The sequence below is a fragment of the Enterobacter sp. JBIWA003 genome, from assembly GCF_019968825.1.
Classification (GTDB): Bacteria; Pseudomonadota; Gammaproteobacteria; order Enterobacterales; family Enterobacteriaceae; genus Enterobacter; species Enterobacter quasiroggenkampii.
Genome location: NZ_CP074170.1, coordinates 4749037 through 4806707, shown reverse-complemented (window position 1 = coordinate 4806707; position 57671 = coordinate 4749037). Strand labels below are relative to the sequence as shown.

The window sequence follows — 57671 nt, the reverse complement described above, 5'->3', positions numbered from 1 at the left end:
ACAAACATTGCTGAAGCGAACGAAAGCATCGACCACATTGCGGTGCACCCAGCCGTTATATTTTTCGCTCAGCGTCAGCGGCATTTCGTAGTGGGAAAGGGTGACCAGCGGCTCGATGTTATGACGACGCAGCTCGCGAAACAGTTCTTCATAAAACTGCAGCCCGGCCTCGTTTGGCTCGGCGTCCTCTCCGGTCGGGAAAATACGTGACCAGGCAATGGATACGCGCAGCACCTTAAAACCCATCTCAGCAAACAGCGCGATGTCGTCTTTATAGTGGTGATAAAAATCGATGCCGCGGCGTTTCGGGTACAGCGCATCATTTTTACCTTCAAACGCGTCGCGAATATTCTCGTCCGTCAGGGCCATGTGGCCGCTGTAATCTTTCACGGAGAGGTTGGGTTTCCAGGCGACAGCGTCGGCAACGGACGGCCCTTTACCGTCCACGTTCCATGCGCCTTCGGCCTGGTTGGCGGCAATCGCGCCGCCCCATAAAAAACCGTGTGGAAACGCGAGGGAATTGTCCATAACACGCACTCCTTATGCGTCATGATGATGGGAAAGGCTTACCCTTTTTTACCACCGTACTGACGGAACCACGTAAGCATCCGCTGCCATCCATCTTTAGCCGATTCAGCGTGATAGCTCGGACGATAGTCGGCGTTAAACGCATGCCCGGCATCCGGGTATACCACGATCTCCGCCTTCGCATTTGCCGCGCGGAGCGCATGGCGCATGGTTTCTACCGAATCCAGCGAAATACCGGTGTCCTGACCGCCGTAAAGCCCTAACACGGGGGCATTTAACTCGGTGGCGATATCAACCGGATGTTTTGGTGAATTCAGCGTTTTTTCACCCACCAGTTTGCCGTACCAGGCGACAGCGGCTTTGAGCTGCGGGTTATGCGCGGCATACAGCCAGCTAATGCGTCCGCCCCAGCAGAAACCGGTGACCAGCAAACGATGGGGATCGCCCCCGTTGCGCGCCGCCCAGCTGGCGACGTGGTCGAGGTCGGCCAGAACCTGCGCATCCGGGACTTTGCTGACCAGGTTGCTGAGCAAGGTGGGAATATCGCTGTAGTCGTTCGGATCGCCCTGACGGAAGTAGAGCTCTGGCGCAACGGCCAGATAGCCTTCCAGAGCCAGCCGGCGGCAGAGGTCGCGAATGTGTTCGTGAACACCGAAAATTTCCTGAACCACGATCACGATGGGCAGCGGGCCGTCTGCCGATTTTGGTCGTGCGTGGTAAGCAGGCATGTTTTCTCCCTGCGTGGGAATAGAGGTCTCACCCGCGGTGATGGCATCTTCAGACGTTGAGACGATGGTTGAGGCATGCGGGGCCGCAGCAGGTGCAAAACCGGTTTTTTCAGTCATGGCATTCTCCGTACCAATCAGTTAGCGCAAAGGTAAATATAGACACCAGGTTAACAACTCACAGTGCCTTAAACGGTCTATCTTTTGTGCAGCACCTGACGATATAACTTGTTAATGTGATGTAAATCACTTTTTGATGGAAATTCGATGCAATCATTTTCATTCATGGTGAGATGCGTCACGAAATTATGCTTACTGCTTCTGTAAAGTACCGTTTTACTTCTTCTGACTAACCGACCCACAGAGGAGTCACCTATGTCTAAGTCTGATGTTTTTCATCTCGGCCTCACTAAAAACGATTTACAAGGGGCTACGCTCGCTATCGTCCCTGGCGATCCGGAGCGTGTGGAAAAGATCGCCGCGCTGATGGATAAGCCGGTTAAGCTGGCAGCCCATCGTGAATTCACCACCTGGCGCGCAGAGCTGGATGGTAAAGCCGTGATCGTGTGTTCTACCGGTATCGGTGGCCCGTCTACTTCGATTGCTGTTGAAGAGCTGGCACAGCTGGGCATTCGTACTTTCCTGCGTATCGGTACCACTGGCGCTATTCAGCCGCATATCAACGTCGGCGATGTGCTGGTGACGACCGCGTCCGTGCGTCTGGATGGCGCAAGCCTCCACTTTGCACCGATGGAGTTCCCGGCGGTGGCTGATTTCGAGTGCACCACCGCGCTGGTTGAAGCCGCGAAATCCGTGGGCGCCACCACCCACGTGGGCGTGACCGCTTCGTCCGATACCTTCTATCCAGGTCAGGAGCGTTACGACACCTTCTCTGGCCGCGTGGTAAGCCGCTTCAAAGGCTCCATGGAAGAGTGGCAGTCGATGGGCGTGATGAACTACGAAATGGAATCCGCCACGCTGCTGACCATGTGCGCAAGCCAGGGTCTGCGTGCCGGTATGGTGGCGGGCGTTATCGTCAACCGTACCCAGCAGGAGATCCCGAACGCCGAAACCATGAAGCAGACCGAAAGTCATGCGGTGAAAATCGTGGTGGAAGCGGCGCGTCGCCTGATCTAGTCCTCTCCCTTCGAAATTAAAGGCCGACACGTTCGGCCTTTATTTTTTGCGTAGCGCCTCGCAGGAAAACCCTTTCAAACTGGACGTTTATACAGCACAATTCTATTTTGTGCGGGTAATACGTTGATGCAGGGGGCATTGTGGATATCTCAATCCTGATTTATGCGGTGATTGCGCTGGCGGGCGTGGCGATAGGCTGGCTGATGTCCAGCTATCAGCATGCGCAGCAGAAGGCCGATCAGCTGGCTGAACGCGAAGAGATCGTCGCCGATTTAAGCGCGGCCAGGCAGCAGCTTGCCCTGAGTGAACACTGGCGCGACGAGTGTGAACTGCTCAACAACGAGCTGCGCAATCTCCGCGATATCAACACCTCGCTGGAGGCCGATCTCCGTGAAGTGACCACCCGCCTGGAATCCACTCAGCTGCATGCGGAAGATAAAATCCGCCAGATGATCAACAGCGAGCAGCGCCTCAGCGAACAGTTTGAAAACCTCGCGAACCGCATTTTTGAGCACAGCAACCGCCGCGTTGACGAGCAGAACCGCCAGAGCCTGAACAGCCTGCTGACGCCCCTGCGTGAACAGCTGGACGGCTTCCGCCGTCAGGTACAGGACAGCTTTGGTCAGGAAGCCCGCGAGCGGCATACCCTGGCGCATGAAATTCGCAATCTCCAGCAGCTGAATGCCCAGATGGCGCAGGAGGCGGTCAACCTCACCCGTGCGCTGAAAGGGGATAACAAAACCCAGGGCAACTGGGGAGAAGTGGTGCTGACCCGCGTCCTGGAAGCTTCAGGCCTTCGGGAAGGGTACGAATACGAAACGCAGGTGAGTATTGAAAATGATGCCCGCTCGCGAATGCAGCCGGATGTGATCGTGCGGCTGCCCCAGGGTAAAGATGTGGTGATTGACGCCAAGATGACTTTGGTGGCGTATGAGCGTTACTTCAATGCGGAGGACGACTACACCCGTGAATCGGCGCTGCAGGAGCACATTGCCTCCGTACGCAATCATATTCGCCTGCTTGGCAGAAAAGACTATCAGCAGCTGCCTGGCCTGCGATCGCTAGACTATGTACTGATGTTTATCCCGGTAGAGCCCGCGTTTCTGCTGGCACTCGACAGGCAGCCTGAACTCATCACCGAAGCGCTCAAAAATAACATTATGCTGGTCAGCCCCACCACGCTGCTGGTGGCCTTACGCACCATTGCGAACCTGTGGCGCTATGAGCACCAGAGCCGCAACGCGCAGCAGATTGCTGACCGCGCCAGCAAGCTGTACGACAAAATGCGCCTCTTCGTGGACGACATGTCCTCCGTCGGGCAGAGCCTGGACCGTGCGCAGGATAACTACCGTCAGGCGATGAAAAAACTCGCCTCGGGACGTGGCAATCTGCTGGCGCAGGCCGAATCATTCCGCAGCCTGGGGGTAGAGGTTAAACGCGAGATTAATCCGGAATTGGTGGAACAGGCCACCGCCCAGGACGACGAGTTTCGCCTGCGTGAAGGGGCGGACGAACAAAAGACAAACAGTGAAGACAACACGTTAGCGGTGGATTTATCACCAGACGAGACTCCGGCGCGTTTCTTTCGCGGTGGTTGAAACGTAGGGCAAACGCGCCCAATCTGTTACACTTCACGAACATTTTACTGATAAGCAGGCTCTAAGATGGCTGACGATTCACAAGACACAACGCACTTTGGCTTTCAGACTGTCGCCAAAGCGCAGAAAGCTGACATGGTGGCCCACGTATTTCATTCCGTGGCGGCGAAGTACGATGTGATGAATGACCTGATGTCGTTCGGCATTCATCGCTTGTGGAAGCGCTTCACCATTGACTGTAGCGGCGTGCGTCGCGGACAAACGGTGCTGGATTTAGCCGGTGGTACGGGCGATTTAACCGCGAAATTCTCTCGTCTGGTGGGCGAAACCGGGCGCGTTGTCCTCGCCGATATTAATGACTCCATGCTGAAAATGGGCCGCGAAAAGCTGCGTAACATCGGCGTGGTGGGGAATGTGGAATATGTGCAGGCAAATGCCGAAGCGCTGCCGTTCCCGGACAATACCTTTGACTGCATCACGATCTCCTTCGGTCTGCGTAACGTGACCGACAAAGAAAAAGCGCTGCGCTCCATATATCGCGTGCTGAAGCCGGGTGGACGCCTGCTGGTGCTCGAATTCTCCAAACCGATTATTGAGCCGCTGAGCAAAGCTTACGACGCCTATTCCTTCCACGTTCTGCCACGCATCGGTGAGCTGGTGGCCAACGACGCGGAAAGCTACCGCTATCTGGCGGAATCTATCCGTATGCACCCGGATCAGGACACATTAAAAGCCATGATGCAGGATGCAGAATTTGAGAACGTTGAATATTTCAACCTGACGGCGGGTGTCGTCGCGCTGCATCGCGGTTACAAGTTCTGAGTGGAGGTGTCCCGTGCCCTTTAAACCCTTAGTCACCGCAGGTATCGAAAACGTACTGAATGCTTTTCTCTATCGTGCTCCGGCGCTTAAAGCCGCGCGTCAGCGGCTAAACGGGAAGGTATTACGTATTGTTTTAAAAGAGTTCTCGACGCCGCTTGTGCTGGTCTTCAGCGAACGCCAGCTTGACGTTCTGGGGGCGTGGGAAGGTGACGCCGACTGCTCGGTCATCACGCACATGAGCGTGCTGCCAAAACTGCGCGATCGCCAGCAATTAACGGCGCTTATCCGCAGTGGTGAGCTGGAAGTGGAAGGCGACATTCAGGTCGTGCAGAACTTCGTTGCGCTCACCGATCTGGCGGAGTTCGACCCGGCAGAACTGCTCGCGCCCTTTATCGGCGACATTGCCGCTGAAGGTATCGGGAAAGTCCTTCAGGGTGGCACCTCCTTTGCGCGTAAAAGCCTGCAACGTCAGCAACGCTATGCGGCGGAAGTGCTGACGGAGGAGTGGCGAATGGCGCCCGGGCCATTGGAAGTGGCATGGTTTGCGGAAGAGACCGCTGCTGTTGAACGTGCGGTCGATGCCTTAACCAAACGGCTGGAAAAACTGGAGGGCAAATGACGCCTGGTGAAATTCGGCGCCTCTATTTTATTATTCGCACCTTTTTGAGCTACGGGCTCGACGAGCTTATCCCCAAAATGCGTATCACGCTGCCGCTTCGTATCTGGCGGCGGATGCTCTTCTGGATGCCCAATCGCCATAAAGGTCAGCCGCTGGGTGAGCGCCTGCGCCTCGCATTGCAGGAGCTCGGTCCGGTATGGATTAAGTTCGGGCAAATGCTCTCGACCCGCCGCGATCTCTTCCCGCCGCTGATTGCTGATGAGCTCGCGATGCTGCAGGACCGCGTCGCACCGTTTGACGGTGCGCGCGCGAAAAAGCAAATTGAAGAGGCGATGGGCAACATTCCCATTGAGACCTGGTTTGACGATTTCGATATTCAGCCACTGGCATCGGCCTCTATCGCTCAGGTACACACCGCGCGCCTGAAAGAAAATGGCAAGGAAGTGGTTATTAAGGTCATTCGTCCGGACATCCTGCCCATCATCAAAGCAGACATGAAGCTGATTTATCGTCTGGCGCGCTGGGTGCCGCGTCTGCTTCCGGACGGACGTCGTTTGCGTCCAATGGAAGTGGTGCGGGAATATGAAAAAACGCTGATTGATGAGCTTAACCTGCTGCGTGAATCGGCAAACGCCATTCAGCTGCGTCGCAACTTTGAAAACAGCCCGATGCTCTATGTCCCTGAAGTCTATTCTGACTACTGCAGCCAGAACATGATGGTGATGGAGCGTATCTACGGTATTCCGGTTTCGGATGTGGTGGCCCTGGAGAAGCAGGGAACGAACATGAAGCTGTTGGCCGAGCGTGGCGTGCAGGTCTTCTTCACCCAGGTGTTCCGCGACAGCTTTTTCCATGCGGACATGCACCCGGGCAATATCTTCGTAAGCTACGAGCATCCTGAGGATCCGAAGTATATCGGTATCGACTGCGGGATTGTGGGGTCGCTGAATAAAGAAGATAAACGCTATCTGGCCGAGAATTTCATCGCGTTCTTCAACCGCGACTACCGTAAGGTGGCCGAGCTGCACGTCGATTCCGGCTGGGTACCGCCGGACACCAACGTCGAAGAGTTCGAGTTTGCGATCCGGACCGTTTGCGAACCGATTTTTGAAAAACCGCTGGCGGAAATCTCCTTCGGACATGTGCTGTTGAACCTGTTCAACACGGCACGCCGATTTAATATGGAAGTTCAGCCACAGCTAGTTTTACTTCAGAAAACATTACTTTACGTTGAGGGTGTAGGCCGACAGCTCTATCCTCAGTTAGACTTGTGGAAGACCGCGAAACCTTTCCTTGAATCCTGGATTAAGGATCAGGTGGGTATTCCGGCGCTGGTGCGCTCGCTGAAAGAGAAAGGCCCGTTCTGGATAGAAAAAATGCCTGAAATTCCTGAACTGGTTTATGACAGTTTGCGTCAGAGCAAGAACCTTCAGCACAGCATGGATAAAATCGCTCGCGAACTTCAGTCCAGCCGTGTTCGTCAGGGGCAGTCACGCTATCTCTTTGGGATTGGCGCAACGCTGCTGCTGAGCGGTACGCTGCTGCTAATCAACCGCCCGGAGTGGCAGATGATGCCCGCCTGGCTGATGGCCGCCGGGGTGGTTGTCTGGCTTGCCGGATGGCGAAAAACGCGCTGAGTTTGCGTCGCTATCGACGGGTCGCATACGTATAATGCGACCTGACTCATTAATCATCTATCCCTGAGGAACGTGTATGGGTGGTATCAGTATCTGGCAATTGTTGATCATTGCCGTCATCGTCGTGCTGTTGTTTGGCACCAAAAAGCTCGGTTCTATTGGTTCCGATCTGGGCGCGTCTATCAAAGGCTTCAAGAAAGCGATGAGCGATGATGAGAGCAAGCAGGATAAAACCAGCCAGGACGCTGACTTTACTGCTAAATCCATCTCCGACAAGCAAGAAGAAGCCAAAAAGGAAGACGCTAAACGCCACGATAAAGAGCAGGTGTAAGTCGTGTTCGACATTGGTTTTAGTGAGCTCCTGCTGGTCTTTGTGATTGGCCTCATCGTGCTGGGGCCTCAGCGTCTGCCGGTGGCGGTGAAAACCGTTGCGGGCTGGGTTCGTGCGCTGAGATCGCTGGCATCGACCGTTCAGAATGAACTGGCTCAGGAGCTTAAGCTGCAGGAATTTCAGGAAAGCCTGAAAAAGGTTGAGAAGGCGAGCATGGATAACCTGACGCCGGAATTGAAAGCGTCAATGGATGAGCTGCGCGAAGCGGCGGAATCCATGAAGCGCTCCTACAGCATTAACGATCCTGAAAAAGCGAGCGATGAAGCGAACACCATCCATAACCCGGTGGTGAAGGGCAGCGAAGAGCAGCGTGAGGGCGTAACGCCTGCCAGCGCTGAACATCAGGCTGCTGCGCCTGAACAGACGCCGCAGGAAACCGAAGTGAAAAAGCAGGTGCAGCCGGAAAAGCCCGTGGTTAATGCTGCCGAGGCAAAACCCGCCGCGCCCGTTTCCGAATCATCCCCCTCGTCGAGTGATAAAGCGTAAACATGGCTGTAGATGATACTCAACCGCTGATTACGCACCTCATAGAGCTGCGTAAGCGCCTGTTAAACTGCATTATTGCGGTTCTCGTTATTTTTCTATGCCTGGTCTATTTCGCCAACGATATCTACCAGGTGGTTTCTGCGCCGCTGATCAAGCAGATGCCGCTGGGCGCAACGATGATTGCAACAGACGTTGCTTCCCCGTTCTTTACCCCCATCAAGCTGACCTTTTGGGTGTCGTTGATTGCCTCTGCGCCCGTGATTCTGTACCAGGTGTGGGCCTTTGTGGCGCCAGCACTGTATAAGCACGAACGCAAGCTGGTCATCCCGCTGCTGGTGTCCAGTTCGCTGCTGTTCTATATCGGCATGGCGTTTGCCTATTTCGTTGTCTTCCCGCTGGCCTTCGGCTTCCTGACGCATACCGCGCCGGAAGGCGTCCAGGTGTCGACAGATATCGCCAGCTACCTCAGCTTTGTGATGGCGCTGTTTATGGCGTTCGGCGTGGCCTTTGAAGTACCGGTGGCCATTGTGCTGCTCTGCTGGGTAGGAGTCACCACGCCGGATGACCTGCGTAAGAAGCGTCCGTATATCCTGGTCGGCGCATTTGTGGTCGGCATGCTGCTGACACCGCCGGATGTGTTCTCCCAGACGCTGCTGGCCATACCGATGTACTGCCTGTTTGAGGTCGGCGTCTTCTTCTCACGGTTCTACGTGGGTAAAGGGCGTCGGTCGGATGACGAAGACGCGACGTCCGACAAGACCACTGAAGAGTAAAACCAGCCGCCCGTCAGGGCGGTTGTTATATGGGGATTCGCATGTTTGATATCGGACTTAACCTGACCAGCTCGCAGTTTGCGAAAGATCGCGATGAGGTGGTTGCGCGCGCGTTTGCCGCCGGGGTGAAAGGACTGCTGCTGACGGGCACCAACCTGCATGAGAGCGAGCAGGCGCAGCAGCTGGCGCAACGCTACGAACGCTGTTGGTCTACCGCGGGCGTACACCCACATGACAGCAGCCAGTGGACCCCGGAAAGCGGTGAAACCCTGCGCAGGCTGGCGAAGACACCGGAAGTGGTGGCGATTGGCGAATGCGGTCTCGATTTCAACCGTAACTTTTCCACGCCAGAAGAGCAGGAAAAGGCATTCACTGCCCAGCTTGCGCTGGCGGCAGAGCTTGAAATGCCCGTATTTATGCACTGTCGCGACGCACATGAGCGTTTCCTGACTCTGTTGGATCCGTGGCTCGAGAAACTCCCCGGCGCAGTGCTGCACTGTTTTACCGGCTCACGGCAGGAGGCGCTGGAGTGCCTGGAGCGCGGGCTTTATCTGGGGATTACCGGCTGGGTTTGCGATGAGCGCCGCGGGCTTGAGCTTAGGGAACTGTTGCCAGCGATCCCGGCTGACCGGTTGCTCCTTGAAACGGATGCGCCTTATCTGCTGCCGCGCGATATGAAACCCAAACCGGCATCGCGACGCAATGAGCCCGCTTATCTGGGGCACATTGTTGAGCGCGTCGCGACGTGGCGCGGAGACGATCCGCACTGGCTTTCCGCACAGACGGATGACAACGTGCGTAAGCTGTTCGGGATAAACGTTTAAAGTTTACGGAAGTCTGTGTTTTTAACGCTCTGCAGCACCTGCTTGTTCAGCAGATTAAGCAACAGCATGGAGCGCGCTTCCCCGTCCGGCTCGGCAAAAATCGCCTGCAGGCCTTCGAAAGCCCCTTCAGTAATCACGACGCTATCGCCCGTGTAGGGCGTTTCCGGGTCGGTAAGGCCTTCGGGCTGCTGATAAATCGACAGCTGGTGGATCACCGATGAGGGAACCGTCGCAGGGTGAGCGCCAAAGCGAACAAAATGGCTGACGCCGCGCGTGGCGCTGATGGTGGTGGTGTGGATCACCTCAGGGTCGAACTCCACGAACAGGTAGTTCGGGAACAACGGCTCGCTCACGGTTGTGCGCTTCCCGCGCTGCATTTTTTCAAGCGTGATCACGGGCGTCAGGCAATTGACAGACTGACGTTCAAGATGTTCCTGCGCGCGCTGAAGTTGCCCGCGTTTGCAATACAGTAAATACCAGGCCTGCATAATCACTCTTTCCCTTAGTTCGGGGCGCAAGCATATCAAAACCCTGGCGGGATCGCTAAGTTGATTATAATGGGCGAAAATGGGACAGAACGCATAACTTCACGCTAATTTAACAAAATTACAGCATCAAGCAGGCTTACGCCGTATAATGAAGCGCTTAAAGAGAGGCCATGATTAACTGCATGAAATACCACGATCTCCGCGACTTCCTGACGCTGCTGGAAAAGCAGGGTGAACTCAAACGTATTACACTTCCTGTTGATCCTTATCTGGAGATGACAGAAATTGCTGACCGCACCCTGCGTGCCGGTGGCCCCGCGTTACTGTTTGAAAATCCTAAAGGGTACGCCATGCCGGTGCTGTGCAACCTGTTTGGTACACCGCGTCGCGTCGCACTGGGGATGGGGCAGGAAGACGTCACGGCCCTGCGCGAAGTCGGTAAGCTGCTGGCCTTCCTGAAAGAGCCGGAGCCGCCGAAAGGCTTCCGCGATCTGTTCGACAAGCTGCCGCAGTTTAAGCAGGTGCTGAACATGCCCACTAAACGCCTGCGCGGCGCGCCGTGCCAGCAGAAGGTGCTGGAAGGCGATGCGGTTGATTTGACTAAAATCCCTATCATGCAGTGCTGGCCGGAAGATGCCGCGCCGCTGATCACCTGGGGACTGACCGTCACGCGCGGCCCGCACAAAGAACGCCAGAATCTCGGTATTTACCGCCAGCAGTTGATTGGCAAGAATAAGCTCATTATGCGCTGGCTGTCGCATCGCGGCGGCGCGCTGGATTTCCAGGAGTGGTGTGCTGCGCATCCAGGTGAACGTTTCCCGGTGTCCGTTGCGCTGGGCGCCGATCCGGCCACCATTCTCGGGGCCGTCACGCCCGTACCGGATACGCTCTCGGAGTATGCCTTTGCTGGCCTGCTGCGCGGAACGAAAACCGAAGTCGTGAAGTGTATCTCTAACGATCTTGAAGTCCCGGCCAGTGCAGAAATTGTGCTGGAAGGTTACATTGAGCAGGGGGAAATGGCGCCAGAAGGCCCTTACGGCGACCATACCGGCTATTACAACGAAGTGGATAACTTCCCGGTGTTTACCGTGACGCACATTACGCAGCGTGAAGATGCAATTTATCACTCCACGTATACCGGGCGTCCACCGGATGAACCGGCGGTACTGGGCGTGGCGCTGAATGAAGTGTTTGTGCCGATCCTGCAAAAGCAGTTCCCGGAAATTGTTGATTTTTATCTGCCGCCTGAAGGATGCTCGTATCGCATGGCGGTGGTCACGATGAAGAAGCAGTATCCAGGTCATGCTAAACGCGTGATGATGGGCGTGTGGTCTTTCCTGCGCCAGTTTATGTATACCAAATTTGTTATTGTCTGCGATGATGACGTTAACGCCCGCGACTGGAATGACGTAATCTGGGCCATTACCACGCGAATGGACCCGGCGCGCGATACGGTGTTAGTCGAAAACACGCCGATTGATTATCTGGATTTTGCCTCGCCGGTTTCCGGTCTTGGCTCAAAGATGGGACTGGATGCCACAAATAAATGGCCTGGCGAAACCGACCGTGAATGGGGTCGCCCGATCAAAAAAGATCCTGCTGTGACCGCGCGCATTGACGCGATCTGGGACGAGCTGGCCATAATGAATAACGGTAAACCCTGAGCTGACCGTTAAGCCCTATAGACTTCCCGACAGAGAGAGCGAATGACAACCTTAAGCTGTAAAGTGACCTCGGTAGATGCCATCACCGACACCGTATATCGCGTCCGTTTAGTGCCAGAAGCGCCATTCTCTTTCCGCGCGGGTCAGTATCTGATGGTCGTGATGGATGAGCGTGATAAGCGTCCTTTCTCCATGGCCTCCACGCCAGCGGAGCAGGAATTTATTGAGCTTCATATCGGTGCGTCAGAGCTTAACCTGTATGCGATGGCCGTCATGGACCGCATTCTGAAAGAGCGCGAGATCGTAGTGGATATTCCGCACGGTGATGCGTGGCTGCGCGATGACGAAGACCGTCCGCTGATCCTGATTGCCGGTGGAACAGGCTTCTCCTACGTGCGCTCCATTCTGTTGACCGCCCTGGCGCGTAATCCCGACCGTGATATCACGATCTACTGGGGTGGCCGTGAAGAGAAACACCTGTATGACCTGTCTGAACTGGAAGCGCTGAGCGTCACCCATCCTAACCTGCGCATTGAGCCGGTGGTTGAGCAGCCGGAAGAGGGCTGGCGCGGGCGTAGCGGGACGGTGCTGACGGCAGTGCTGCAGGATCACGGTACGCTGGCGGGGCATGATATCTACATTGCAGGACGTTTCGAGATGGCGAAAATCGCCCGCGACCTGTTCTGTAACGAACGTGATGCGCGTGAAGACCGCCTGTTTGGCGATGCGTTTGCCTTCATTTAAATAAAAAACCCGCCCCTGACAGGCGGGAAGAACGGCAACTAAACTGTTTCTCTTCGCCAGTGACACGACTGGCGGCGAGGTACCTCTCGTAGGCCGGGAAAGCGCAGCGCCTCCCGGCAAAAGCCCGATGGCGCGATGCTTATCGGGCCTACGTTATAGCCTTACACTCTCTCAAACACCGTCGCGATACCCTGACCCAGCCCGATACACATCGTTGCCAGACCAAACTGGGCATCTTTGCGTTCCATCAGGTTGATCAGCGTCGTGCTGATACGCGCCCCGGAGCAGCCCAGCGGGTGACCGAGGGCGATCGCGCCGCCGTTGAGGTTAATCTTCTCGTCGATCTGCTCCATCAGCCCCAGATCTTTAATGCACGGCAGGATTTGCGCGGCGAACGCTTCGTTCATCTCAAAGAGATCGATGTCGCTGGCGGTTAAGCCCGCTTTTTTCAGCGCCAGCTTTGAAGCCGGAACCGGGCCGTAGCCCATGATCGACGGATCGCAGCCCACGACCGCCATCGAGCGTACCCGAGCGCGAGGCGTTAATCCCAGCTCGCGGGCGCGGCTTTCGCTCATTACCAGCATCGCGGCGGCGCCGTCGGACAACGCCGACGAGGTCCCTGCCGTGACCGTACCGGTGACGGGGTCAAACGCCGGACGCAGCGTGGATAGCGCTTCGACGGTGGTTTCCGGGCGGATGACTTCGTCGTAGCTGAACTGCTTCAGAACGCCGTCTGCATCGTGGCCGCCGGTAGGGATGATCTCGTTCTTAAAGGCACCAGATTGCGTGGCGGCCCATGCGCGAGCGTGAGAACGCGCGGCAAAGGCATCCTGCATTTCGCGGCTGATGCCGTGCAGGCGGGAGAGCATCTCGGCGGTCAGACCCATCATCCCCGCAGCTTTCGCCACGTTGCGGCTCATCCCCGGGTGGAAATCGACCCCGTGACTCATCGGGACGTGACCCATATGCTCGACGCCACCGACCAGGCAAGCCTGAGCATCGCCGGTCATGATCATGCGGGCCGCGTCGTGCAGCGCCTGCATTGATGAACCGCACAGGCGGTTAACGGTGACGGCCGGAACCGAATGCGGGATCTCCGCCAGCAGCGACGCGTTGCGGGCGATGTTGAAGCCCTGCTCCAGGGTCTGCTGCACGCAGCCCCAGTAGATATCGTCGAGCGCAGCCGGATCCAGCGCCGGGTTACGCGCCAGCAGGCTACGCATCAGGTGCGCGGAGAGGTCTTCCGCACGCACGTTACGGAACGCGCCGCCTTTTGAACGGCCCATCGGGGTGCGAATCGCATCAACAATGACAACCTTTTCCATTGTGACTCCTTAAGCCGTTTTCAGCTCGCCAACCGGACGGGCTGGCTCAACTGCGGGATAGTAGGGTTCGTTATGGCGCGCTTTGTTACGCAGCCCTTCCGGCACTTCATACAGCGGGCCGAGGTGCTGATACTGCTGAGCCATATCGAGATAGCGGGCGCTGCCGAGTGTGTCCAGCCAGCGGAACGCGCCGCCGTGGAACGGAGGGAAGCCCAGGCCGTATACCAGCGCCATATCCGCTTCCGCCGGGCTGGCGATAATGCCTTCTTCGAGGCAACGCACCACTTCGTTGATCATCGGAATCATCATGCGGGCGATGATTTCATCGTCGGTGAAGTCGCGTTTCGGCTGACTGACATCGGCCAGCAGGCTATCCACCGCCGCGTCTTCTTCTTTCTTCGGTTTGCCCTTGCTGTCTTCTTTATAGCGCCAGAAGCCCAGACCGTTTTTCTGACCGAAGCGGTTATCGTCGAACAGCGCGTCAATCGCGTCGCGATAGTCTTTCTGCATGCGCTGCGGGAAGCCTGCCGCCATTACCGCCTGGGCGTGGTGGGCGGTATCAATGCCCACAACGTCCAGCAGATACGCCGGTCCCATCGGCCAGCCGAACTGTTTTTCCATCACTTTGTCGATTTTGCGGAAGTCCGCGCCGTCGCGTAGCAGCTGGCTAAAACCGGCGAAATAAGGGAACAGCACGCGGTTGACGAAGAAGCCCGGACAATCGTTAACGACGATCGGCGTTTTGCCCATCTTGCTGGCCCAGGCCACCACTTTGGCGATGGTGTCGTCGGAGGTTTTTTCCCCACGGATCACTTCGACCAGCGGCATACGGTGTACCGGGTTGAAGAAGTGCATACCGCAGAAGTTTTCCGGACGCTTCAGCACGCTCGCCAGCTCGCTGATTGGAATGGTGGAGGTGTTAGAGGCCAGTACGGTATCCGGGCGAACCTTGTCTTCCGTTTCCGCCAGCACCGCTTTTTTAACCTTCGGGTTCTCGACGACGGCTTCGACCACAACGTCGACACGATCAAAACCGCTGTATTCCAGCACGGGCTGAATGGTGGAAATCACGCCTGCAAGCTTCAGACCGTCAATTTTCCCGCGCTCAAGCTGTTTATTCAGCAACTTGGCCGCTTCGGTCATGCCCAGCGTCAGGGATTTCTCGTTGATGTCTTTCATCACCACCGGCACACCTTTCCAGGCTGACTGGTAAGCGATGCCGCCACCCATGATCCCCGCGCCGAGTACCGCCGCATGTTTTGGTGTCTCAACGTTTTTAGTCAGCTGTTTGGCTTTGCCTTTCACGAACTGATCGTTGAGGAAGATACCGACCAGCGCGCGAGCCTCATTGGTGTGCGCCAGCGGGACAAAGCTCTGATTTTCGAGCTTCAGCGCTTCATCGCGTCCGAGACGGGCAGCCGCTTCGATGGTTTTCACCGCCGTGATTGGCGCCGGGTAGTGTTTACCCGCCGTCTGCATCACCATGCCTTTGGCGATGGTGAAGCTCATGGTGGCTTCAATCTTGCTGAGTTTTAACGGTTCCAGCTTCGGCTGGCGTTTGGCTTTCCAGTCGAGTTCGCCGTTAATTGCCTGACGCAGAATGGCGAGTGCGCCTTCAACAAGCTTCTCAGGTTTTACAACGCCGTCGACCAGGCCAATTTTCTGCGCCTGATCTGCGCCGACATCTTTACCCGCGGCAATGATCTCCAGCGCGCTGTCGGCACCGAGCATGCGCGGCATACGGACGGAGCCGCCAAAGCCCGGCATAATGCCCAGCTTGGTTTCCGGCAGGCCGATGCGCAGGTCCGGCGTCGCCAGGCGATAGTCGGTCGCCAGCACGCACTCGCAGCCACCGCCCAGCGCATAGCCGTTAACGGCGGAAATAGTCGGGACAGGCAGATCTTCCAGACGATTAAAGACGCTGTTGGCAAAGTGCAGCCACTGGCTCAGCTGTTCTTCCGGGACCAGGAACAGCGAAAGGAACTCGGTGATATCGGCACCGACGATAAAGGCCGCTTTGTTCGAACGCAGCAGCAGCCCTTTTAATTCAGGTTGTTTTTCAAGAACATCCAGCGCCTGGCCAAGACTGGCCACCGTCGCGGTATCAAGCTTGTTCACTGAGCCGGGGGCATCGAACACCAGTTCGGCAATGCCATCTTCCAGCCAGTTGAGGTACAGGGTGTCGCCTTTGTAGAGCATGTCAGTCTCCTGAATCCAGCAATTGGATCTGGTCATACCAGATGAATCGGAGTGTGGGATTTATGTTAATAAAATGCAAATTACTCATTAAGAAATTGCTGCATTGATCACGGTCGGTGGAAATCACGCAGGCGGAGTGAGGTGTGCTAAGATGCGATGACTTGAGGTCAAAAAACGAAAGGAATAATGATGGACTCACTGGCTTCGCTTTATAAAAATCATATCGTTACCCTACAGGAACGTACCCGCGATGTACTGGCCCGCTTTAAGCTGGATGCGCTGCTGATCCACTCCGGCGAGCTGATGAATACCTTTCTGGATGACCACGCTTATCCGTTCAAGGTGAACCCACAATTTAAGGCGTGGGTGCCGGTGACGCAGGTGCCCAACTGCTGGCTGCTGGTGGATGGCGTGAACAAGCCGAAACTGTGGTTCTACCTGCCGGTCGATTACTGGCACAACGTTGAGCCGCTGCCGACCTCTTTCTGGACGGAAGAGATTGAGGTCATTGCGCTGCCAAAAGCGGACGGTATTGGCGGCCAGCTGCCTGCCGCACGTGGCAACATCGCCTATATTGGCCCTGTTCCGGAGCGTGCATTGGGCCTGGATATTGCGGCAGACAAACTCAACCCGAAAGGGGTGCTGGATTACCTCCACTATTACCGCGCGTATAAAACCGACTACGAACTTTACTGCATGCGTGAAGCACAAAAGACCGCGGTGAACGGTCACCGTGCCGCGCATGAAGCCTTCCAGTCCGGCATGAGCGAGTTCGATATCAACCAGGCGTACCTGACCGCCACTGGTCATCGCGATACCGACGTGCCGTACAGCAACATTGTCGCGCTCAACGAGCACGCGTCCGTCCTGCACTACACCAAACTGGATCACCAGGTTCCGTCGGAAATGCGCAGCTTCCTGCTGGACGCAGGGGCAGAGTACAACGGCTACGCGGCCGACCTGACCCGCACCTGGGCGGCGAATGCGGACACCGAGTTCGCGCAGCTGATCAAAGACGTGAACGATGAACAGCTGGCGCTGATTGCCACCATGAAGGCGGGCACCAGCTATGTGGATTACCACATCCAGTTCCATCAGCGCATCGCCAAACTGCTGCGTAAGCACCAGATTGTGAAAGACATGAGCGAAGAGGCGATGGTCGAGAACGATCTGACCGGGCCCTTCATGCCGCACGGCATTGGTCACCCGCTGGGTCTGCAGGTGCACGACGTTGCGGGCTTTATGCAGGATGATACCGGTACGCACCTGGCGGCACCGTCTAAATATCCTTACCTGCGCTGCACCCGCATTCTGGAACCGCGCATGGTGCTGACGATTGAACCGGGGATCTACTTTATCGAATCCCTGCTGGCGCCGTGGCGTGAAGGCCAGTTCAGCAAGCACTTCAACTGGGAAAAAATTGACGCGCTGAAGCCATTTGGCGGTATTCGTATCGAAGATAACGTGGTGATTCACGAAAACGGTATCGAGAATATGACGCGAGACCTGAAGCTGGCCTGATGGAAAGCTGGCTAATACCGGCTGAACCGGTCACCTTTGTTGAGGAAATCAAGAAAAGCCGCTTTATTACGCTGCTGGCGCATACCGACGGCGTAGAGGCGGCAAAAGCGTTTGTCGAGTCCGTCCGGGCTGAGCATCCTGACGCCCGTCACCACTGCGTGGCGTGGGTAGCAGGGCCGCCGGACGATTCGCAGCAACTGGGGTTTTCCGATGACGGTGAACCGGCGGGCACGGCCGGTAAACCCATGCTCTCCCAGCTTATGGGCAGCGGCGTGGGCGAAATAACCGCCGTGGTGGTGCGTTACTACGGCGGCATTTTGTTAGGCACCGGTGGGCTGGTTAAAGCCTATGGCGGGGGCGTGCAGCAGGCGCTTAATATGCTGGTCACTACCCGCAAAACGCCGCTTACCGAATATACTTTATTATGCGATTACGCCCAGCTATCGGGTATTGAAGCGCTGCTGCGGCAGTTTAACGGTGTCATCGCACACAGTGAATATCAGGCAATGGTGCAATTACGCGTGGCGCTTCCTCAGGCGGAACTGGCTGTTTTTTCAGCAAAACTCGCTGATTTTAGTCGTGGTTCGTTGCAATTGCTGCCGATTGAAGAATAATCCCCACCTCACTTTTGAATACCAAAGGAAGCGGCAGAGATGCATTTTCGTGCCATAACCCGAATCGTTGGACTGCTGGTCATACTCTTTTCCGGGACGATGATTCTCCCTGGACTGGTGGCGCTTATCTACCGGGACGGCGCGGGGCGGGCATTTACCCAGACCTTCTTTGTCGCGCTGGCGATCGGCTCCCTGCTGTGGTGGCCGAACCGTCGTCAGAAAGGTGAACTGAAATCTCGCGAAGGGTTTCTGATCGTCGTGCTGTTCTGGACGGTGCTGGGGAGCGTCGGTTCGCTGCCCTTTATCTTCTCTGAACAGCCTAACCTGAGCATCACGGATGCCTTCTTTGAATCCTTCTCCGGCTTAACGACGACCGGGGCGACGACGCTGGTAGGTCTGGATTCGCTGCCGCACGCGATTCTCTTTTATCGTCAGATGCTGCAGTGGTTCGGCGGTATGGGGATCATCGTCCTGGCGGTGGCTATCCTGCCTATACTAGGCGTCGGGGGGATGCAGCTTTATCGTGCCGAAATGCCCGGGCCGCTGAAAGACAATAAGATGCGGCCGCGTATTGCCGAGACGGCAAAAACCCTGTGGCTGATTTATGTCTTGCTGACTGTCGCCTGTGCGCTGGCGCTATGGTTTGCCGGGATGCCCGCGTTTGATGCTATCGGGCACAGTTTTGCAACGATTGCGATTGGCGGGTTCTCTACCCACGATGCCAGCGTGGGCTACTTCGACAGCCCAACGATTAACACTATCATTGCCATTTTCCTGCTGATTTCTGGCTGTAACTACGGGCTGCACTTCTCTTTACTGAGCGGGCGCAGCCTGAAGGTATACTGGCGTGACCCTGAGTTCCGCATGTTTATCGGCGTCCAGCTGACGCTGGTGATCATCTGTACCCTAGTGCTCTGGTTCCATGATGTCTATAACTCCGCGTTGACCACGCTAAACCAGGCTTTCTTCCAGGTGGTGTCGATGGCGACGACCGCCGGGTTTACCACGGACAGCATCGCCCGTTGGCCGCTTTTCCTGCCGGTGCTTTTACTCTGTTCCGCGTTTATCGGCGGCTGTGCGGGGTCGACGGGCGGTGGTCTGAAGGTGATCCGTATTCTGCTGCTGTTTAAGCAGGGCAACCGTGAGCTGAAGCGTCTGGTCCACCCGAACGCGGTCTACAGCATCAAGCTGGGGAACCGCGCGCTGCCGGAACGTATCCTCGAAGCGGTGTGGGGATTCTTCTCGGCGTATGCGCTGGTCTTTATCGTCAGTATGTTGGCGATTATCGCGACGGGAGTGGATGATTTCTCCGCTTTTGCGTCCGTCGTCGCAACATTGAATAACCTCGGGCCTGGCCTGGGCGTGGTGGCGGATAACTTTGCCAGTATGAACCCTGTCGCGAAATGGATCCTCATTGCCAATATGCTGTTTGGTCGTCTTGAGGTCTTTACGCTGCTGGTGCTGTTCACCCCTACATTCTGGCGCGAGTAAGGAGCCGTTGATGAAAACACTGATTCTTTTCTCTACGCGAGACGGGCAAACGCGTGAGATTGCCGCCTATCTGGCATCAGAACTCAAAGAGCTGGGGATTTACTCGGATGTGGTAAACCTGAACCGTGCGGATCAGATTACCTGGCAGGATTACGATCGCGTGGTGATTGGTGCATCTATTCGTTACGGGCATTTCCATCCGGCGCTGGATCGCTTTGTGAAAAAGCATACGGCGAAGCTTAATACGTTGCCCGGCGCGTTCTACTCGGTCAATCTGGTCGCGCGTAAACCCGAGAAGCGCACGCCGCAGACCAACAGCTACACGCGCAAGTTTTTACTCAACTCGCCGTGGCAGCCAGAACTGTGTGCCGTCTTTGCCGGCGCGCTGCGCTACCCTCGCTACCGTTGGTATGACCGCTTTATGATCCGTCTTATTATGAAGATGACGGGGGGCGAAACCGACACGCGTAAAGAAGTGGTTTATACCGACTGGTCGCAGGTAGCCAGTTTTGCGCGAGAAATCGCACATTTAACGGGCGATTCGCGACATAAATAAGCGTTAAGTTTGAAAAGTGAGCGAACGAAAAGTTTTTTGTATTTTGTGCTTGTCACTTCAGAATAACTCCCTATAATGCGCCTCCACTGACACGGAACAACGGCACACACGCCGCCGGGTCAGCAGAGAAAAGCGAAAATAAACGCTTGACTCTGAAGCGGGAAAGCGTAATATGCACACCCCGCGCCGCAGCGAAAACGAAGCGGCACTGCTCTTTAACAATTTATCAGACAATCTGTGTGGGCACTCAAAGTGACATGGATTCTTAATGTCTTCGGACAATAAATGAATACCAAGTCTCTGAGTGAACATGCGTAATTCATTACGAAGTTTAATTCACGAGCATCAAACTTAAATTGAAGAGTTTGATCATGGCTCAGATTGAACGCTGGCGGCAGGCCTAACACATGCAAGTCGAGCGGCAGCGGAAAGTAGCTTGCTACTTTGCCGGCGAGCGGCGGACGGGTGAGTAATGTCTGGGAAACTGCCTGATGGAGGGGGATAACTACTGGAAACGGTAGCTAATACCGCATAACGTCGCAAGACCAAAGAGGGGGACCTTCGGGCCTCTTGCCATCAGATGTGCCCAGATGGGATTAGCTAGTAGGTGGGGTAACGGCTCACCTAGGCGACGATCCCTAGCTGGTCTGAGAGGATGACCAGCCACACTGGAACTGAGACACGGTCCAGACTCCTACGGGAGGCAGCAGTGGGGAATATTGCACAATGGGCGCAAGCCTGATGCAGCCATGCCGCGTGTATGAAGAAGGCCTTCGGGTTGTAAAGTACTTTCAGCGGGGAGGAAGGCGGTGAGGTTAATAACCTCATCGATTGACGTTACCCGCAGAAGAAGCACCGGCTAACTCCGTGCCAGCAGCCGCGGTAATACGGAGGGTGCAAGCGTTAATCGGAATTACTGGGCGTAAAGCGCACGCAGGCGGTCTGTCAAGTCGGATGTGAAATCCCCGGGCTCAACCTGGGAACTGCATTCGAAACTGGCAGGCTAGAGTCTTGTAGAGGGGGGTAGAATTCCAGGTGTAGCGGTGAAATGCGTAGAGATCTGGAGGAATACCGGTGGCGAAGGCGGCCCCCTGGACAAAGACTGACGCTCAGGTGCGAAAGCGTGGGGAGCAAACAGGATTAGATACCCTGGTAGTCCACGCCGTAAACGATGTCGACTTGGAGGTTGTGCCCTTGAGGCGTGGCTTCCGGAGCTAACGCGTTAAGTCGACCGCCTGGGGAGTACGGCCGCAAGGTTAAAACTCAAATGAATTGACGGGGGCCCGCACAAGCGGTGGAGCATGTGGTTTAATTCGATGCAACGCGAAGAACCTTACCTACTCTTGACATCCAGAGAACTTTCCAGAGATGGATTGGTGCCTTCGGGAACTCTGAGACAGGTGCTGCATGGCTGTCGTCAGCTCGTGTTGTGAAATGTTGGGTTAAGTCCCGCAACGAGCGCAACCCTTATCCTTTGTTGCCAGCGGTTAGGCCGGGAACTCAAAGGAGACTGCCAGTGATAAACTGGAGGAAGGTGGGGATGACGTCAAGTCATCATGGCCCTTACGAGTAGGGCTACACACGTGCTACAATGGCGCATACAAAGAGAAGCGACCTCGCGAGAGCAAGCGGACCTCATAAAGTGCGTCGTAGTCCGGATTGGAGTCTGCAACTCGACTCCATGAAGTCGGAATCGCTAGTAATCGTAGATCAGAATGCTACGGTGAATACGTTCCCGGGCCTTGTACACACCGCCCGTCACACCATGGGAGTGGGTTGCAAAAGAAGTAGGTAGCTTAACCTTCGGGAGGGCGCTTACCACTTTGTGATTCATGACTGGGGTGAAGTCGTAACAAGGTAACCGTAGGGGAACCTGCGGTTGGATCACCTCCTTACCTTAAAGAACCTGCCTTTGTAGTGCTCACACAGATTGTCTGATGAAAAACAGCAGTAAAAATCTCTGCAGGCTTGTAGCTCAGGTGGTTAGAGCGCACCCCTGATAAGGGTGAGGTCGGTGGTTCAAGTCCACTCAGGCCTACCAAACTCCTTTTAAAGGATGAGCGGTACAGAGATTGCAAAACGATGGGGCTATAGCTCAGCTGGGAGAGCGCCTGCTTTGCACGCAGGAGGTCTGCGGTTCGATCCCGCATAGCTCCACCATCTTTTACTGCGAACCCAAGAAAACTTCAGAGTGAACCTGAAAAGGTGCACTGCGAAGTTTTGCTCTTTAAAAATCTGGATCAAGCTGAAAATTGAAACGACACATCTTTAAGGTGTGTTCGAGTCTCTCAAATTTTCGCAATCAGAAGTGAAACATCTTCGGGTTGTGAGGTTAAGCGACTAAGCGTACACGGTGGATGCCCTGGCAGTCAGAGGCGATGAAGGACGTGCTAATCTGCGAAAAGCGCCGGCGAGGTGATATGAACCTTTGACCCGGCGATGTCCGAATGGGGAAACCCAGTGCAATTCGTTGCACTATCGTTAACTGAATACATAGGTTAACGAGGCGAACCGGGGGAACTGAAACATCTAAGTACCCCGAGGAAAAGAAATCAACCGAGATTCCCCCAGTAGCGGCGAGCGAACGGGGAGCAGCCCAGAGTCTGAATCAGCTTGTGTGTTAGTGGAAGCGTCTGGAAAGTCGCACGGTACAGGGTGACAGTCCCGTACACGAAAACACACAGGTTGTGAACTCGAAGAGTAGGGCGGGACACGTGGTATCCTGTCTGAATATGGGGGGACCATCCTCCAAGGCTAAATACTCCTGACTGACCGATAGTGAACCAGTACCGTGAGGGAAAGGCGAAAAGAACCCCGGCGAGGGGAGTGAAAAAGAACCTGAAACCGTGTACGTACAAGCAGTGGGAGCACCCTTGTGGTGTGACTGCGTACCTTTTGTATAATGGGTCAGCGACTTATATTCTGTAGCAAGGTTAACCGTATAGGGGAGCCGAAGGGAAACCGAGTCTTAACTGGGCGTTAAGTTGCAGGGTATAGACCCGAAACCCGGTGATCTAGCCATGGGCAGGTTGAAGGTTGGGTAACACTAACTGGAGGACCGAACCGACTAATGTTGAAAAATTAGCGGATGACTTGTGGCTGGGGGTGAAAGGCCAATCAAACCGGGAGATAGCTGGTTCTCCCCGAAAGCTATTTAGGTAGCGCCTCGTGAACTCATCTTCGGGGGTAGAGCACTGTTTCGGCTAGGGGGCCATCCCGGCTTACCAACCCGATGCAAACTACGAATACCGAAGAATGTTATCACGGGAGACACACGGCGGGTGCTAACGTCCGTCGTGAAGAGGGAAACAACCCAGACCGCCAGCTAAGGTCCCAAAGTCATGGTTAAGTGGGAAACGATGTGGGAAGGCACAGACAGCCAGGATGTTGGCTTAGAAGCAGCCATCATTTAAAGAAAGCGTAATAGCTCACTGGTCGAGTCGGCCTGCGCGGAAGATGTAACGGGGCTAAACCATGCACCGAAGCTGCGGCAGCGACACTATGTGTTGTTGGGTAGGGGAGCGTTCTGTAAGCCGTTGAAGGTGTGCTGTGAGGCATGCTGGAGGTATCAGAAGTGCGAATGCTGACATAAGTAACGATAAAGCGGGTGAAAAGCCCGCTCGCCGGAAGACCAAGGGTTCCTGTCCAACGTTAATCGGGGCAGGGTGAGTCGACCCCTAAGGCGAGGCCGAAAGGCGTAGTCGATGGGAAACAGGTTAATATTCCTGTACTTGGTGTTACTGCGAAGGGGGGACGGAGAAGGCTATGTTAGCCGGGCGACGGTTGTCCCGGTTTAAGCATGTAGGCGGAGGTTCCAGGTAAATCCGGTACCTTTTAACGCTGAGGTGTGATGACGAGGCACTACGGTGCTGAAGTAACAAATGCCCTGCTTCCAGGAAAAGCCTCTAAGCATCAGGTAACATCAAATCGTACCCCAAACCGACACAGGTGGTCAGGTAGAGAATACCAAGGCGCTTGAGAGAACTCGGGTGAAGGAACTAGGCAAAATGGTGCCGTAACTTCGGGAGAAGGCACGCTGATATGTAGGTGAAGCCCCTGCGGGTGGAGCTGAAATCAGTCGAAGATACCAGCTGGCTGCAACTGTTTATTAAAAACACAGCACTGTGCAAACACGAAAGTGGACGTATACGGTGTGACGCCTGCCCGGTGCCGGAAGGTTAATTGATGGGGTTAGCGGCAACGCGAAGCTCTTGATCGAAGCCCCGGTAAACGGCGGCCGTAACTATAACGGTCCTAAGGTAGCGAAATTCCTTGTCGGGTAAGTTCCGACCTGCACGAATGGCGTAATGATGGCCAGGCTGTCTCCACCCGAGACTCAGTGAAATTGAACTCGCTGTGAAGATGCAGTGTACCCGCGGCAAGACGGAAAGACCCCGTGAACCTTTACTATAGCTTGACACTGAACACTGGTCCTTGATGTGTAGGATAGGTGGGAGGCTTTGAAGTGTGGACGCCAGTCTGCATGGAGCCGTCCTTGAAATACCACCCTTTAATGGCTGGTGTTCTAACGTAGACCCGTAATCCGGGTTGCGGACAGTGTCTGGTGGGTAGTTTGACTGGGGCGGTCTCCTCCCAAAGAGTAACGGAGGAGCACGAAGGTTAGCTAATCCTGGTCGGACATCAGGAGGTTAGTGCAATGGCATAAGCTAGCTTGACTGCGAGAGTGACGGCTCGAGCAGGTGCGAAAGCAGGTCATAGTGATCCGGTGGTTCTGAATGGAAGGGCCATCGCTCAACGGATAAAAGGTACTCCGGGGATAACAGGCTGATACCGCCCAAGAGTTCATATCGACGGCGGTGTTTGGCACCTCGATGTCGGCTCATCACATCCTGGGGCTGAAGTAGGTCCCAAGGGTATGGCTGTTCGCCATTTAAAGTGGTACGCGAGCTGGGTTTAGAACGTCGTGAGACAGTTCGGTCCCTATCTGCCGTGGGCGCTGGAGAATTGAGGGGGGCTGCTCCTAGTACGAGAGGACCGGAGTGGACGCATCACTGGTGTTCGGGTTGTCATGCCAATGGCACTGCCCGGTAGCTAAATGCGGAAAAGATAAGTGCTGAAAGCATCTAAGCACGAAACTTGCCCCGAGATGAGTTCTCCCTGAGACTTTAAGTCTCCTGAAGGAACGTTGAAGACGACGACGTTGATAGGTCGGGTGTGTAAGCGCAGCGATGCGTTGAGCTAACCGATACTAATGAACCGTGAGGCTTAACCTTACAACGCCGAAGATGTTTTGGCGAAGAGACGAACAATCAAAATTCAGCCTTGATACAGATTAACAGAATTTGCCTGGCGGCTTTAGCGCGGTGGTCCCACCTGACCCCATGCCGAACTCAGAAGTGAAACGCCGTAGCGCCGATGGTAGTGTGGGGTCTCCCCATGTGAGAGTAGGGAACTGCCAGGCATCAAACAAGTGAAGAGGCCATCCGAAAGGATGGCCTTTTTGCGTTTATACGCTGCACAAACTGATCCCCCATCACCCTGCTTATACGGTAAACTACCTGCGTTTTTGCATCAGGATAGCGTCTATGAACCACTCCCTTAAGCCCTGGAATACCTTTGGCATTCAACGCAATGCTAATCAAATTGTACGTGCCGATACTGCACAGCAGCTGCTGGATGCATGGCAAAGCGCAACAGAAAAAAACGAACCCGTACTGATTCTGGGCGAAGGAAGTAATGTCCTGTTTCTCGATGATTTTGCGGGAACGGTGATCGTTAACCGCATCATGGGAATTGATGTGGAAGAGCGTGCCGACAGCTGGCACTTGCACGTGGGGGCTGGTGAAAACTGGCACCACCTGGTGCAGTTTACCCTCGAAAAAGGGATGGCGGGTCTGGAAAACCTTGCGCTTATTCCAGGCTGCGCCGGATCGTCACCCATTCAGAACATCGGCGCCTACGGCATCGAGCTGAAACATGTCTGTGAATATGTCGACTGCATCGAGCTGGCGACCGGAACGGCGACGCGTTTAACCGCAGAACAGTGCCGTTTTGGCTATCGTGACAGTATCTTCAAACATGAATATCAGGATCGCTACGTGATTGTCGCCGTGGGTTTGCGTCTGTCGAAGAACTGGCAGCCCGTATTGACCTACGGGGATTTAACGCGTCTCGATCCGGCTACCGTTACCGCACGCGACGTTTTTGACTCTGTTTGCCATATGCGGATGACCAAGCTTCCCGATCCCAAAGTTAACGGAAATGCAGGGAGCTTCTTTAAAAACCCGGTCATCAGCGGCGAAAATGCGAGACGCTTTCTGGAGGAGTGGCCAACCGCGCCACATTATCCTCAGGCGGATGGCAGCGTGAAGCTGGCGGCTGGATGGCTTATCGATCAATGCCAGCTAAAAGGCACTTCAGTCGGTGGGGCAGCCGTTCACCGACAGCAGGCTCTGGTGCTGATTAACCAGCGCGATGCAACCAGCGACGATGTGGTACAGCTGGCTCACTATGTTCGCCAGCGTGTGGGCGAAAAATTTAACGTCTGGCTGGAGCCAGAAGTCCGCTTCATTGGTCGCACAGGTGAAGTCAACGCTGTGGAGACTATCGCATGAAGGACAATACGGTCCCGTTAACCCTGATTGGTATCCTGGCGGATGGTGAATTCCATTCCGGCGAGCAGCTGGGTGAGCAGCTGGGCATGAGCCGCGCCGCCATTAACAAGCACATCCAGACGCTCCGTGACTGGGGGGTGGATGTATTTACGGTGCCCGGAAAAGGCTACAGCCTGCCGGAGCCGATTCAGTTGCTGAATGAAGACGCGATCCGCAGCCAGATTGGACACGGCAACGTGGCGGTGCTGCCGGTGATTGACTCGACGAACCAGTATCTGCTGGATCGTCTGCCTGAGCTCAAATCCGGCGATGCCTGTGTTGCTGAATATCAACAGGCCGGTCGCGGCCGTCGTGGCCGCAAGTGGTTTTCACCCTTTGGCGCTAACCTCTATCTGTCCATGTACTGGCGACTCGATCAGGGCCCGGCCGCTGCCATTGGCCTGAGTCTGGTCATCGGTATCGTCATGGCAGAGGTGCTGCACGATCTGGGTGCGGATCAAGTGCGTGTTAAATGGCCTAACGATCTGTACCTCAACGATCGTAAACTTGCCGGGATTCTGGTCGAACTGACGGGCAAAACGGGCGATGCGGCGCAAATCGTCATTGGCGCGGGCCTCAATATGGTGATGCGCAATGTCCAGAATGACGTGGTTAATCAGGCCTGGACTAACCTCCAGGAGGCGGGGATCGCCATCGATCGTAACACCCTTGCCGTACGTATGATTAAAGAGCTGCGCAGCTCGCTCACGCTTTTTGAGCAGGAAGGGCTGGCACCGTTCCTGTCGCGTTGGGAAAAGCTGGATAACTTTATCAACCGCCCGGTGAAATTGCTGATTGGTGATAAAGAGATCTACGGCACTTCCCGCGGTATTGACGCTCAGGGCGCGCTGCTCCTGGAGCAGGATGGCGTGATCAAACCCTGGGTGGGCGGTGAGATTTCTCTGCGGAGTGCCGAATAACCGGATGGAGTGAATGATGCGAAAACCCGTCTGCGCGACGCTGGCCGTCATGATGAGCTTGTTGTTCTCACCCCTCTCTCAGGCGGGACAGGCCTGGGAGAGTTACAAAGCACGCTTTTTCAAACCGGAAGGCCGCATTGTCGATACCGGCAATGGCGGCGTGTCGCATACGGAAGGTCAGGGCTTTGCCATGCTGATGGCAGTCGCCAACGACGATAAAGCCACGTTCGATAAGCTCTGGCAATGGACAAACCGTGAGCTGAAGAACAAAGAGAACGGTCTGTTTTACTGGCGCTATAATCCCGCAGAGTCCAACCCGGTCGCTGACAAAAACAACGCCGCCGATGGCGATGTGCTGATTGCCTGGGCGCTGCTTAAAGCCGATGCCCGCTGGCATGACAAACGCTACAGCGCCGCATCGGATGCCATTACAAAAGCGCTGGTTGCTCATAGCGTCATCCGTTATGCGGGTTACCGCGTGATGCTGCCCGGCGTCCAGGGATTTAAGCTTGACGGTGAAGTGGTCCTTAATCCTTCCTATTTTGTGTTTCCGGCCTGGCAGGCCTTCGCCGGACGCAGTCATTTGCCGGTCTGGCGCGATTTGATTAAGGACGGGAAGCACCTGTTGGGGAAAATGGGCTCGGGTAAAGCGAATCTGCCCGCTGACTGGGTCTCGCTGACATCAGATGGCAAGCTGGAACCGGCCAAAGGCTGGCCGCCGCGGATGAGCTATGACGCGATTCGTATTCCGCTGTATCTTGCCTGGTCTGATAAGCAAAGCCCACTCCTGACGCCGTGGAAAGCGTGGTTTGGGCAATTCCCCCGGGAGCAAACGCCCGCCTGGGTTAACGTCACCACTAACGAATATGCGCCATACATGATGGAAGGCGGCCTGTTGGCCGTGCGTGATTTAACGATGGGGCAGCCTTCCGGAGAACCCGAAATCACCTCTAAAGACGACTACTATTCGGCAAGTCTGAAAATGCTGGTGTGGATTTCAGCGCAATAATAACGCACTGGCTATCCCCTCTCCCCGATGGGGAGAGGGTTAGGGTGAGGGGGAAATCAGTTACTGCGGATACGGTACCCAATCCCCGCCGTTCAGGCGAACGTACGGTTTGTTCTGATACTGAATCACCACCGCGTTGGCGTTCTCGGAGACTTCTGCCGTTTGCGGCAGTTTGCTGGTGAGCTGATCCCAGTTCACGCTATCTTCCACAAACAGCTTCCCGTCAACGGCACGGGCAACCAGTTCTGAGATTGCCAGATAGCTGGTCGGCTGGGTGATTTCAATCGGTGCGCCCTGATGGGGTGCCTTCATCCCAAAGAACTTAATGCCAGCAGGCACGTTGGTAATCGACGGGCTTGGGATGTCACGCAGGCCTGACACCTGCATTCTGTCGCCTTTCAGCGCGCCACCGTGCTCAGGCACCACAACCACCATTACTTTACGGCCTGATTTTTCCAGCTCCGTAAAGAACGCGTCCAGCTCGTCGAAGAATTTCTGCGCACGCACTTTATAATCCGCCGTTTTGCTCACGCCCGGGAAGTGGTTACCGTCGTGGAGCGGCAGGGTGTTAAAGAACGTCGCGCTGCGTGGATTACTGTCTTTTTCGATGGTCTGCAGCCAGCGTTGCAGGACGGCGGAATCGTCATAGACGGGCGAGCCGTCGAAGCCCAGCAGAGAGACAGGAAGACCGGTTTGATCCATCAGCGGTGCCTGCATCCCCCCCTGTTCGCGCACCTCTTTCAGGAAGTTGCCGAACTGGCCGTTATGCCCCAGCATCAGATGCTGCGTAAAGCCCAGTTTGGCGAGGTTATCGAACAGATAACACTGGTTGCCGGCGGGTTGATACAGATTCTTATGCGATGCCTGACCGCAGCTTGCACGCAGCAGGCGGATGGCCGCCGGGCCGCTGTACGAGGTGGCAGAGTTGAAATCTTTAAACTGAATGTCGAAATGAGACCACAGCGGATGAGACATCAAACCTGCAGCGTCCACGTCTGCCCAGGAGAGCGAGCAGATGTTGATCACCAGCAGTTCAAACGGCTGAGCATCCGCCGGCAGCGCATCCGGGAATTTCGTCTGTCGCTTGTCTTCCGCGGTATAGAAACTGGAGAGCCAGGCGTTCAGGTTTGTGGAGGTCGGCGGTGCGGTCTGGGTTGGGATATCGCCCACCACAGGCGTATCGCCTGCCGTGGTGACGGTGGCCGCCGCGCTTCCCCCGGTGGTGGTCACCGTGGTGGTCGGTTGACCGGCAGGCCACAACGAAAAGTTTGGCCCAGCCAGCGTCAGCACGTTAAGCCAGATCATAATCGCGACGACAAACACTGTGACGCGGATCCACTGTGACAGGAACAGCCAGGCAACCAGCAGCACAAATACCGCGCCTATCATCTGCCAGTTAATAAACCGCTCGGTCAGATCGAGGATATAGCTGGCGCTAAAGCCCGCCACCTGTGAGCCCTGGCTCATAATGCTGTCCGGCCCCGGTAACCAGGTATCATGCCAGAACAGCGCAAAGCCGAGAGGGATGGCTATCCAGTGACGTAAGCGATGCAGCCTGATATTCGGCAGGGGCATCAGCAGGAAGGCCATAAATACCAGGTTAAGAAGCGGATGGAAATTCAGATAGCCTGCCCACAGCAGACCAAACTTCACCAGAAAGTAGAAGTTCCAGCCGGAAAGGCCGCGCCAGTATTGCCAGAGCGGCGAGGGTGACGAAGCGGTATAGGTAGAATTAGTCATGTTTTCGGTCTGCCTTGACGTGTGATGCCCGTGTCAGTGTTCCGGCTGGTTTTACATAGCGAGGTTTTATAAACAGCACTCTGGCCGTATCACGGATACGACGTATGGAATGGCGTGCATAGTAGCCAAGCGGGAAAAAGATCAGCGCACAGACTATAACCAGTTGAATGATATCGCTGATATTCATGATGGTGCGTTCTCCGCGTTGTCCGTTAATAAGCGAAGGGGCTCCGGAACCCGACGCCAGACATGTCCATCATGTCTGGCATTGAGGATCGGTTTCGCATCGCTCTTAATAGCGAGCGGTTTAGCCCATTGTTCAGGCTGGAGCGCACGCATCTGCACCAGCTCTGCGCTGATTGTATTATCTTCGAACCAAATCATACGGTTCGAGAAAATATCCCCGGTAGGCAGGGGGAAGATATGGTTAAGCGCCGTATCGAGATCGTTTACCCGGCAGAAGGACAAAAACAGCACCAGGCGATTGTCGCCAATGGTCATGATGTCACCCGTACGATTGGGGCGACACAAGGTGAGAGCCTGTTCGACGCGGATACCGGGTACAGGACGCAGGGCAACCATAACTCCTTTTCCGTCAGCGGGAAGAAGCGTATTGCTCATCATGTTACCGACGGCGTCGCAGAAGGTATCCCATTTTTGGTATCCACGCAGCTTCATCGGCTGCGTCATAGAGAGCAGCGTAGAAATGTCTTCCGGTACATGGCGGCTAAACTGCTGGCCCTGAACGCTTTCGATCAGCGTCAGGCAGCGTGACAGCGGCGCGTTCCAGGGAATGACCATATTTGCACCACAGCCCAGAAGCAGACGCTCATCGGTGGCGCGCAGGCTGGTATTGTTTTCGCGCACGATGATTTTTAACGCGCTTCCGCGCTGGCGGCGCAAGGTGTGGATCTGTCTTGCCAGCGTCTCAATCTGGTTATTCTGCATCAATGAGAAGATAAGGGTTGCCGCCTGGGTTGTGCGGGCTTCGTGGAAAAGGTCTTCGTTAGATTCAAACAGCGACCAGTTTTCCGACAGGGCGGGCGCCCCTTCTAAAACCGCGATATGGCTCAGGATGCGTTTTTCATCACTGCGCGGCTGCACCACGGTTTCTTCCTGCTGTGCCAGGTGCCACTTACCCTCGATGTGTTTCAGCGTAAGTTGTTGCCTGGCGCTCACGCCTTTTTCATTACACCAGAAGGCAATATCGTAGAGATAGCTGCCCACCTGGTCACGAACGCTTGCCAGACCGAACAGGGAACGATATTCACCCATTAAAAGTGAGAACAGCTTGTCATTATTACTGCCGGGATTGACTATCAATAGCGTGCAATTTTGAAATTTTGCCCATTTATTGATTTTTTCCAGCCACGGCAGCAGTTTTTCAGCAGGGATATTTTGCAGGACGTTATTTGCACATTTAAGGATCACCAAATAGTGATCCGGATCAATAGTGCACTGAACGTCGCGGGACAAAAAGTATAGACTATCGGCATCCGATGTCATGGAAAATAATCGCACCGTCTGAGGCCCGCGATCGTTTTCCAGCGTGATAATTTTCTTCGGATCTTCGCCCATGCTAATGACGGCCACGCGGGAATCCTTATCCTGGGCAGCAATTGTCTGGTTTACCAGACTGATAGCATCTTCATTCCGGTCCGTATTAATCCACCAGACTCCTCCGACTGGCATGTGGCTCAATTCGTCCCATAATGACTGGATGCCAATAGAAAATATGGAGTCCACGGTGTCCCTCTTTTCGTCTAATTTATCTGTATCTCAGTTTACTAGCGAAAGCGTAGAAATAAACCTAACATTGAAATTAAAGAACATCAGATTTAGCATGTAAATGAAATTTGTCAGGGCAGGAAGCCCCGCAACTTCTTTAGCGTGCGATTTTCCTTAAAGGGATGGAAAAAGAATGGATAATAATGAACCCGGTACCCCAGTCGACTCGACCCTGGGTTACACATTCCAAAACGATTTTCTGGCGCTGACGCAGGCCTTTTCTTTACCTGAAATAGATTACACCGATATTTCCCAGCGGGAACAGTTGGCCGCGGCTATTAAACGCTGGCCGTTATTAGCTGAATTCGCCCATCAACAATAAGGGAGCCATTGATGGCCATACTCGGATTACAGGGTGTCCGTGGGGGTGTGGGTACCACATCTGTTACCGCGGCACTGGCGTGGTCATTACAGCTTTTAGGTGAATCGGTGCTGGTTATTGACGCCTGCGCCGATAATTTACTGCGTATGTCGTTTAACGTCGACTTTACTCGCGAAGAGGGCTGGGCCCGCGCGCTGCTTGACGATAAAGACTGGCAGGATGCAGGTTTGCGCTATACCTACCTTCTTGACCTGCTGCCGTTTGGTCAACTGACCACCACGGAACGCGAGAATGAAGCCGCCTACCAGCGCCTGTTTTCGCAATTTACGCTGGCGCTGCAGAGCCTGAAGGAAAAGGGACACTACAAGTGGATCCTGCTGGATCTGCCGCACGGTGCCGGCACGCTGACCCGACAGCTTATCGCGCAGTGCGATCATGTCCTCTCGATCGTTAACGTCGATGCGAACTGCCATATCCGCCTGCATCAGCAGGGGCTACCTCAGAATGGCCATATCCTGATTAACGATTTGCGCATAGGCAGCCAGATCCAGGACGATCTGTATCAGGTCTGGCTGCAGAGCCAGCGCCGCCTGCTTCCCATTGTCATCCATCGTGATGAGGGCATGGCGGAATGCCTTGCGTCGAAGCAACCGCTCGGCGAATACCGCAGCGATTCACTGGCGGCAGAAGAGATCCTGACGCTGGCAAACTGGTGTCTGCTGAACTTCGCCAACCGGGCGGAGCATGCAGGGAGTGATGTATGAGTCGTCTCGCCAGCTGGTTACTCATCCCACCGGTCAGTTCGCGTTTGAGCGAACATTACCGGCATTTTCGCCGTCACGGCGCGTCGGCATTCAGCGCCGCGCTCGGCTGTTTCTGGATGATTCTGGCCTGGATGTTTATTCCACTCGAACACCCGCGCTGGCAGCGCATACGTGCCCGGCACAGTGAACTGTATCCGCACATTAATCCTGACCGGCCGCGTCCACTGGATCCGGCGCGTTATCTCATTCAGGCCATCTGGCTGGTGGCGACCTCATCCCGCGCGGAGATAAAAACGCCGCACTGGCGGAGCTTCTCCCGCGTGCAGCAGTTACGTGAACGCTACCATCAGTGGCTGGACAGGCTCCCCAACAGCGTCAGCGATAAGACCAGCCATCTGGATAACCACAAAGAGCTCGGGCATCTCCACCCGGGCTTGCGGCGTTTTATCCTCGGCGTGATCGTTGTGTTCTCGCTCATTCTGGCGCTGGTCTGTATTACGCAGCCTTTCAACCCTCTGGCGCAGTTCACCTTCCTGATCCTGCTGTGGGGCGTGGCGCTGCTGGTGCGCCGAATTCCGGGCCGCTTCTCGGCGCTGATGCTGATCGTGTTGTCGCTGACCGTCTCCTGCCGCTACATCTGGTGGCGTTATACCTCGACGCTGAACTGGGACGACCCGGTGAGTCTGGTGTGCGGCCTGGTGCTGCTGTTTGCTGAAACCTATGCCTGGATTGTGCTGGTGCTGGGCTATTTCCAGGTGATTTGGCCGCTCAACCGTCAGCCGGTTCCGCTGCCAAAGGATACGACCCAGTGGCCAACCGTCGATCTCTTCGTGCCGACCTACAACGAAGACCTGAGCGTGGTGAAGAACACCATCTATGCCGCGCTGGGCATCGACTGGCCGAAAGATAAGCTTAAGGTCTGGATCCTGGATGACGGCAACCGTCCGGCGTTCCGCCAGTTCGCGGAGGAGGTCGGCGTCGAATACATCGCCCGTCCGACGCATGAACACGCTAAGGCGGGGAACATCAACAACGCGTTGAAGTATGCCACCGGGGAGTTTGTTTCGATTTTTGACTGCGACCACGTGCCGACGCGCTCGTTCCTGCAGATGACCATGGGCTGGTTCCTGAAGGAGAAAGAGCTGGCGATGATGCAGACGCCGCACCACTTCTTCTCGCCGGACCCGTTTGAACGTAACCTTGGCCGCTTCCGCAAAACCCCGAACGAAGGCACGCTGTTCTATGGGCTGGTACAGGACGGAAACGACATGTGGGACGCCACCTTCTTCTGCGGCTCATGCGCGGTTATCCGCCGTAAACCGCTGGACGAAATTGGTGGTATCGCCGTCGAAACGGTCACCGAGGATGCGCACACCTCGCTGCGCCTGCACCGTCGTGGCTATACCTCAGCCTATATGCGCATCCCGCAGGCAGCTGGCCTCGCAACGGAGTCACTGTCGGCGCACATTGGCCAGCGTATTCGCTGGGCGCGCGGCATGGTGCAGATTTTCCGTCTCGATAACCCCCTGATTGGGAAAGGGCTCAAGCTGGCGCAGCGTCTCTGCTACGTCAACGCCATGTTCCACTTCTTGTCCGGCATTCCGCGGCTGATCTTCCTGACCGCGCCGCTGGCGTTCCTGCTCCTTCACGCTTATATCATCTACGCCCCGGCGCTGATGATTGCGCTGTTCGTTCTGCCGCACATGATCCACGCGAGCCTGACGAACTCGAAGATACAGGGTAAATACCGCCACTCCTTCTGGAGTGAAATCTACGAAACGGTGCTGGCCTGGTACATCGCGCCGCCGACGATGGTGGCGCTGATTAACCCGCACAAAGGTAAATTCAACGTCACCGCGAAGGGCGGGCTGGTGGAGGAGGAGTACGTCGACTGGGTGATCTCCCGGCCGTATATCTTCCTGGTGCTGCTGAATATCGTGGGCGTCATTGCGGGTATCTGGCGCTACTTCTACGGTCCGGAAAACGAAATCCTGACCGTCTTCGTCAGTATGGCCTGGGTCTTCTACAACCTGATTATCCTCGGCGGCGCGGTGGCGGTGTCGGTGGAGAGTAAACAGGTTCGTCGCGCACATCGCGTGGAAATCTGCATGCCAGCGGCGATTGCCCGTGAAGATGGCCATCTCTTCTCCTGTACCGTGCACGACTTCTCTGACGGCGGTCTGGGGATCAAAATCAACGGCCAGGCGAAGGTGCTGGAAGGGCAGAAAGTTAACCTGCTGCTTAAGCGCGGTCAGCAGGAGTATGTCTTCCCCACGCAGGTCGTTCGCGTGGTGGGCAATGAAGTCGGCCTGCAACTGATGCCGTTGACCAAAAAGCAACATATCGATTTTGTGCAGTGTACGTTTGCCCGCGCGGATACGTGGGCTCTCTGGCAGGACAGCTTCCCGGAAGATAAACCTCTGGAAAGCCTGCTGGATATTCTGAAGCTGGGGTTCCGTGGCTATCGTCACCTTGCAGAATTTGCCCCGTCGTCGGTGAAATTAATTTTCCGGTCACTTACTTCGCTGGTTTCCTGGGTCGTGTCGTTCATTCCTCGTCGTCCTGAGCGGGATGAGGCGAAGCAGGCGGACCCGGTTATGGCTCAACAATGATGATAACGCGATGAAAACAAAACTTTCCTGGTTATGTGCAGTGGCAATGGGGATAAATGCGCTCCCCGCAACAATGGCTAACGCGGCCCCGGGTAACGCAGCGGCAACGCCTGCGCCAACCGTACCTGTCGTCGCGCAAGCAACCGATCCGGTTGTCACCGCGGCACCCGGTCAAACGGAAAACATCCTGCCGAACCAGCCAACGGAGGGGAATACCCTGCCGGCAGACGGCCAGGTCATCGGGCAGGTCATGCCGGGCGTCCGCGGGGCGAATGCGCCCGTCGTTGCGGACAATGCGCCGTCGCGTGACGTGAAGCTGACCTTCGCGCAAATTGCGCCGCCTCCGGGCAGCATGGTGCTGCGCGGCATCAACCCTAACGGCGGCATTGAATTTGGCATGCGCAGCGATGAGGTTGTCTCTAATGCGGTGCTAAACCTTGAATACACGCCGTCACCGTCGCTGCTGCCGACCCAGTCTCAGCTGAAGGTCTATCTGAATGACGAGCTGATGGACGTTCTGCCGGTCACCAAAGAGCAGCTCGGCAAGAAAACGCAGGCTCAGGTGCCGATCAACCCGCTGTTCATCACCGACTTTAACCGTATTCGCCTGGAATTTGTCGGTCACTACCGCGATGTCTGCGAAAACCCGGCCAGCAACACGCTGTGGATGGACGTCGGGCGTAACTCCTCGCTGCAGATGACCTACCAGTCGCTGGCGCTGAAAAACGATCTCTCAGCCTTCCCGGTTCCGTTCTTCGATCCGCGTGATAACCGTTCGCTCACGCTGCCGATGGTGTTTGCCTCTTCCCCGGACGTGACCGAGCAGCTGGCGGCCACCATTGTGGCGTCCTGGTTTGGTTCACGCGCGGGCTGGCGCGGCCAGAGCTTCCCGGCGATGTATGACAAGCTGCCGGACAGAAATGCCATTGTGTTTGCCACCAACGCGAAACGCCCGGCTTTCCTGCGCGATCATCCGGACGTCAACGCGCCGACCGTTGAGATGATAAGCCACCCGGAAAACCCGTACGTGAAGCTGCTGGTGGTCTTTGGTCGTGATGATAAAGATCTGGTGCAGGCAGCAAAAGCCATTGCCCAGGGCAACGTCCTGTTCCGTGGCAACAGCGTGGTGATAGATGAGGTCAAGCCGCTGCTGGCGCGTAAACCTTACGATGCGCCAAACTGGGTGCGTACTGACCGTGCGGTCACCTTTGGCGAGCTGAAAACCTATGAAGAACAGCTGCAGGCGACGGGGCTTGAGCCCGCGCCGATTAGCCTGTCGCTGAATCTGCCGCCGGATCTCTACCTGCTGCGCACCAACGGCATTGATATCAATCTGAACTACCGCTATACCGCGCCAGCCACCAAAGACAGCTCGCGCATGGATATCAGCCTGAACAACCAGTTCCTGCAATCCTTCAGCCTGCAAAGCACGCAGGATACGAACCGCCTGATGCTTCGCCTGCCGGTGCTGCAGGGGCTGCTGGACGGTAAAACGGATGTCTCCATCCCGGCACTGAAGCTGGGCGCGATAAACCAGCTGCGCTTTGATTTCCAGTACATGAACCCGATGCCTGGCGGCTCGGCGGAAAACTGCATCACCTTCCAGCCGGTGCAGAACCACGTGGTGATTGGCGATGAGTCGACCATCGACTTCTCGAAGTACTATCACTTCCTGGCGATGCCGGACCTGCGCGCGTTTGCTAACGCGGGCTTCCCGTTCAGCCGCATGGCCGATCTCTCTGAGTCCATTGTGGTGATGCCGAAAGCGCCAAACGAAAGTCAGGTCACGACCCTGCTGGACGCCATGGCGACCGTTGGCGGACAAACAGGATTACCGGCAATTAACGTCACGTTGACGGACGATGGCAGCCAGATTCAGAACAAAGACGCTGACATCATGGTGATCGGTACCATTCCGGATAAGCTGAAGGATGACAAACGTATCGATCTGCTGGTGAAAGCGGCCCAGTCCTGGGTTAACACGCCGCTGCGCCAGACCGAATTCCCGAGCATTATGCCGGATGTGAACGACCGTCAGGCCAGCGCGCAGACGACGATAACGTCTCAGGGGGCAATGGCTGCGGTGGTGGGCTTCCAGTCACCTTACAACGAACAGCGTAGCGTGGTGGCTCTCCTCGCGGACAGCCCGCGCGGGTATGAACTGCTCAATACGGCCATGAACGACAGCGGTAAACGTGCCGCGATGTTTGGTTCCGTGTCGGTGATCCGTGAGTCCGGCGTCAATAGCCTGCGCGTGGGCGATGTGTACTACGTAGGCCATCTGCCGTGGTTTGAACGCCTGTGGTATGCGCTGGCTAACCATCCGGTTCTGCTCGCTATCCTGGCTGCGGTTAGCGTGGTCTTGCTGGCATGGGTGCTGTGGCGTCTGCTGCGAATCATCAGCCGTCGTCGTCTGAACCCGGATGAGTAAGATGTGATGAAAGCCTTTCGCTGGTGTGTATTAGCAGCGGTGATGCTGGCGGCGCTTCCTCTTCGCGCCGCCTGTACCTGGCCTGCCTGGGAGCAGTTTAAAAAGGACTACATCAGTGAGGGCGGGCGTGTCATTGACCCCAGTGACACGCGCAAAATTACGACCTCGGAAGGGCAAAGCTACGCCCTGTTCTTTGCCCTGGCGGCGAACGATCGCCAGGCCTTTGACCAGCTGCTGACGTGGACGCGCGATAATCTTGCCAGCGGCGATCTCAACGACCATCTGCCTGCCTGGCTATGGGGGCAGAAAGATAAAGAGACGTGGGCGGTGATTGATACCAACTCCGCCTCTGACGCCGATGTCTGGATCGCCTGGTCACTGCTCGAAGCGGGTCGGCTGTGGAAGCATCCGGACTATACCCGCATGGGTAAAGCGCTGCTGAAACGCATTGTCAGCGAGGAGGTGGTGAAAGTCCCGGGGCTTGGCGCAATGCTGCTTCCCGGCAAAGTCGGCTTTGCCGATGAACACGCCTGGCGCTTTAACCCCAGCTATCTTCCTCCGCAGCTAGCGGCTTATTTCACGCGCTTTGGCTCCCCGTGGACCCAGCTTCGTGAAACCAATCTGCGCCTGCTGCTGGAGAGTGCGCCGAAAGGCTTTTCGCCGGACTGGGTGCAGTATCAGAAAAACAGAGGCTGGCGGTTACAGCAGGAGAAAGCGCTGGTGGGCGGCTACGACGCCATCCGCGTGTATCTCTGGGTGGGCATGATGAGTGATAACGATCCTCAGAAAGCCCGGTTGCTGACGCGCTTCCAGCCGATGGCGGCAAAGACCATGAAACGGGGTGTGCCGCCGGAGAAAGTGGATGTGGCGACGGGGAAACGCACCGGCGACGGCCCGGTCGGGTTCTCTGCCGCTATGCTGCCGTTTTTACAACAACGTGATGCCCAGGCGATTCAGCGCCAGCGCGTTGCGGACCATTTTCCCGATAACAATGCCTATTACAGCTACGTGCTGACGCTTTTTGGGCAAGGATGGGATCAGCATCGTTTTCGCTTCACCGCAAAAGGTGAATTAATACCGGATTGGGGCCAGGAATGCGCAAGTTCACAGTAAATCTACTCAGTTTATCGCTTGGCCTGGCGCTTATGCCGTGGGCCCAGGCCGCTAACTCTCCGCAGCAAAAACAGCTGCTGGAGCAGGTGAGGCTGGGCGAATCGACACAGCGTGAGGATTTGGTTCGTCAGTCGCTCTATCGCCTTGAGCTGATTGACCCGAACAACCCTGACGTGATTGCCGCACGCTTTCGCTACCTGCTGCGTCAGGGCGATAACGCCGGCGCGCAAAAAGAGCTGGATCGTCTGAAAGGGATTGCGCCGGGTTCGAGTGCGTACCAGTCATCACGCAACACGATGCTACTTTCTACTCCGGATGGCCGCCAGCAGCTCCAGCAGGCGCGACTGCTCGCCACTACGGGGCACACGCAGGAGGCGATTGCCGCCTATGACAAGCTGTTTGACGGCAACCCGCCGGGTGGCGACGTGGCGACGGAATACTGGAACGTCGTGGCAAAAGATCCTGCTCGCCGCGGCGCGGCCATTAACCAGCTCAAGAAAATAAACAGCAGCAGTCCCGGAAATACGCAGCTGCAGGCGACGCTGTCCCAGCTTCTGTTCCAGAGCGGACGTCGTGATGAAGCCTTTGCGGTATTGCAGGAGATGGCCAAATCCACCAATGGCCGCAGCCAGGCGTCTGATATGTGGTATGACCAAATCAAAGACCAGCCTGCCAGCAGCGCCAGCGTCAGCGCGCTGCAAAAATACCTGAGCGTATTCAGCGACGGGGATAGCGTCGCGGCGGCGCGTGCCCAGCTTGAAGCGCAGCAAAAACAGCTCGCCGATCCGGCGTTCCGCGCGAAAGCCGAAGGGCTGGCGGCGGTGGATGCCGGGCAGGGAAGTAAGGCGGTGGCGGAGCTGCAAAAAGCCGTTAGCGCCAACCATGCCGACAGTGAAGCGGTGGGCGCCCTTGGACAGGCGTATTCCCAGAAGGGCGACCGCGCCCGCGCGGTGGCACAGTTTGAAAAGGCGATTGCCCTCGATCCCCAGAGCGATAATCGGGGTAAATGGGACAGTCTTCTGAAGGTTAACCGCTACTGGCTGCTGATCCAGCAGGGTGATGCGGCGCTGAAGGCGAATAACCCGGCGCAGGCAGAGCGTTACTATCAGCAGGCACGCAATACCGACAATACCGACAGCTATGCCGTGCTGGGGCTGGGCGACGCCGCCGCGGCGCGTAAAGATAACGACGCGGCGGAGCGTTACTATCGCCAGGCGCTGCGGATGGACAGCGGCAACAGCAATGCGGTTCGCGGCCTGGCCAATATTTACCGCGCGCAGTCGCCGGAGAAGGCTTCGCAGTTTATCCAGTCTCTCTCCGCCAGCCAGCGCCGTAGCATAGACGACATTGAACGTAGCCTGACCAACGAACAGCTCTCCGCCCAGGCCGAACAGCTTGAGAACCAGGGGAAATACGCGCAGGCAGCAGACATTCAGCGTCGTCGTCTGGCGCTCTCTCCCGGCGACGTGTGGATAACCTATCGTCTTTCGCGCGATCTCTACAGCGCGGGTCAGCGCAGCCAGGCGGACACCCTGATGCGTCAGCTTGCCCACCAGAAACCGTCCGACCCGGATCAGGTTTATGCTAACGGGCTCTACCTTTCCGGAAACGATCAGGACCGGGCCGCGCTGGCGCATCTGGAGACGCTACCGCGCAGCCAGTGGAACGGCAATATTCAGGAGCTTGCCGACCGCCTGCAAAGCAACCAGGTGCTGGAAACCGCCAACCGCCTGCGCGACAGCGGCAAAGAGCAGGACGCAGAGAATCTCCTTCGCCAGCAGCCGACCTCCACCCGTATCGACCTCACGCTGGCGGACTGGGCACAGCAGCGTGGCGATCTGGACTCGGCGAAAACGACGTACAACGCCGTCCTGCAGCGTGAGCCGCAGAATGAAGACGCGCTCCTCGGCCTGACCGAGATTTACAGCGCGCAGGGTAACAAAGATGCCGCGCGCGCGGAGCTGGCGAAGCTGCCCGCCGCGCAAAACGGCCAGCCGCTGTCGCTCAATATGCAGCGCCGCATCGCGATGGCGCAGGCGGGTCTGGGCGATGCCGCTGCCGCAGAGCAGACCTTCAATAAAATTATTCCGCAGGCTAAATCGCAGCCTGGCTCTATGGAAAACGCGCTGGTGCTGCGTGATGCCGCACGTTTCCAGGCGCAGAACGGCCAGCCTCAGCAGGCGCTGGAAACCTACAAAGATGCGATGGTATCGACGGGTATCACCACGACGCGTCCGGCTGACAACGACAGTTTCACCCGTCTGACGCGTAACGATGAAAAAGACGACTGGCTGAAGCGCGGCGTGCGCAGTGATGCCGGTGAGTTGTACCGTCAGCAGGATGTTAACGTCACGCTGCAGCACGATTACTGGGGCTCCAGCGGTACGGGCGGTTATTCCGATCTGAAAGCGCATACCACCATGCTCCAGGTGGATGCGCCGCTCTCTGATGGGCGCATGTTCTTCAGAAGCGATCTGGTCAATATGGATGCCGGGTCATTTGATACCAGGAACGGGACTTACGATCCTAAATGGGGAACCTGCTACGAAACGCCGTGTAGCGGGAACACCCATCAGTCAGACAATGGCGCGAGCGTTGCCGTCGGCTGGCAGAATAAAACCTGGGCGATGGATATTGGCACCACGCCAATGGGCTTTGACGTCGTCGACGTGGTGGGCGGCATCAGCTACAGCAGCGATTTGGGGCCCATCGGCTATACCGTTAACGCACATCGTCGGCCAATCTCCAGCTCTCTGCTGGCCTTCGGCGGGCAAAAAGATACCAATACCGGCACCACCTGGGGCGGTGTACGCGCCACCGGTGGCGGCGTAAGTATGAGCTATGACAAAGGGGAAGCGAACGGCGTCTGGTCAAGCCTGAACGCGGAAACGCTGACGGGTAAAAATGTGGAGGATAACTGGCGCGTCCGCTGGATGACGGGTTACTACTACAAGCTCATTAATAAAAACAACGAGCGCCTGACGGTCGGCGTGTCCAACATGCTCTGGCACTACGACAAAGACCTGAGCGGTTATACCCTGGGCCAGGGCGGCTATTACAGCCCGCAGGAGTATGTCTCCTTCGCCTTGCCGGTGACATGGCGTAAGCGCACGGAAAACTGGTCCTGGGAGCTGGGGGGCTCGGTCTCCTGGTCCCACTCTAAAACCAAAGACGAGTTGCGCTACCCGATTCAGAATCTGATCCCGACCGATGAGCCAGACCGCTATACCGACCGGGGCGCGATGGAAACCGGCAGCAGTTCTTCCGGTACGGGTTATACCGCACGGGCCATAATCGAGCGGCGGGTCACGTCCAACTGGTTTGTCGGCATGGGCGTGGATATCCAGCAAGCGAAAGACTATACCCCAAGCCACGCGCTGATCTATGTGCGCTACTCTGCTGCAGGCTGGCAGGGCGATATGGACTTACCGCCGCAGCCGCTTATCCCTTACGCGGACTGGTAATCGGATTTTCCTTAATCCATTTGTAAGTCTCTCTTAATAGCGCGGCAATCGGGTATACTCAGGCGCGCCAGGTTTACACCCTGGCGCGCCCTGCGCTTCGAGTTTTGTGGAGAGTCATTTTGCGTGTCAGCCGTTCCTTAACAATCAAACAGATGGCGATGGTCTCTGCCGTCACCATGCTGTTTGTCCTGCTCTTCTGCGTCATTTTGCTGTTTCATTCCGTACAGCAGAATCGCTATAACACGGCTTCGCAATTAGAAAGCATCGCCCGCTCGGTACGCGGCCCGTTGTCTGCCTCCATCCTGAAAGGGGATATCCCCGAGGCGGAAACCATACTGAAACGCATTCAGCCAGCTGGTGTTGTGAGCCGGGCGGACGTCGTGCTCCCCAACCAGTTTCAGGCGCTGCGGATGAGCTTTATCCCGGAACGTCCCGTCCCGATGATGGTGATGCGCCTGTTTGAACTGCCGGTGCAAATTTCGCTTCCCGTCTATTCGCTTGAACGCCCTGCGAATCCTCAGCCGCTGGCCTACCTGGTGTTACAGGCTGACTCCTACCGCATGTATAAATTCGTCATGAGTTGGGTGGTTACGTTGGTGACCACTTGCTTACTTATGACGCTTATTCTCAGCGTGGCGCTCACCTGGTGCATCAACCGGCTGATTGTCCATCCCCTGCGCCGTATCGCCCGCGAGCTGAACACGCTCGCCCCGCAGGATCAGATGGGACACCAGCTTGAGCTGCCGCGTCTGCATCATGACGATGAGATCGGCATGCTGGTGCGCAGCTATAACCTCAACCAGCAGCGCATCCAGCGTCAGCAGGATGAACTGAACAGTAGCGCTACCCGTTTTCCGGTATCGGAGCTCCCCAATAAAGCCTTCCTGATGGCGATGCTGGAGCAAACCGTTGAGCGCCAGCAAACCACCGCGCTGATGGTCATTGCCTGCGAAACCCTGCAGGACACGGCTGGCGTGCTTCAGGAGAGCCAGCGCGAAATGCTGCTGCTCACCCTGGTGGAAAAGATCAAATCTGTCCTTGCCCCGCGCATGGTGCTGACTCAGGTCAGCGGTTATGACCTGGTGGTGATTGCCAACGGCGTCAAAGAGCCCTGGCATGCGATTACGTTAGGTCAGCAAGTACTCACTGTCATTAATGAGCGGCTACCGATTCAGGGTATCCAGCTTCGCCCGAGCGCCAGTATCGGGATTGCCATGTTCTATGGCGATCTGACCGCGGAACAGCTTTATCGCCGCGCCTTCTCGGCGGCCTTTACCGCCCGGCGCAAAGGCAAAAACCAGATCCAGTTCTTCGACCCGGCGCAGATGGAAAAGGCGCAGCAGCGCCTGACGGAAGAGAGCGACATCCTGACCGCGCTGGATAACCGCCAGTTTGCCCTCTGGCTGCAGCCGCAGGTGGACCTGCAGACGGGAGAGGTGAAAAGCGCCGAGGCCCTGCTGCGTCTGCAGCAGCCGGATGGCTCATGGGAGCTGCCGGAAGGGCTGATTGAGCGCATCGAGTCCTGTGGCCTGATGGTTACCGTTGGCTACTGGGTGCTGGAGGAGTGCTGCCGTCAGCTTGCCGCCTGGCAGGAGCGTGGCGTGACGCTGCCGCTGTCGGTCAACCTGTCTGCCCTGCAGCTTATGCACCCGACCATGGTTTCAGAGATGCTGGAGCTGATCCATCGTTACCGCATCAAGCCTGATACGTTAACCCTGGAAGTGACGGAGAGCCGACGCATCGACGATCCCAATGAGGCGGTCGCGATTCTCAAGCCGCTGCGTAATGCCGGTATTCGTATTGCCCTGGACGATTTTGGCATGGGGTACGCCGGGCTGCGTCAGCTTCAGCACATGAAGACCCTTCCGGTAGATGTGCTCAAAATTGACAAAGCGTTTGTCGACGGACTTCCGGGCGACAGCAGCATGGTGCAGGCGATTATCCAGATGGCGCGTAGCCTCAACCTGCACCTTATTGCCGAGGGGATTGAAACCGACGCGCAACGCGCCTGGCTGGCAGAGGCGGGCGTGGAGAGCGGGCAAGGCTTCCTGTTTGCCCCTGCAGTCCCTTCGGATGTCTTTGAAGAACGATACCTTTCTGGCGCCGATCACCACGCAAAAGCGTAATTTTGTTGCTGGCTTGTGCGAGCCAGCTCAAAGTTCTTAACATTTGTGTTTCAAATTTGAACTGAGTTTATTTCTGTCCTGTTATGTGGGTGTTATTTTAAAGCCGCAGGTTAACCATAACCTTACAAAGCCTGTGGTTTTTCTTCCCAAGGACACCTTATGAAAACCTCACTCTTCAAAAGTCTTTATTTCCAGGTCCTGACAGCCATCGCCATCGGTATTCTGCTGGGTCACTATTACCCTGAACTGGGCGCGCAAATGAAACCGCTTGGCGACGCGTTCGTTAAGCTCATTAAAATGGTCATCGCGCCGGTGATCTTCTGTACGGTCGTCACGGGCATTGCTGGCATGGAAAGCATGAAGGCGGTCGGTCGTACCGGTGCAGTGGCGCTTCTCTATTTTGAAGTGGTCAGTACCCTTGCGCTGATTATCGGTCTGATCATCGTCAACGTGGTGCAGCCAGGCGCGGGGATGAACGTCGATCCAGCGACGCTGGATGCTAAAGCGGTTGCGGTCTATGCCGAGCAGGCGAAGGATCAGGGCGTGGTCGCCTTCCTGCTGGACGTCATTCCTGGCAGCGTCATTGGCGCGTTCGCCAGCGGAAACATCCTCCAGGTGCTGCTGTTCGCCGTGATGTTTGGCTTTGCCCTGCACCGTCTGGGCAGCAAAGGTCAGCTTATCTTTAACGTGATCGAAAGCTTCTCGCAGGTCATCTTCGGCATCATCAATATGATCATGCGCCTGGCGCCCATCGGTGCCTTCGGTGCGATGGCCTTCACCATCGGTAAGTATGGCGTCGGTACGCTGGTCCAGCTGGGTCAGCTGATTATCTGCTTCTATATCACCTGTATTCTTTTCGTGGTGGTGGTGCTGGGCTCCATCGCCCGTGCGACCGGTTTCAGCATCTTCAAATTTATCCGTTACATCCGCGAAGAGCTGCTGATTGTTCTGGGAACCTCCTCGTCAGAATCGGCGCTGCCGCGCATGCTCGATAAGATGGAGAAACTCGGGTGTCGTAAATCGGTGGTCGGGCTGGTGATCCCGACGGGCTACTCCTTCAACCTGGATGGCACCTCGATATACCTGACGATGGCGGCGGTGTTTATCGCGCAGGCGACCAACAGCCATATGGATATTTTCCATCAGATTACCCTGCTGGTGGTGCTCCTGCTCTCCTCTAAAGGCGCGGCAGGCGTGACGGGCAGCGGCTTTATCGTGCTGGCCGCCACCATTTCTGCTGTGGGTCACCTGCCGGTGGCGGGTCTGGCGTTGATTCTGGGGATTGACCGCTTCATGTCTGAGGCCCGTGCGCTAACCAACCTGGTGGGTAACGGCGTGGCAACGGTGGTGGTGGCGAAATGGGTGAAAGAGCTGGATCACAAAAAGCTCGACGATACTCTGAATAATCGTTCAACTGACAGCAAAAATCCTGGCTTATCCTCTTAATCTTGTCACAAATGCCCGTATTCCCTTGTGGGGATGCGGGCTCCTGCGCATAATAACTGTTCATACCTGTCATAATTCGACAAGATTTTTTTTGGGTATATTTCACTTCGGACCGTGACGTTTTGCCGAACGCGCGGTCTAATCGACGTGTTTTCATCGTCATCTTTAAGAGTGAAGCGCGTCGCGAGGCACTCTTTTTTAACCAGGAATGTTGATCAGGGGTTCACATGCAGGGCACAAAAATTCGACTCTTAACCGGCGGTTTGCTGATGATGGCAGCAGCCAGTTATGTGCAGGCAGATGCGCTCCAGCCAGACCCGGCCTGGCAACAAGGGACATTAGCGAACGGTTTTCAGTGGCAGGTGTTAGCCACGCCGCAACGTCCCAGTGACCGTATTGAAATCCGTCTGTCTGTTAATACCGGTTCCCTCACGGAAAGCACCCAGCAAACCGGTTTCAGCCACTTTATTCCCCGGCTGGCGCTCACTCAGAGCGGCAGCCTGCAAGCGGTTCAGGTGCGTTCGCTCTGGCAACAGGCCATCGATCCAAAACGCCCACTCCCGCCGGCGGTGGTCTCGTATGACTACACCATGTTTAACCTGAGCCTGCCTAATAACCGCAACGATCTGCTTAAAGAAGCCCTGACGTATCTCTCCGATGCCTCTGGCAATCTGGCGATTACGCCGGATACCGTCAACTATGCGTTGAGCAACAGCGACATGGTGGCGACCTGGCCTGGAGATACCAAAGAGGGCTGGTGGCGTTACCGCCTGAAAGGCTCGACGTTACTGGGGCATGACCCGGCCGAACCGCTGAAACAGCCGGTGGATGCTGAGCAGGTGAAAACGTTCTATCAGAAATGGTACACCCCGGACGCGATGACGCTGATCGTGGTGGGTAACGTGGACAGCCGCGCGGTGGTAGAGCAGATCAACAAAGCGTTTGGCGATCTGAAAGGCAAGCGTGAATCGCCTGCCCCTGTTCCAACACTCTCCCCGCTGCGGGCAGAGCCTGTCAGCATTATGACGGACACCGTGCGTCAGGACCGACTCTCCGTGATGTGGGATAACGCCTGGCAGCCCATCCGTGAGTCCGCGGCGCTGTTGCGCTACTGGCGTGCCGACCTGGCGCGTGAAGCGCTGTTCTGGCATGTTCAGCAGACGCTCAGTAAGAACAACGTGAAGAATATCGGCCTTGGCTTTGACTGCCGCGTGCTGTTCCAGCGTGCGCAATGCGCCATTAACGTTGAATCGCCGGGCGATAAGCTGAATGCCAATCTGGGCGTCGTGGCGAAAGAGCTGGCAAAAGTGCGTAAAGAGGGGCTCTCTGAAGAGGAGTTCAACGCGCTTGTGGCGCAGAAAAAACTCGAGCTGCAGAAGCTGTTCGCGACCTACGCGCGCGCCGATACCGACATTCTGATCAGCCAGCGTATTCGCTCCCTGCAGAACCAGGTGGTGGACATTGCGCCGGAACAGTACCAGAAGCTTCGTCAGGACTTCCTGAGCGGTCTGACCGTCGATATGCTCAACCAGGAGCTCCGCCAGCAGCTGTCGCAGGAGATGGCGTTGATTCTCCTGCAACCGAAGGGCGAGCCGGAGTATGACATGAAGGAACTTCAGACGACCTGGGATTCCATCATGGCCACCGCGCCGCAGCCAACGCAGTCCGCGACGGCTGATGATTTACATCAGGACGCGACGGATATCCCGCAAGGACAGTAATGGGGAAACATTCCCTCTCCCTGTGGGAGAGGGTTAAGGTGAGGGCTTAAACAGGCATCGCTTCGCGCGGAATAATCGCCCCGCGATACTGAATGACGGTGCTGGCCGTCAGGTGCCCACGCTGTGCCGCGGCTTCCGGTGTTCCACCCGTCAGGCGTACCGCCAGATAGCCCGCGCTGAATGAATCACCCGCTGCCGTGGTATCAATCACTTTCTCTTTGGCCAGCTTCACCGCCGGGACCTCAACTACCGCTTCACCCGCAATCGCGACCAGGCACGAATCCGCACCGCGCTTAATCACCACTTCACGCACGCCAGCCGCCTGCGTACGTGCAATCACCTCTTCTACCGGTTTCTCACCCCACAGGGCGTCTTCATCGTCGAGCGTCAGGAAGGCGATGTCGGTGCATTGCAGCATCTGCTGATAGACCTGCTGCGTCTCTTCACGGCTGGACCACAGGCGCGGGCGGTAGTTGTTATCGAAAATAACCTTACCGCCGTTGGCACGACACGTGCGCAGCAGCGAGAGCAGCTTTTCACGGCTGGCCGGGCTGAGGATAGCCAGGCTGATCCCGCTCAGATAGAGATAGTCGAAGGTCGCCAGCGCCTGGCAGATGGCCTCGGCGGCCCCGCTCTCCAGCCAGAATTTGGCCGCAGCTTCGTTACGCCAGTAATAAAACGTACGTTCGCCGGTGCTGTCGGTTTCGATGTAATAAAGCCCCGGCAGACGGTTTTCCATACGCTGAATCAGCGATGTTTCAACCTGTTCACTCTGCCAGGCCTCCAGCATTTGCTGGCTGAAGCTGTCCGTGCCCAGAGCGGTAACATAGTTCACGGTGAGCGCCTCAGGCGCAACCTGACGGGCAATATAAACCGACGTGTTTAACGTATCGCCACCAAATCCGCGGCTCACTTCCGCGCCTTTTTGTGACAGCTCAATCATGCATTCGCCAATCACGGCAATTTTTTTAGACATAATCGTGAACCTGAACAGAAGAATTAACAGCAGTGTGCGCTGAGTGAATTAACCGGTCAACTATATTAAAACAACGTTCCATTATTTTATTTGAGCCAACGCGTGTTCCTGCGCATTTCTGTCATCTTAATTTCATTTTCCCGGTGAATTGAACATAAAGTTCTCAATTGTCGCGCCGATAATCCTGTGACGAGTCCAGAAAGGCCATCCCAACAACAGGACATCTGAAATGAAGTCAGAGCAGGTTATCCAGCGGCTGAGCACCACGCCTGAGGCAAGTATTGAGAACTTGCAGGAGCATCGCTACTGGCTGCAATGTGAGCGTGCGTACACTTATCAGCCGATATACCGAACAGACGGTCGACTGATGGCCATTGAAATTTTGACCGTCGTAACGCACCCCTCAAACCCTACCCAGCGCATCGCACCGGATCGCTATTTTGCCGAAGTTGCCGTTCGCCAGCGTCTGGACGTGCTGGAAGAGCAGCTCCATATGCTCGCAACGAAGCAGCCCTTTTTCGAACAGCACGATATCCTCGCCTCCGTGAATGTTGATGGTCCCACTCTGCTGGCGCTGCGTCAGAACGCGAAATTGCAGGAGCTGATTGCCACCCTGCCGTGGGTGCGCTTTGAGCTGGTGGAGCATGTCCGCCTGCCGCAGGACTCCTCGTTTGCCTCCATATGCGAATACGGCCCGCTGTGGCTGGATGATTTTGGCACCGGCATGGCGAACTTTTCGGCCCTGAGTGAAGTGCGTTATGACTACATCAAAGTGGCCCGCGATCTGTTCATTATGCTGCGTCAGACCCCGGAAGGGCGGAACCTGTTTACGCTGCTATTACAGCTGATGAACCGCTATTGCCAGGGCGTGATTGTTGAAGGTGTGGAAACGCTGGAAGAGTGGCGTGATGTGCAAAGCTCGCCTGCCGCGGCGGCGCAAGGCTATTTCCTCTCCCGTCCGGTACCCATGGATCGCCTCGATAGCGTGATAACTACCCTCTGATAAGCCCGCTTCCCTTTGTCTGGACTATAGTTTTACAGGACAGGTCATCAGGAAAGGGGATAAAAATGACAAGAACAACCAGGGTAATCTCCTGGACAGCAGGGATTTTCTTGTTGTTGATCGTGGTCGTCGCCATCATTATCGCGACGTTTGACTGGAACCGTCTTAAGCCGACCATCAACCAGAAAGTCTCAACCGAACTGAACCGCCCCTTCGCCATACGCGGTGATTTAGGGGTCGTGTGGGAGCGTCAGAAAGAGGAGCCCGGCTGGCGAAGCTGGATCCCGTGGCCACACGTCCACGCCGACGACATCATTCTCGGTAACCCGCCGGATATCCCGGCGGTCACCATGATCCACCTGCCGCGCGTTGAGGCCACGCTGGCCCCGCTCGCGCTGTTCACCAAAACCGTCTATCTGCCGTGGATCAAACTTCAACAGCCCGACGCGCGCCTGATCCGCCTCTCAGAAAAAAATAACAACTGGACCTTTAACCTTGCCAGCGACGGCGAAAAGGATCCGAACGCCCAGCCTTCTTCCTGGTCATTCCGTCTCGACAATATTCTCTTCGATCGCGGGCGGATCGCCATCGACGACAAAGTCAGCAAGGCCGACGTGGAGATCCTGGTCGATCCGCTTGGCAAGCCGCTGCCGTTTAGCGAGGTCACGGGGACGAAAGCCAAAGGTGACACGGCAAGCGTGGGCGACTATGTCTTCGGCCTGACGGCAAAAGGACGCTACAACGACCAGCCGCTCAGCGGTAAAGGGAAAATAGGCGGCATGCTGGCGCTCCGGAGCGAAGGCACGCCGTTCCCGGTGCAGGCGGACTTCCGCTCCGGTAACACCCGCGTGGCGTTTGTGGGGACGGTCAACGACCCGATGAACATGGGCGGCGTCGATCTTCAGCTTAAATTTGCCGGTGATTCGCTGGGCGAGCTGTATGAGCTGACCGGCGTGCTGCTGCCGGATACGCCGCCGTTCGAAACGGACGGGCATCTGGTCGCCAAAATCGATACCGAAAAAGCGTCTGTTTTTGACTACCGTGATTTTAACGGCCGCATCGGCGACAGCGATATCCACGGCTCGCTGACCTACACCACCGGAAAACCGAGGCCGAAGCTGAAAGGGGACGTTGAGTCCCGTCAGTTGCGTCTGGCCGATCTCGGCCCGCTGATCGGCGTGGATTCCGGCAAAGGCACAAAATCAAAAGAGGTGAAAAAGGACATTCAGCCTGCGGGAAAAGTGCTGCCTTACGATCGCTTTGAAACCGATAAGTGGAACGTGATGGATGCGGACGTCCGCTTCAAAGGGCGTAAAATTGAGCATGGCAGCACGTTGCCGTTGAGCGATCTCTCGACGCATATCATCCTCAAAAACGCCGACCTGCGCCTGCAGCCGCTGAAGTTTGGCATGGCAGGCGGGACGATTTCCTCAAACATTCACCTGGAAGGCGATAAAAAGCCGATGCAGGGCCGGGCGGAGATTCAGGCGCGCAGGCTTAAGCTGAAAGCGCTGATGCCGAACGTCGAGCTGATGCAGAAAACCCTCGGCGAGATGAACGGCGATGCCGACATTCGCGGCGTGGGTAACTCCGTGGCGGCGCTGCTGGGCAGCGGTAATGGCAACCTGAAGCTGCTGATGAACGACGGGCTGGTGAGCCGCAACCTGATGGAGATCCTGGGGCTGAACGTCGGGAACTACATCATCGGGCAAATCTTCGGGGATGATGAGGTACGGGTGAACTGTGCGGCGGCCAATCTGGATCTGGTGAACGGCGTGGCGCGTCCGCAGATTTTTGCCTTCGACACGGAAAACGCGGTGATTAACGTGACCGGAACCGCCAGCATGGCCTCCGAGCAGCTTGATCTGACGATTGACCCGGAGAGTAAGGGGATCCGTATTATCACGCTGCGCTCGCCGCTGTACGTGCGCGGGACTTTCAAAAATCCGCAGGCGGGCGTGAAGCCCGGACCGCTGATTGCGCGTGGTGCGGTGGCTGCGGCGCTTGCGACGCTGGTTACCCCAGCCGCAGCGCTGCTGGCGTTGATATCGCCGTCAGAGGGCGAGGCGAATCAGTGCCGGACCATTTTGTCACAGATGAAGAAGTAAGGTGCGGCCTGTTATTTCCGGGTGGCGCTGCGCTTACCCGGCCTACATTTGAATCGTAGGCCGGGTAAGGCGTAGCCGCCACCCGGCATTAGCTTACAGAGCCTGGTGCTTCGTCTCGTGCGTCAGCAGCAGCGCAATCAGCGTCAGCGCCGCCATGGCCGCCAGATAGACGCCCACATAGAACAGACCATAGTTTGCCTGCAGCCAGGTGGCGATATACGGCGCTACGGAGGCGCCCAGAATAGACGAGACGTTATAGGAGAACGACGCGCCGGTATAACGCACTTCCGTTGGGAACAGCTCTGGCAGCAGCGCACCCATCGGGCCGAAGGTCAACCCCATCAGGCTCAGGCCAATCAGCAGATAGGCCATCACCAGCGCCGGGCTGCCTGAACCCAGCAGCGGCGGGAAGACGAACAGAGCAAACAGAATGATCAGCGTGGTGATGGTAATCATGCTCGCGCGACGACCGAACTTATCCGCCAGCAGCCCCGCAATCGGAACCATCACGCCAAACCCGATCACCGCCATCATCAGCATCCACAGCACTTCGTTACGCGGCAGACCCAGCCCAACCGGCGCGGCGGCGGTACTGAAGGTCATGGAGTAAACGGTCATGATGTAGAACAGCGTGTAGGTGGCGAGCATGATAAACGTGCCCAGCACGGTCACGCGCACGTGTTTGGTCAGCAGCGTGCCCAGCGGCACTTTCACCTGCTTGTTCGCCGCAGCCACTTTCGCGAAAACCGGGGTCTCATGCAGAGAAACACGCACATACAGGCCAATCAGCACCAGCACGGCTGAGAAGACAAACGGGATACGCCAGCCCCAGCTCATGAACTGTTCATCCGTCAGCAGCCAGGAGAGCAGCAGGAACGTCCCGTTGGCAAAGAAGAAGCCAATCGGTGCGCCAAGCTGCGGGAAAGAACCATACAGCGCGCGCTTGCGCGCCGGGGCGTTCTCGGTGGCCAGCAGCGCCGCGCCACCCCATTCACCACCCAGGCCCAGACCCTGACCAAAACGCGCCAGCGCCAGCAGGACCGGCGCCAGAATGCCGATGGTCTCATACGTCGGCAGCAGGCCGATGGCCACGGTGGAGATCCCCATCGTCAGCAGCGAGGCCACCAGCGTCACTTTACGCCCAATGCGATCGCCAAAGTGTCCAAACAGCGCGGAGCCAATCGGACGCGCAACAAACGCGATAGCAAAGGTCGCCAGGGACTGCAGCGTGGCCGCCGTCGGATCGCCCTGCGGGAAGAAAATGTGCGGGAAGACGATGACCGCCGCGGTGGCGTAAATATAAAAGTCGAAGAACTCGATGGCGGTGCCAATCAGCGAGGCGACGACAACTTTATTGCGCGAATTTACCGGAACGTTTTCCGTTTCTGAGTCGAGTGTGGTGGCGGTTGCTTGCATAATATTTTCTTATTTTTGTCGAACGAAAGGCCATATTACGCACAGCAAAAGCGACATTTCAATCTGTAACAAAGCCGCGACCTGGTGATAAAAGCAACAAAAAGGGGATAATTTTCAGGCTAGCCAAAACACGTCTATGAAATGCTTCACAGATTTTAAATATCAGTCAATAAAACTGGTTTTCGGTTAAATAAAAGTTACGGACTGGATTTATATGCTGAAATGATGAATCGGGCTGAAATTTCAGCCCGGGAGTGGCGTTACCGGTGTGTTTTACCCGGCATTCTCGGGTCGTCTTTGTACTCGGCAGTGGCAATCCATGCTGCGCAGAACAGGGTTAAACGTGCGAAGAAATAGAAGAACGCCATTAACCCCAGCACCGAGCCGAACGCCGCGCCGGAAGGGGATTTCACCAGTGACGGCAGGGTGTAGGTCATCACGATTTTGATCACCTCAAAGCCGATCGCCGCGATCAACGTGCCGCGGATCAGCGCCTTCTTGCGCGGACGATGACGGGGCAAGCGCCAGAAGATCCAGAAGAACAGCAGATAGTTGGCGAAGACAGAAATCGCCAGCCCAATGCTGCGCCAGGCGGGCTTCAGCCATTCGATGTAATCAAGATAGAGCGCGGAGATGATCATCTGCTGCGCGGAGCCCGCCACGGAGGTAATGGAAAGCGTCACGATGAGCGCGACGAGCAGGCCAATCAGCGAAACAAAATCACGGAGATACTTAACCCAGATTTTCTCCTGGTCCTGCGGCTTACGCTCCCAGACGTCGCGCGACTGGGCGCGAATGGCCTCGCGAAGGTTGCCCATCCAGTTAACGCCGGAGTAAAGGGCAATCAGCAAGCCGACGATACCGACGGTGGTACGCTGCTGCACGGCGGTATTGATGGTGCTTTTGAGCGTGCTGGCAAGGGTTGGGTCACTGACGTTATTCAGGATCTTATTAAAGATATCCTGCAGCAGCGTCGGGTGTGAGGCGAGCACAAAACCGGCCGCCGCAAACGACACCATCAGGATCGGGATCATCGACAGGAAGGAAAAATAGGTGATGGCGGCACCAAACTGGTTTCCCATGCGGTCATTAAAGCGCTCGGTCGCGCGTATCAGATGCGCAATCATGGGAAACTGCTGAATTCTGGCGACAATGCCGGTGACGGTCCCCAGCGCTTTGCTGGCGGTACCAGGGGATCTGGCCTCTTCAGGCCCGGTTTCCATCTTTTTGACGGGCTCATACTCTAAATGTTGGGTGGGTCGTTGCGGGTTGTTTTCCGGCGTCACGCGACTTTTCCTTTTCGTTTGGCTGGATGTTATTGAATTATAGCTTGCGACTAGTCCACGTAAGCTTTTGTGAGTTCGGTCAGCCACTCCATGAACAGATGTACCCGGCGGGAGAGGTTGCGCCGGTGGGGATAAATCAGGGAAACAGGCATCGGTTCGGCCCGGTATTGCGGGAGGATTTCAACCAGCTTCTTCGCGCGCAGCAAATCTCGTACCCCAACCCGTGGAACCTGAATGATGCCCAGCCCGGCGAGGCAGGCCGCCTGGTAGGTTTCGGTGCTGTTAACGGTTAATACCCCGCCCGTTTTTATCCACTGCGTCGCACTGCCGTTATAAAACTCAAAGCCCTGCGGACGGGTTCCCAGCATAGCGGTGTAGTGAATGACGGCGTGCGAGCCTAAATCGTCCAGCGTGTCCGGGTAGCCAAAACGCGCCAGATAGTCCGGACTGGCGCAGTTAATCACCGACAGCTTGCCCAACGGTCGGGCAATCAGCCCTGAATCCTTCAGCGTGCCGACGCGTACCACGCAATCAAACCCTTCGCGGATCACATCCACCAGACGATCGCTGCTGCTGAGTTCCAGCTCAATGCCCGGATAATGCTGCAGAAACGCAGGGAGTTTGGGGATGACTAAATTTCGAGCAACGGCGACGGGCATATCCACGCGAAGCCGTCCGCTGATGCTGGAGGGATCGTGCTGAAACATCCCGTCGAGTTCATCAAGGTTTGCCAGCAGATCTTTTGCCCGTTCGTAATAGACCATGCCGTCCTGCGTCAGGCTGACGCGACGCGTGGTGCGGTGCAATAGCTGGGTGCCAAGCCGGTTTTCCAGGGCCTGAATCTGCCGCGAAACGCTGCCTTTTGGCAGCGTTAAAGTTTCTGCCGCGCGGGAAAAACTCTCCAGTTCCGCGACGCGGACAAACAGCTGCATTGCGTGAATTTTATCCATAGATGAAGCTCATTGTTGTTTCCGATGAAACAGTGAAGCGTTTTAACCCACCTTTATTGATCTTCTATCACCTAATAAGCTCTTACTCAATCTCCATAACAGCCAAAACGAGGTTTATGATGACTGAACGTATCGCATTAGTGACGGGTGGTAGCCGTGGTTTGGGTAAAAACGCGGCCTTAAAGCTGGCGGCAGACGGCACGGGAATTGTGCTGACCTACAACCGTAGCCAGCAGGAAGCGCTGGCGGTTGTGCATGAAATTCAGCAAAAAGGCGTTAACGCGGCGGCAATACAGCTTAACGTCGGGGAAGTCACAAGTTTTGATCATTTTGCCCAACAGCTTCAGGAAACCCTCCGAACCGTCTGGCAGCGTGAAACCTTTGACTATTTATTGAACAATGCCGGAACGGGTTTATATGCGCCCTACACCGACACGACGGAAGCTCAGTTTGATGAGGCGCTGAACATTCATTTCAAAGGACCTTTCTTCCTGACCCAGCGCCTGCTGCCGTTGCTTAACGACGGCGGACGGATCCTTAACGTCTCCAGCGGACTGGCCCGTTTTACCCAGCCGGGCTCGGGAACCTACGCGGCGATGAAGGGGGCGATGGAAGTGCTGACGCGTTATCAGGCGAAAGAGCTGGGGGCGCGCGGTATTTCCGTCAATATCATTGCGCCTGGCGCGATCGAAACCGACTTTGGCGGCGGACGCGTGCGCGACAACGCGGATCTGAACCAGATGCTGGCATCCCAAACAGCGCTGGGACGGGTGGGGCTGCCGGACGATATTGGCGATGCCATTGCGGCACTGCTCAGCGACAAACTGGGCTGGATGACTGCGCAACGTATTGAAGTCTCGGGCGGCATGTTCCTGTGATATCTGCGCTTAAGGAAATCCTTAAGACGAATGTGTCCAGATACTGACAGATATAAAGAACACGGGGGATTTGTAACGGCTCCATTCGTTGAGTTTTTTCTTAAATAGCGCCTCTGTAGAATCCCCCTTCGCTATTCTCAGAGGGGAAAAAACGATGCGAGTAATCATGTTTGACAGGCAGTCACTCTTTATTCACGGAGCGATACACAGTCTTCAGGCGCTAATCCCGGAAATAACTATAACAGGGACCTGTCAGGCACAAGATTTATGGGCTCAGGCTTCTGCTTCGCCGTCAGCTATCGTCATGATTGATGGGAATTTAATTCAGGACGAAGGGAGCGCTTTGCTGGAAGCGATCGTGCATCGCTTTCCGGCGATACGCGTGATTCTGGTTTTGGCGAAAAAAGAGGCCAGATGGGTGGAGCAACTGCGGCAGCGAAACGTCATGGCCATTATTCCCCGCAATGCCAGTCCCGAACGGTTTTCCGCCGTGCTGGATTCGGTAGCCCGAGGGATGGTCTGTTTTCCCGGAGAGTGGGTCCGAGAGCCGACGTCGTCTCAGGCGTTATTATCCTTAAGCGAGCGCCAGCGCGAAGTGTTGAAACTGCTGGCGGCGGGGGAGTCAAATAAAGAGATTGGCCGCAATCTCAACATCAGTGCGGCCACGGTAAAAGCGCACCTTGAGGCACTTTTCCGGCGGCTGGACGTGAAAAACAGAACGCAGGCAGCCATGTACTATACCCGGGCGACGGCCTGAATAAGCGCGTCGGGGAGCGACGTTATCTCTCCGAAACTGAATATCATCATGACCAGCGCATCATGCTGCTGTTGGGTTAATGGAC

44 protein-coding genes, 2 tRNA genes and 3 rRNA genes (2 of these 49 only partly in view) are annotated in these 57671 nt (G+C 56.2%); 36 read left to right on the top strand and 13 right to left on the bottom strand.

Annotation, left to right across the window (positions count from 1 at the left end; all coding sequences use genetic code 11):
* Positions 1 to 528, bottom strand: the 5' end (the start) of a protein-coding gene (locus KGP25_RS23330) for a family 1 glycosylhydrolase (protein ID WP_223539676.1). Its footprint begins 936 nt before the window's first position; 528 of the gene's 1464 nt are visible here — the first part of the coding sequence; the start codon lies at positions 526 to 528; its stop codon lies off the left edge, out of view.
* Positions 529 to 566: 38 nt separating this feature from the next.
* On the bottom strand, positions 567 to 1373 hold the full coding sequence (locus tag KGP25_RS23325) for a dienelactone hydrolase family protein (RefSeq protein ID WP_048226889.1): 807 nt from the start codon (positions 1371 to 1373) through the stop codon (positions 567 to 569).
* Positions 1374 to 1628: 255 nt separating this feature from the next.
* Between KGP25_RS23325 and udp the strand changes: the two genes are divergently transcribed.
* The 9 genes from udp to tatD all read left to right on the top strand — a co-directional run bounded on the left by udp (position 1629) and on the right by tatD (position 9540).
* Positions 1629 to 2390: a uridine phosphorylase gene (gene udp / locus KGP25_RS23320; RefSeq protein WP_003860792.1), complete on the top strand. Its 762-nt coding sequence runs from the start codon at positions 1629 to 1631 to the stop codon at positions 2388 to 2390.
* A gap of 140 nt (positions 2391 to 2530) precedes the next feature.
* Positions 2531 to 3988 (top strand): DNA recombination protein RmuC, encoded by a 1458-nt coding sequence (gene rmuC / locus KGP25_RS23315; protein ID WP_024907997.1) that lies wholly within the window; start codon positions 2531 to 2533, stop codon positions 3986 to 3988.
* 66 nt (positions 3989 to 4054) lie between these two features.
* The gene (ubiE, locus tag KGP25_RS23310; RefSeq protein ID WP_167215671.1) at positions 4055 to 4810 is read left to right on the top strand and encodes a bifunctional demethylmenaquinone methyltransferase/2-methoxy-6-polyprenyl-1,4-benzoquinol methylase UbiE; all 756 of its coding nucleotides are present in this window, start codon (positions 4055 to 4057) and stop codon (positions 4808 to 4810) included.
* A gap of 13 nt (positions 4811 to 4823) precedes the next feature.
* Positions 4824 to 5429 (top strand): ubiquinone biosynthesis protein UbiJ, encoded by a 606-nt coding sequence (gene ubiJ / locus KGP25_RS23305; protein ID WP_048030774.1) that lies wholly within the window; start codon positions 4824 to 4826, stop codon positions 5427 to 5429.
* Positions 5426 to 7066, top strand: a complete 1641-nt coding sequence (gene ubiB, locus KGP25_RS23300; protein WP_045909219.1) for a ubiquinone biosynthesis regulatory protein kinase UbiB — start codon at positions 5426 to 5428, stop codon at positions 7064 to 7066. The genes ubiJ and ubiB overlap by 4 nt, the downstream gene beginning before the upstream one ends.
* Before the next feature lie 76 nt (positions 7067 to 7142).
* Entirely contained in the window at positions 7143 to 7397 is a 255-nt protein-coding gene (gene tatA, locus KGP25_RS23295; protein WP_020882874.1) for a Sec-independent protein translocase subunit TatA, read from the top strand.
* Between the two features lie 3 nt (positions 7398 to 7400).
* Entirely contained in the window at positions 7401 to 7943 is a 543-nt protein-coding gene (gene tatB / locus KGP25_RS23290) for a Sec-independent protein translocase protein TatB (protein ID WP_008501521.1), read from the top strand.
* Between the two features lie 2 nt (positions 7944 to 7945).
* Positions 7946 to 8716 (top strand): Sec-independent protein translocase subunit TatC, encoded by a 771-nt coding sequence (gene tatC / locus KGP25_RS23285; protein ID WP_045909218.1) that lies wholly within the window; start codon positions 7946 to 7948, stop codon positions 8714 to 8716.
* Between the two features lie 41 nt (positions 8717 to 8757).
* Positions 8758 to 9540: a 3'-5' ssDNA/RNA exonuclease TatD gene (gene tatD, locus KGP25_RS23280; protein ID WP_223539675.1), complete on the top strand. Its 783-nt coding sequence runs from the start codon at positions 8758 to 8760 to the stop codon at positions 9538 to 9540.
* Here the strand turns inward: tatD and rfaH are convergent.
* Positions 9537 to 10028, bottom strand: coding sequence for a transcription/translation regulatory transformer protein RfaH (gene rfaH, locus KGP25_RS23275; RefSeq protein ID WP_028015881.1), 492 nt, complete (start codon positions 10026 to 10028; stop codon positions 9537 to 9539). The two genes, tatD and rfaH, sit on opposite strands and share 4 nt — an antisense overlap.
* 173 nt (positions 10029 to 10201) lie before the next feature.
* Between rfaH and ubiD the strand changes: the two genes are divergently transcribed.
* Together ubiD and fre are read left to right on the top strand one after the other, a co-directional pair.
* Positions 10202 to 11692, top strand: a complete 1491-nt coding sequence (gene ubiD, locus KGP25_RS23270; protein WP_196347471.1) for a 4-hydroxy-3-polyprenylbenzoate decarboxylase — start codon at positions 10202 to 10204, stop codon at positions 11690 to 11692.
* Positions 11693 to 11734: 42 nt separating this feature from the next.
* The gene (fre, locus tag KGP25_RS23265) at positions 11735 to 12436 is read left to right on the top strand and encodes an NAD(P)H-flavin reductase (RefSeq protein WP_008501516.1); all 702 of its coding nucleotides are present in this window, start codon (positions 11735 to 11737) and stop codon (positions 12434 to 12436) included.
* A 161-nt stretch (positions 12437 to 12597) separates the two neighbouring features.
* Here fre and fadA read toward each other — a convergent pair whose 3' ends face one another.
* The gene (gene fadA, locus KGP25_RS23260) at positions 12598 to 13761 is read right to left on the bottom strand and encodes an acetyl-CoA C-acyltransferase FadA (protein ID WP_008501515.1); all 1164 of its coding nucleotides are present in this window, start codon (positions 13759 to 13761) and stop codon (positions 12598 to 12600) included.
* Between the two features lie 9 nt (positions 13762 to 13770).
* Positions 13771 to 15960 carry a fatty acid oxidation complex subunit alpha FadB gene (gene fadB, locus KGP25_RS23255; protein ID WP_223539674.1) on the bottom strand — a complete coding sequence of 730 codons (2190 nt, stop codon included), beginning with the start codon at positions 15958 to 15960 and terminating at the stop codon, positions 13771 to 13773.
* A gap of 189 nt (positions 15961 to 16149) precedes the next feature.
* Here fadB and pepQ point away from each other — a divergent pair, with 189 nt between their 5' ends.
* From pepQ to KGP25_RS23195, 12 genes are all read left to right on the top strand, one after another.
* On the top strand, positions 16150 to 17481 hold the full coding sequence (gene pepQ, locus KGP25_RS23250) for a Xaa-Pro dipeptidase (protein WP_104949907.1): 1332 nt from the start codon (positions 16150 to 16152) through the stop codon (positions 17479 to 17481).
* Positions 17481 to 18095: an IMPACT family protein gene (locus KGP25_RS23245; RefSeq protein WP_223539673.1), complete on the top strand. Its 615-nt coding sequence runs from the start codon at positions 17481 to 17483 to the stop codon at positions 18093 to 18095. Before pepQ ends, KGP25_RS23245 begins: the two co-directional genes overlap by 1 nt.
* 39 nt (positions 18096 to 18134) lie before the next feature.
* Positions 18135 to 19586: a Trk system potassium transporter TrkH gene (gene trkH, locus KGP25_RS23240; RefSeq protein WP_023309600.1), complete on the top strand. Its 1452-nt coding sequence runs from the start codon at positions 18135 to 18137 to the stop codon at positions 19584 to 19586.
* A gap of 10 nt (positions 19587 to 19596) precedes the next feature.
* Entirely contained in the window at positions 19597 to 20142 is a 546-nt protein-coding gene (gene hemG / locus KGP25_RS23235) for a menaquinone-dependent protoporphyrinogen IX dehydrogenase (RefSeq protein WP_045909212.1), read from the top strand.
* A gap of 353 nt (positions 20143 to 20495) precedes the next feature.
* Positions 20496 to 22037 (top strand): 16S ribosomal RNA (locus KGP25_RS23230).
* A 69-nt stretch (positions 22038 to 22106) separates the two neighbouring features.
* Positions 22107 to 22183 (top strand) — tRNA-Ile (locus tag KGP25_RS23225).
* Positions 22184 to 22226: 43 nt separating this feature from the next.
* A tRNA-Ala gene (locus tag KGP25_RS23220) sits at positions 22227 to 22302 on the top strand.
* A 170-nt stretch (positions 22303 to 22472) separates the two neighbouring features.
* Positions 22473 to 25376 (top strand): 23S ribosomal RNA (locus KGP25_RS23215).
* Between the two features lie 72 nt (positions 25377 to 25448).
* A 5S ribosomal RNA gene (rrf, locus tag KGP25_RS23210) occupies positions 25449 to 25564 on the top strand.
* Together the 16S, 23S and 5S rRNA genes with 2 tRNA genes alongside form the textbook arrangement of a ribosomal RNA operon.
* Before the next feature lie 124 nt (positions 25565 to 25688).
* Complete coding sequence (murB, locus tag KGP25_RS23205) at positions 25689 to 26717, top strand: UDP-N-acetylmuramate dehydrogenase (protein WP_032653973.1); 1029 nt, start codon at positions 25689 to 25691, stop codon at positions 26715 to 26717.
* A complete protein-coding gene (gene birA / locus KGP25_RS23200; protein ID WP_223539672.1) occupies positions 26714 to 27676 on the top strand; it encodes a bifunctional biotin--[acetyl-CoA-carboxylase] ligase/biotin operon repressor BirA in 963 nt (320 codons plus the stop codon). The genes murB and birA overlap by 4 nt, the downstream gene beginning before the upstream one ends.
* Before the next feature lie 16 nt (positions 27677 to 27692).
* Positions 27693 to 28685: a glycosyl hydrolase family 8 gene (locus KGP25_RS23195; protein WP_223540606.1), complete on the top strand. Its 993-nt coding sequence runs from the start codon at positions 27693 to 27695 to the stop codon at positions 28683 to 28685.
* A 60-nt stretch (positions 28686 to 28745) separates the two neighbouring features.
* Here KGP25_RS23195 and bcsG read toward each other — a convergent pair whose 3' ends face one another.
* From bcsG to bcsE, 3 genes are read right to left on the bottom strand one after another with little or no spacing between them, the layout of a single operon-like run.
* Positions 28746 to 30425, bottom strand: coding sequence for a cellulose biosynthesis protein BcsG (gene bcsG, locus KGP25_RS23190; protein WP_048226281.1), 1680 nt, complete (start codon positions 30423 to 30425; stop codon positions 28746 to 28748).
* Positions 30418 to 30612 (bottom strand): cellulose biosynthesis protein BcsF, encoded by a 195-nt coding sequence (gene bcsF, locus KGP25_RS23185; RefSeq protein WP_045909071.1) that lies wholly within the window; start codon positions 30610 to 30612, stop codon positions 30418 to 30420. Before bcsF ends, bcsG begins: the two co-directional genes overlap by 8 nt.
* Positions 30609 to 32171 (bottom strand): cellulose biosynthesis c-di-GMP-binding protein BcsE, encoded by a 1563-nt coding sequence (bcsE, locus tag KGP25_RS23180; RefSeq protein WP_045909070.1) that lies wholly within the window; start codon positions 32169 to 32171, stop codon positions 30609 to 30611. Before bcsE ends, bcsF begins: the two co-directional genes overlap by 4 nt.
* Before the next feature lie 175 nt (positions 32172 to 32346).
* On the opposite strand from bcsE, the gene bcsR reads away from it, so the two are divergent.
* The 9 genes from bcsR (at position 32347) to KGP25_RS23135 (ending at position 48212) form a co-directional block, all read left to right on the top strand.
* Positions 32347 to 32535 (top strand): cellulose biosynthesis protein BcsR, encoded by a 189-nt coding sequence (gene bcsR, locus KGP25_RS23175; protein ID WP_008503237.1) that lies wholly within the window; start codon positions 32347 to 32349, stop codon positions 32533 to 32535.
* Positions 32536 to 32546: 11 nt separating this feature from the next.
* Positions 32547 to 33299: a cellulose biosynthesis protein BcsQ gene (gene bcsQ, locus KGP25_RS23170; RefSeq protein WP_223539671.1), complete on the top strand. Its 753-nt coding sequence runs from the start codon at positions 32547 to 32549 to the stop codon at positions 33297 to 33299.
* Complete coding sequence (bcsA, locus tag KGP25_RS23165) at positions 33296 to 35911, top strand: UDP-forming cellulose synthase catalytic subunit (RefSeq protein ID WP_045909068.1); 2616 nt, start codon at positions 33296 to 33298, stop codon at positions 35909 to 35911. Before bcsQ ends, bcsA begins: the two co-directional genes overlap by 4 nt.
* Before the next feature lie 10 nt (positions 35912 to 35921).
* Positions 35922 to 38342, top strand: coding sequence for a cellulose biosynthesis cyclic di-GMP-binding regulatory protein BcsB (gene bcsB, locus KGP25_RS23160; RefSeq protein ID WP_223539670.1), 2421 nt, complete (start codon positions 35922 to 35924; stop codon positions 38340 to 38342).
* A gap of 6 nt (positions 38343 to 38348) precedes the next feature.
* On the top strand, positions 38349 to 39455 hold the full coding sequence (gene bcsZ, locus KGP25_RS23155) for a cellulose synthase complex periplasmic endoglucanase BcsZ (protein WP_126534911.1): 1107 nt from the start codon (positions 38349 to 38351) through the stop codon (positions 39453 to 39455).
* Entirely contained in the window at positions 39437 to 42919 is a 3483-nt protein-coding gene (gene bcsC / locus KGP25_RS23150; RefSeq protein WP_048027809.1) for a cellulose synthase complex outer membrane protein BcsC, read from the top strand. The genes bcsZ and bcsC overlap by 19 nt, the downstream gene beginning before the upstream one ends.
* Positions 42920 to 43038: 119 nt before the next feature.
* Entirely contained in the window at positions 43039 to 45045 is a 2007-nt protein-coding gene (hmsP, locus tag KGP25_RS23145; RefSeq protein ID WP_048027807.1) for a biofilm formation regulator HmsP, read from the top strand.
* Positions 45046 to 45204: 159 nt separating this feature from the next.
* Positions 45205 to 46491: a dicarboxylate/amino acid:cation symporter gene (locus tag KGP25_RS23140; protein ID WP_045909063.1), complete on the top strand. Its 1287-nt coding sequence runs from the start codon at positions 45205 to 45207 to the stop codon at positions 46489 to 46491.
* 227 nt (positions 46492 to 46718) lie between these two features.
* Positions 46719 to 48212 carry a pitrilysin family protein gene (locus KGP25_RS23135; RefSeq protein ID WP_048027805.1) on the top strand — a complete coding sequence of 498 codons (1494 nt, stop codon included), beginning with the start codon at positions 46719 to 46721 and terminating at the stop codon, positions 48210 to 48212.
* Between the two features lie 46 nt (positions 48213 to 48258).
* Here the strand turns inward: KGP25_RS23135 and KGP25_RS23130 are convergent, their stop codons facing one another.
* Complete coding sequence (locus tag KGP25_RS23130; RefSeq protein WP_223539669.1) at positions 48259 to 49188, bottom strand: sugar kinase; 930 nt, start codon at positions 49186 to 49188, stop codon at positions 48259 to 48261.
* A gap of 229 nt (positions 49189 to 49417) precedes the next feature.
* Between KGP25_RS23130 and pdeH the strand changes: the two genes are divergently transcribed.
* Together pdeH and KGP25_RS23120 are read left to right on the top strand one after the other, a co-directional pair.
* Positions 49418 to 50191: a cyclic-guanylate-specific phosphodiesterase gene (pdeH, locus tag KGP25_RS23125; RefSeq protein ID WP_045909060.1), complete on the top strand. Its 774-nt coding sequence runs from the start codon at positions 49418 to 49420 to the stop codon at positions 50189 to 50191.
* A gap of 65 nt (positions 50192 to 50256) precedes the next feature.
* A complete protein-coding gene (locus KGP25_RS23120; RefSeq protein WP_223539668.1) occupies positions 50257 to 52299 on the top strand; it encodes an AsmA family protein in 2043 nt (680 codons plus the stop codon).
* 93 nt (positions 52300 to 52392) lie between these two features.
* Here the strand turns inward: KGP25_RS23120 and KGP25_RS23115 are convergent, their stop codons facing one another.
* From KGP25_RS23115 to KGP25_RS23105, 3 genes are all read right to left on the bottom strand, one after another.
* Complete coding sequence (locus tag KGP25_RS23115) at positions 52393 to 53715, bottom strand: MFS transporter (protein WP_023617091.1); 1323 nt, start codon at positions 53713 to 53715, stop codon at positions 52393 to 52395.
* 260 nt (positions 53716 to 53975) lie between these two features.
* Positions 53976 to 55001 (bottom strand): inner membrane protein YhjD, encoded by a 1026-nt coding sequence (gene yhjD, locus KGP25_RS23110; RefSeq protein WP_045909058.1) that lies wholly within the window; start codon positions 54999 to 55001, stop codon positions 53976 to 53978.
* A 50-nt stretch (positions 55002 to 55051) separates the two neighbouring features.
* Positions 55052 to 55951 carry a LysR family transcriptional regulator gene (locus KGP25_RS23105; RefSeq protein ID WP_045909057.1) on the bottom strand — a complete coding sequence of 300 codons (900 nt, stop codon included), beginning with the start codon at positions 55949 to 55951 and terminating at the stop codon, positions 55052 to 55054.
* 119 nt (positions 55952 to 56070) lie between these two features.
* Between KGP25_RS23105 and KGP25_RS23100 the strand changes: the two genes are divergently transcribed.
* Together KGP25_RS23100 and KGP25_RS23095 are read left to right on the top strand one after the other, a co-directional pair.
* The gene (locus tag KGP25_RS23100; protein WP_223540605.1) at positions 56071 to 56829 is read left to right on the top strand and encodes an SDR family oxidoreductase; all 759 of its coding nucleotides are present in this window, start codon (positions 56071 to 56073) and stop codon (positions 56827 to 56829) included.
* Positions 56830 to 56983: 154 nt separating this feature from the next.
* Positions 56984 to 57586, top strand: a complete 603-nt coding sequence (locus KGP25_RS23095) for a response regulator transcription factor (RefSeq protein ID WP_223540604.1) — start codon at positions 56984 to 56986, stop codon at positions 57584 to 57586.
* On the opposite strand, the gene KGP25_RS23090 is transcribed toward KGP25_RS23095, so the two are convergent.
* Positions 57565 to 57671, bottom strand: partial view of a lysozyme gene (locus tag KGP25_RS23090; RefSeq protein WP_045909054.1) — the 3' end only. It continues 232 nt past the right edge of the window; 107 of the gene's 339 nt are visible here — the last part of the coding sequence; its start codon lies beyond the right edge, outside the window; its stop codon occupies positions 57565 to 57567. The genes KGP25_RS23095 and KGP25_RS23090 overlap by 22 nt on opposite strands.

Coding starts and splice junctions, on each gene's coding strand:
- KGP25_RS23325 (WP_048226889.1), bottom strand. CDS start 1,373: ATGACTGAAAAAACCGGTTTTGCACCTGCTGCGGCCCCGCATGCCTCA.
- udp (WP_003860792.1), top strand. CDS start 1,629: ATGTCTAAGTCTGATGTTTTTCATCTCGGCCTCACTAAAAACGATTTA.
- ubiE (WP_167215671.1), top strand. CDS start 4,055: ATGGCTGACGATTCACAAGACACAACGCACTTTGGCTTTCAGACTGTC.
- ubiB (WP_045909219.1), top strand. CDS start 5,426: ATGACGCCTGGTGAAATTCGGCGCCTCTATTTTATTATTCGCACCTTT.
- tatA (WP_020882874.1), top strand. CDS start 7,143: ATGGGTGGTATCAGTATCTGGCAATTGTTGATCATTGCCGTCATCGTC.
- tatC (WP_045909218.1), top strand. CDS start 7,946: ATGGCTGTAGATGATACTCAACCGCTGATTACGCACCTCATAGAGCTG.
- tatD (WP_223539675.1), top strand. CDS start 8,758: ATGTTTGATATCGGACTTAACCTGACCAGCTCGCAGTTTGCGAAAGAT.
- rfaH (WP_028015881.1), bottom strand. CDS start 10,028: ATGCAGGCCTGGTATTTACTGTATTGCAAACGCGGGCAACTTCAGCGC.
- fre (WP_008501516.1), top strand. CDS start 11,735: ATGACAACCTTAAGCTGTAAAGTGACCTCGGTAGATGCCATCACCGAC.
- fadA (WP_008501515.1), bottom strand. CDS start 13,761: ATGGAAAAGGTTGTCATTGTTGATGCGATTCGCACCCCGATGGGCCGT.
- fadB (WP_223539674.1), bottom strand. CDS start 15,960: ATGCTCTACAAAGGCGACACCCTGTACCTCAACTGGCTGGAAGATGGC.
- pepQ (WP_104949907.1), top strand. CDS start 16,150: ATGGACTCACTGGCTTCGCTTTATAAAAATCATATCGTTACCCTACAG.
- KGP25_RS23245 (WP_223539673.1), top strand. CDS start 17,481: ATGGAAAGCTGGCTAATACCGGCTGAACCGGTCACCTTTGTTGAGGAA.
- trkH (WP_023309600.1), top strand. CDS start 18,135: ATGCATTTTCGTGCCATAACCCGAATCGTTGGACTGCTGGTCATACTC.
- hemG (WP_045909212.1), top strand. CDS start 19,597: ATGAAAACACTGATTCTTTTCTCTACGCGAGACGGGCAAACGCGTGAG.
- murB (WP_032653973.1), top strand. CDS start 25,689: ATGAACCACTCCCTTAAGCCCTGGAATACCTTTGGCATTCAACGCAAT.
- birA (WP_223539672.1), top strand. CDS start 26,714: ATGAAGGACAATACGGTCCCGTTAACCCTGATTGGTATCCTGGCGGAT.
- KGP25_RS23195 (WP_223540606.1), top strand. CDS start 27,693: ATGCGAAAACCCGTCTGCGCGACGCTGGCCGTCATGATGAGCTTGTTG.
- bcsG (WP_048226281.1), bottom strand. CDS start 30,425: ATGACTAATTCTACCTATACCGCTTCGTCACCCTCGCCGCTCTGGCAA.
- bcsF (WP_045909071.1), bottom strand. CDS start 30,612: ATGAATATCAGCGATATCATTCAACTGGTTATAGTCTGTGCGCTGATC.
- bcsR (WP_008503237.1), top strand. CDS start 32,347: ATGGATAATAATGAACCCGGTACCCCAGTCGACTCGACCCTGGGTTAC.
- bcsQ (WP_223539671.1), top strand. CDS start 32,547: ATGGCCATACTCGGATTACAGGGTGTCCGTGGGGGTGTGGGTACCACA.
- bcsA (WP_045909068.1), top strand. CDS start 33,296: ATGAGTCGTCTCGCCAGCTGGTTACTCATCCCACCGGTCAGTTCGCGT.
- bcsB (WP_223539670.1), top strand. CDS start 35,922: ATGAAAACAAAACTTTCCTGGTTATGTGCAGTGGCAATGGGGATAAAT.
- bcsZ (WP_126534911.1), top strand. CDS start 38,349: ATGAAAGCCTTTCGCTGGTGTGTATTAGCAGCGGTGATGCTGGCGGCG.
- bcsC (WP_048027809.1), top strand. CDS start 39,437: ATGCGCAAGTTCACAGTAAATCTACTCAGTTTATCGCTTGGCCTGGCG.
- KGP25_RS23140 (WP_045909063.1), top strand. CDS start 45,205: ATGAAAACCTCACTCTTCAAAAGTCTTTATTTCCAGGTCCTGACAGCC.
- KGP25_RS23135 (WP_048027805.1), top strand. CDS start 46,719: ATGCAGGGCACAAAAATTCGACTCTTAACCGGCGGTTTGCTGATGATG.
- KGP25_RS23130 (WP_223539669.1), bottom strand. CDS start 49,188: ATGTCTAAAAAAATTGCCGTGATTGGCGAATGCATGATTGAGCTGTCA.
- pdeH (WP_045909060.1), top strand. CDS start 49,418: ATGAAGTCAGAGCAGGTTATCCAGCGGCTGAGCACCACGCCTGAGGCA.
- KGP25_RS23120 (WP_223539668.1), top strand. CDS start 50,257: ATGACAAGAACAACCAGGGTAATCTCCTGGACAGCAGGGATTTTCTTG.
- KGP25_RS23115 (WP_023617091.1), bottom strand. CDS start 53,715: ATGCAAGCAACCGCCACCACACTCGACTCAGAAACGGAAAACGTTCCG.
- KGP25_RS23105 (WP_045909057.1), bottom strand. CDS start 55,951: ATGGATAAAATTCACGCAATGCAGCTGTTTGTCCGCGTCGCGGAACTG.
- KGP25_RS23100 (WP_223540605.1), top strand. CDS start 56,071: ATGACTGAACGTATCGCATTAGTGACGGGTGGTAGCCGTGGTTTGGGT.
- KGP25_RS23095 (WP_223540604.1), top strand. CDS start 56,984: ATGCGAGTAATCATGTTTGACAGGCAGTCACTCTTTATTCACGGAGCG.